This window comes from Paenibacillus naphthalenovorans (genome assembly GCF_900099895.1).
In the GTDB taxonomy this organism is placed as follows: domain Bacteria; phylum Bacillota; class Bacilli; order Paenibacillales; family NBRC-103111; genus Paenibacillus_G; species Paenibacillus_G naphthalenovorans.
Genome location: NZ_FNDY01000005.1, coordinates 1 through 57671, shown reverse-complemented (window position 1 = coordinate 57671; position 57671 = coordinate 1). Strand labels below are relative to the sequence as shown.

51 protein-coding genes and 1 rRNA gene (1 of these 52 running past the window's edge) are annotated in these 57671 nt (G+C 52.5%); 32 read left to right on the top strand and 20 right to left on the bottom strand.

What is annotated here, in order from left to right:
- Positions 1 to 182, top strand: the final stretch of a protein-coding gene (locus BLT35_RS06910) for a hypothetical protein (protein ID WP_054817388.1). Its footprint begins 229 nt before the window's first position; only the last 182 of its 411 coding nucleotides appear in the window; the start codon falls outside the window, past its left edge; it ends in the stop codon at positions 180 to 182.
- Positions 183 to 310: 128 nt separating this feature from the next.
- Here BLT35_RS06910 and BLT35_RS06905 read toward each other — a convergent pair whose 3' ends face one another.
- Positions 311 to 1039, bottom strand: a complete 729-nt coding sequence (locus BLT35_RS06905; protein ID WP_062410656.1) for a YwmB family TATA-box binding protein — start codon at positions 1037 to 1039, stop codon at positions 311 to 313.
- A 271-nt stretch (positions 1040 to 1310) separates the two neighbouring features.
- Positions 1311 to 1991, bottom strand: a complete 681-nt coding sequence (locus BLT35_RS06900; protein WP_074727370.1) for an SMI1/KNR4 family protein — start codon at positions 1989 to 1991, stop codon at positions 1311 to 1313.
- 144 nt (positions 1992 to 2135) lie between these two features.
- Between BLT35_RS06900 and BLT35_RS06895 the strand changes: the two genes are divergently transcribed.
- From BLT35_RS06895 to BLT35_RS06860, 8 genes are read left to right on the top strand one after another with little or no spacing between them, the layout of a single operon-like run.
- Positions 2136 to 4538 carry a DUF8725 domain-containing protein gene (locus tag BLT35_RS06895; protein WP_074727369.1) on the top strand — a complete coding sequence of 801 codons (2403 nt, stop codon included), beginning with the start codon at positions 2136 to 2138 and terminating at the stop codon, positions 4536 to 4538.
- A gap of 8 nt (positions 4539 to 4546) precedes the next feature.
- Positions 4547 to 5476, top strand: a complete 930-nt coding sequence (locus BLT35_RS06890; RefSeq protein ID WP_074727462.1) for an ABC transporter ATP-binding protein — start codon at positions 4547 to 4549, stop codon at positions 5474 to 5476.
- Entirely contained in the window at positions 5473 to 6372 is a 900-nt protein-coding gene (locus BLT35_RS06885) for an ABC transporter permease (RefSeq protein ID WP_418007066.1), read from the top strand. The genes BLT35_RS06890 and BLT35_RS06885 overlap by 4 nt, the downstream gene beginning before the upstream one ends.
- A gap of 12 nt (positions 6373 to 6384) precedes the next feature.
- Positions 6385 to 8067 (top strand): DUF8809 domain-containing protein, encoded by a 1683-nt coding sequence (locus tag BLT35_RS26185; RefSeq protein WP_083351218.1) that lies wholly within the window; start codon positions 6385 to 6387, stop codon positions 8065 to 8067.
- 33 nt (positions 8068 to 8100) lie between these two features.
- Positions 8101 to 9090, top strand: a complete 990-nt coding sequence (locus BLT35_RS06875; RefSeq protein WP_074727368.1) for an AAA family ATPase — start codon at positions 8101 to 8103, stop codon at positions 9088 to 9090.
- Positions 9087 to 9986, top strand: coding sequence for a DUF58 domain-containing protein (locus BLT35_RS06870; RefSeq protein ID WP_074727367.1), 900 nt, complete (start codon positions 9087 to 9089; stop codon positions 9984 to 9986). Before BLT35_RS06875 ends, BLT35_RS06870 begins: the two co-directional genes overlap by 4 nt.
- Positions 9987 to 10036: 50 nt before the next feature.
- Positions 10037 to 12016 (top strand): vWA domain-containing protein, encoded by a 1980-nt coding sequence (locus BLT35_RS06865; protein ID WP_074727366.1) that lies wholly within the window; start codon positions 10037 to 10039, stop codon positions 12014 to 12016.
- A complete protein-coding gene (locus BLT35_RS06860) occupies positions 11997 to 14897 on the top strand; it encodes a VWA domain-containing protein (protein ID WP_074727365.1) in 2901 nt (966 codons plus the stop codon). Before BLT35_RS06865 ends, BLT35_RS06860 begins: the two co-directional genes overlap by 20 nt.
- Before the next feature lie 27 nt (positions 14898 to 14924).
- On the opposite strand, the gene BLT35_RS06855 is transcribed toward BLT35_RS06860, so the two are convergent.
- Positions 14925 to 15260, bottom strand: a complete 336-nt coding sequence (locus tag BLT35_RS06855; RefSeq protein ID WP_074727364.1) for a L,D-transpeptidase — start codon at positions 15258 to 15260, stop codon at positions 14925 to 14927.
- Between the two features lie 192 nt (positions 15261 to 15452).
- On the opposite strand from BLT35_RS06855, the gene bacA reads away from it, so the two are divergent.
- On the top strand, positions 15453 to 16250 hold the full coding sequence (bacA, locus tag BLT35_RS06850; protein ID WP_054820149.1) for an undecaprenyl-diphosphate phosphatase: 798 nt from the start codon (positions 15453 to 15455) through the stop codon (positions 16248 to 16250).
- 74 nt (positions 16251 to 16324) lie between these two features.
- Here the strand turns inward: bacA and BLT35_RS06845 are convergent, their stop codons facing one another.
- Positions 16325 to 17104, bottom strand: a complete 780-nt coding sequence (locus BLT35_RS06845; protein WP_062410664.1) for a DUF1836 domain-containing protein — start codon at positions 17102 to 17104, stop codon at positions 16325 to 16327.
- Between the two features lie 255 nt (positions 17105 to 17359).
- Here BLT35_RS06845 and BLT35_RS06840 point away from each other — a divergent pair, with 255 nt between their 5' ends.
- Positions 17360 to 18700 carry a hemolysin family protein gene (locus tag BLT35_RS06840; RefSeq protein WP_062410665.1) on the top strand — a complete coding sequence of 447 codons (1341 nt, stop codon included), beginning with the start codon at positions 17360 to 17362 and terminating at the stop codon, positions 18698 to 18700.
- A 520-nt stretch (positions 18701 to 19220) separates the two neighbouring features.
- Here the strand turns inward: BLT35_RS06840 and BLT35_RS06835 are convergent.
- Positions 19221 to 20087, bottom strand: a complete 867-nt coding sequence (locus BLT35_RS06835) for a transposase (RefSeq protein ID WP_074727363.1) — start codon at positions 20085 to 20087, stop codon at positions 19221 to 19223.
- A gap of 324 nt (positions 20088 to 20411) precedes the next feature.
- On the opposite strand from BLT35_RS06835, the gene BLT35_RS06830 reads away from it, so the two are divergent.
- From BLT35_RS06830 to BLT35_RS26180, 5 genes are all read left to right on the top strand, one after another.
- Positions 20412 to 20735 carry a DUF2325 domain-containing protein gene (locus BLT35_RS06830; RefSeq protein ID WP_054820151.1) on the top strand — a complete coding sequence of 108 codons (324 nt, stop codon included), beginning with the start codon at positions 20412 to 20414 and terminating at the stop codon, positions 20733 to 20735.
- Positions 20736 to 20913: 178 nt separating this feature from the next.
- A complete protein-coding gene (locus BLT35_RS06825; protein ID WP_054820152.1) occupies positions 20914 to 21546 on the top strand; it encodes a stalk domain-containing protein in 633 nt (210 codons plus the stop codon).
- Between the two features lie 219 nt (positions 21547 to 21765).
- A complete protein-coding gene (locus BLT35_RS06820; protein WP_175471941.1) occupies positions 21766 to 22368 on the top strand; it encodes a hypothetical protein in 603 nt (200 codons plus the stop codon).
- Between the two features lie 86 nt (positions 22369 to 22454).
- Positions 22455 to 23324, top strand: coding sequence for an alpha/beta fold hydrolase (locus tag BLT35_RS06815; RefSeq protein WP_062410669.1), 870 nt, complete (start codon positions 22455 to 22457; stop codon positions 23322 to 23324).
- A gap of 196 nt (positions 23325 to 23520) precedes the next feature.
- On the top strand, positions 23521 to 25002 hold the full coding sequence (locus BLT35_RS26180) for a DUF3658 domain-containing protein (RefSeq protein WP_082660946.1): 1482 nt from the start codon (positions 23521 to 23523) through the stop codon (positions 25000 to 25002).
- Between the two features lie 99 nt (positions 25003 to 25101).
- Here the strand turns inward: BLT35_RS26180 and BLT35_RS06795 are convergent, their stop codons facing one another.
- On the bottom strand, positions 25102 to 25575 hold the full coding sequence (locus BLT35_RS06795; RefSeq protein WP_054820158.1) for a hypothetical protein: 474 nt from the start codon (positions 25573 to 25575) through the stop codon (positions 25102 to 25104).
- Between the two features lie 256 nt (positions 25576 to 25831).
- On the opposite strand from BLT35_RS06795, the gene BLT35_RS06790 reads away from it, so the two are divergent.
- Genes BLT35_RS06790 through BLT35_RS06780 form a run of 3 tightly spaced genes read left to right on the top strand, consistent with a single transcriptional unit; the run spans position 25832 to position 30211 of the window.
- Positions 25832 to 28132, top strand: a complete 2301-nt coding sequence (locus BLT35_RS06790) for a putative bifunctional diguanylate cyclase/phosphodiesterase (protein WP_082660947.1) — start codon at positions 25832 to 25834, stop codon at positions 28130 to 28132.
- A gap of 17 nt (positions 28133 to 28149) precedes the next feature.
- A complete protein-coding gene (locus BLT35_RS06785) occupies positions 28150 to 29790 on the top strand; it encodes a thiamine pyrophosphate-binding protein (protein WP_054819609.1) in 1641 nt (546 codons plus the stop codon).
- A 40-nt stretch (positions 29791 to 29830) separates the two neighbouring features.
- On the top strand, positions 29831 to 30211 hold the full coding sequence (locus BLT35_RS06780; RefSeq protein WP_235594216.1) for a carboxymuconolactone decarboxylase family protein: 381 nt from the start codon (positions 29831 to 29833) through the stop codon (positions 30209 to 30211).
- Between the two features lie 71 nt (positions 30212 to 30282).
- On the opposite strand, the gene BLT35_RS06775 is transcribed toward BLT35_RS06780, so the two are convergent.
- Positions 30283 to 31887, bottom strand: a complete 1605-nt coding sequence (locus BLT35_RS06775) for an ATP-binding protein (RefSeq protein WP_062410670.1) — start codon at positions 31885 to 31887, stop codon at positions 30283 to 30285.
- 334 nt (positions 31888 to 32221) lie between these two features.
- Between BLT35_RS06775 and BLT35_RS06770 the strand changes: the two genes are divergently transcribed.
- Complete coding sequence (locus BLT35_RS06770; RefSeq protein WP_074727361.1) at positions 32222 to 33454, top strand: aminopeptidase; 1233 nt, start codon at positions 32222 to 32224, stop codon at positions 33452 to 33454.
- Positions 33455 to 33546: 92 nt separating this feature from the next.
- Here BLT35_RS06770 and BLT35_RS06765 read toward each other — a convergent pair whose 3' ends face one another.
- The 3 genes from BLT35_RS06765 to BLT35_RS06755 form a co-directional block, all read right to left on the bottom strand.
- The gene (locus BLT35_RS06765; protein ID WP_062410671.1) at positions 33547 to 34125 is read right to left on the bottom strand and encodes a thymidine kinase; all 579 of its coding nucleotides are present in this window, start codon (positions 34123 to 34125) and stop codon (positions 33547 to 33549) included.
- A 246-nt stretch (positions 34126 to 34371) separates the two neighbouring features.
- Entirely contained in the window at positions 34372 to 34881 is a 510-nt protein-coding gene (locus BLT35_RS06760) for a hypothetical protein (protein WP_062410672.1), read from the bottom strand.
- Positions 34882 to 34940: 59 nt separating this feature from the next.
- A complete protein-coding gene (locus BLT35_RS06755; protein WP_074727360.1) occupies positions 34941 to 36734 on the bottom strand; it encodes an ABC transporter substrate-binding protein in 1794 nt (597 codons plus the stop codon).
- Positions 36735 to 36873: 139 nt separating this feature from the next.
- Between BLT35_RS06755 and BLT35_RS06750 the strand changes: the two genes are divergently transcribed.
- Together BLT35_RS06750 and BLT35_RS06745 are read left to right on the top strand one after the other, a co-directional pair.
- Entirely contained in the window at positions 36874 to 37290 is a 417-nt protein-coding gene (locus tag BLT35_RS06750; protein ID WP_074727359.1) for a hypothetical protein, read from the top strand.
- 22 nt (positions 37291 to 37312) lie between these two features.
- On the top strand, positions 37313 to 38839 hold the full coding sequence (locus BLT35_RS06745; RefSeq protein WP_062410675.1) for a DUF4153 domain-containing protein: 1527 nt from the start codon (positions 37313 to 37315) through the stop codon (positions 38837 to 38839).
- Between the two features lie 17 nt (positions 38840 to 38856).
- On the opposite strand, the gene shc is transcribed toward BLT35_RS06745, so the two are convergent.
- The 8 genes from shc to BLT35_RS06705 all read right to left on the bottom strand — a co-directional run bounded on the left by shc (position 38857) and on the right by BLT35_RS06705 (position 47589).
- A complete protein-coding gene (gene shc / locus BLT35_RS06740) occupies positions 38857 to 40764 on the bottom strand; it encodes a squalene--hopene cyclase (RefSeq protein ID WP_074727358.1) in 1908 nt (635 codons plus the stop codon).
- 59 nt (positions 40765 to 40823) lie between these two features.
- On the bottom strand, positions 40824 to 41576 hold the full coding sequence (locus BLT35_RS06735) for an HAD family hydrolase (protein WP_062410677.1): 753 nt from the start codon (positions 41574 to 41576) through the stop codon (positions 40824 to 40826).
- A 36-nt stretch (positions 41577 to 41612) separates the two neighbouring features.
- Positions 41613 to 42017 (bottom strand): bactofilin family protein, encoded by a 405-nt coding sequence (locus BLT35_RS06730; protein WP_074727357.1) that lies wholly within the window; start codon positions 42015 to 42017, stop codon positions 41613 to 41615.
- 18 nt (positions 42018 to 42035) lie between these two features.
- Complete coding sequence (locus BLT35_RS06725; RefSeq protein ID WP_074727356.1) at positions 42036 to 43028, bottom strand: M23 family metallopeptidase; 993 nt, start codon at positions 43026 to 43028, stop codon at positions 42036 to 42038.
- A gap of 105 nt (positions 43029 to 43133) precedes the next feature.
- Positions 43134 to 44549 carry a GerAB/ArcD/ProY family transporter gene (locus BLT35_RS06720; protein WP_074727355.1) on the bottom strand — a complete coding sequence of 472 codons (1416 nt, stop codon included), beginning with the start codon at positions 44547 to 44549 and terminating at the stop codon, positions 43134 to 43136.
- 24 nt (positions 44550 to 44573) lie between these two features.
- Positions 44574 to 44807 (bottom strand): hypothetical protein, encoded by a 234-nt coding sequence (locus BLT35_RS06715; RefSeq protein ID WP_054819618.1) that lies wholly within the window; start codon positions 44805 to 44807, stop codon positions 44574 to 44576.
- Positions 44804 to 45976, bottom strand: a complete 1173-nt coding sequence (locus tag BLT35_RS06710) for a Ger(x)C family spore germination protein (protein WP_074727354.1) — start codon at positions 45974 to 45976, stop codon at positions 44804 to 44806. Before BLT35_RS06710 ends, BLT35_RS06715 begins: the two co-directional genes overlap by 4 nt.
- Positions 45973 to 47589, bottom strand: coding sequence for a spore germination protein (locus BLT35_RS06705; protein ID WP_062410682.1), 1617 nt, complete (start codon positions 47587 to 47589; stop codon positions 45973 to 45975). The genes BLT35_RS06710 and BLT35_RS06705 overlap by 4 nt, the downstream gene beginning before the upstream one ends.
- 180 nt (positions 47590 to 47769) lie before the next feature.
- On the opposite strand from BLT35_RS06705, the gene cls reads away from it, so the two are divergent.
- Positions 47770 to 49200, top strand: a complete 1431-nt coding sequence (gene cls / locus BLT35_RS06700; protein ID WP_074727353.1) for a cardiolipin synthase — start codon at positions 47770 to 47772, stop codon at positions 49198 to 49200.
- Positions 49201 to 49320: 120 nt separating this feature from the next.
- Here the strand turns inward: cls and ligD are convergent, their stop codons facing one another.
- Positions 49321 to 50229 carry a non-homologous end-joining DNA ligase gene (ligD, locus tag BLT35_RS06695; protein ID WP_074727352.1) on the bottom strand — a complete coding sequence of 303 codons (909 nt, stop codon included), beginning with the start codon at positions 50227 to 50229 and terminating at the stop codon, positions 49321 to 49323.
- A gap of 101 nt (positions 50230 to 50330) precedes the next feature.
- On the opposite strand from ligD, the gene BLT35_RS06690 reads away from it, so the two are divergent.
- Complete coding sequence (locus BLT35_RS06690) at positions 50331 to 51281, top strand: ATP-dependent DNA ligase (RefSeq protein ID WP_062411139.1); 951 nt, start codon at positions 50331 to 50333, stop codon at positions 51279 to 51281.
- A 112-nt stretch (positions 51282 to 51393) separates the two neighbouring features.
- Here the strand turns inward: BLT35_RS06690 and ku are convergent, their stop codons facing one another.
- Positions 51394 to 52260, bottom strand: a complete 867-nt coding sequence (gene ku, locus BLT35_RS06685) for a non-homologous end joining protein Ku (protein ID WP_074727351.1) — start codon at positions 52258 to 52260, stop codon at positions 51394 to 51396.
- 70 nt (positions 52261 to 52330) lie between these two features.
- On the opposite strand from ku, the gene BLT35_RS28030 reads away from it, so the two are divergent.
- The 8 genes from BLT35_RS28030 to BLT35_RS06645 form a co-directional block, all read left to right on the top strand.
- A complete protein-coding gene (locus BLT35_RS28030) occupies positions 52331 to 52654 on the top strand; it encodes a hypothetical protein (RefSeq protein WP_171005959.1) in 324 nt (107 codons plus the stop codon).
- A complete protein-coding gene (locus BLT35_RS06675) occupies positions 52651 to 52833 on the top strand; it encodes an H-type small acid-soluble spore protein (protein WP_062410685.1) in 183 nt (60 codons plus the stop codon). The genes BLT35_RS28030 and BLT35_RS06675 overlap by 4 nt, the downstream gene beginning before the upstream one ends.
- Before the next feature lie 133 nt (positions 52834 to 52966).
- Positions 52967 to 54004 carry a thiamine-phosphate kinase gene (thiL, locus tag BLT35_RS06670; protein ID WP_054819622.1) on the top strand — a complete coding sequence of 346 codons (1038 nt, stop codon included), beginning with the start codon at positions 52967 to 52969 and terminating at the stop codon, positions 54002 to 54004.
- 20 nt (positions 54005 to 54024) lie between these two features.
- Positions 54025 to 54498, top strand: coding sequence for a tRNA (adenosine(37)-N6)-threonylcarbamoyltransferase complex ATPase subunit type 1 TsaE (tsaE, locus tag BLT35_RS06665; protein ID WP_054819623.1), 474 nt, complete (start codon positions 54025 to 54027; stop codon positions 54496 to 54498).
- Entirely contained in the window at positions 54495 to 55358 is an 864-nt protein-coding gene (tsaB, locus tag BLT35_RS06660) for a tRNA (adenosine(37)-N6)-threonylcarbamoyltransferase complex dimerization subunit type 1 TsaB (protein WP_062410687.1), read from the top strand. The genes tsaE and tsaB overlap by 4 nt, the downstream gene beginning before the upstream one ends.
- Positions 55359 to 55374: 16 nt before the next feature.
- On the top strand, positions 55375 to 55869 hold the full coding sequence (gene rimI, locus BLT35_RS06655; protein WP_074727350.1) for a ribosomal protein S18-alanine N-acetyltransferase: 495 nt from the start codon (positions 55375 to 55377) through the stop codon (positions 55867 to 55869).
- Positions 55870 to 56061: 192 nt separating this feature from the next.
- The gene (gene tsaD / locus BLT35_RS06650; RefSeq protein ID WP_083351216.1) at positions 56062 to 57123 is read left to right on the top strand and encodes a tRNA (adenosine(37)-N6)-threonylcarbamoyltransferase complex transferase subunit TsaD; all 1062 of its coding nucleotides are present in this window, start codon (positions 56062 to 56064) and stop codon (positions 57121 to 57123) included.
- Positions 57124 to 57481: 358 nt separating this feature from the next.
- A 16S ribosomal RNA gene (locus BLT35_RS06645) occupies positions 57482 to 57671 on the top strand; the annotation flags it as partial.

The window sequence follows — 57671 nt, the reverse complement described above, 5'->3', positions numbered from 1 at the left end:
TCAAAGATTTAACGAGCCAATTGGAGAACAAGATGAACAATTATATTGCCCAGCAATCCTCCACTAAGCCGATGAGCGACGAAGATGCCGTCAATCTCATCTTAACGATGATGAACGGGATGATCGACTGGTCGATGGACCTCCTTTCGAGGTCGTCCAATTCATCGAATTCACAGCAATAGAACCGCTCACGGCTGACCGTCCCCGTCAAGGGGACGTTTTTTTTATGCGGCTCCGCTGCCTGACGACTGCGCTGCCAAGCCGATTTTCAATCCAGCATCCGCCGAGTGCATGGATTCAGCCGCTTCACTCAATATTCCATGGTGATGACCGGAACGCCCAAGGTGACTCTCTGTTTGCCCGTGTCGGAATGTTCATGGACGGCTGCCTGAAGGTTCATTTGCCGTTCTCCCGTAAGCAGTCGGGCCTTAAGATCGCGAGAAAAATAAGAGACGCTGACCGTCCCGTTGTCCGTATAGCGTTCTACTTCTGCCGCATTCAACAGCTGCGGCAGCCGCTGCAGAAATTCGCCTGCAGCCGCATGTTTTCCCCGCAGCTCCCCTTGAACCATCACATTCCACTGGACCGGCATGTTCAAGGAAGCCATTTTTTGCTCAAGCTCTTGCTGCAGCTCCAAAATGTGCGCCAACCCTGTTTCGCTATCCGTTTCCAGGCTGAGGACAAGGTACGCTGACCGGTCCTGCAGGGTGCCCGTATAAAGCAAGGAAAGCACTACGTCATGCAGTGTCTTCGTCGTTTTGTATGCCAGATGATCGGCCTCATGCGCAAGCTGATGATTGACAGGCAGACCGAATACCGTGCTTAATTCCGCGGCTGTCTCGGCAAAATCCTCTTTATTTATGAACGTGGAATAAGGGCTGAATTGTTTGATAAGCACCTTTTTATTACCTTCCATGACCCGGTCGGATAACGATAGCAGCCGCTGAGCGTCAGATTTCGCATTGGCGCTGACATCGAATCCCTTCCAAATCAATAGTGCAGCTATGATCATCCCTATAAAAAACCATCTGGATTTCATGATACCGGACCTCCCGTGAATACTTGACATACTCTAAGGATGACCCAATCTGGCAATCTTTAAACATCGATTGATAGATTACGAGAATCGTCCTTCCTCTTGCCGTTTAACGTGACGTACCCATGATGTTCCTTACCTCTTCCATAGTCGGCATACCGTCTAGTATTTTCGGTTGTTTCACGGCTATTCCTCCTTATTTGAGATCCACAGTCTGCTCCACAGATCAGGGACATCCGCCATCCCCTTTTTTGTCATGATTGCGGCAAATAATCTAGGACCCGAAGTGCTGTATCCCGAGCCACTGCTTCACGAGCAGAGCATGATCGCTGGTGTGATCGATATACGGTGCGTTAGCGGAAGAGAACAGCATGAAATCTTGCCCCCAATGACCGGCACAGCCGACATGAATCCAATGATGCATAAAAGACGCGAAATCATAACCTAGCCGCCAGCCGTGCATGATCCCGTCCATGGACAAATAAATGACCTCTCCGCTCGTTTGATCAATGCCAAAATAGCTTCCGTTTCCGTGGCTGCAAAACAGCAGGGAGTCGGCCCAATGGGTTCTGCAGCCGTTCTCGTCAAGGTAGTCCAGATCCTCCCTGAGCTGCTCCAAAGCCGTCAGTTGATCCAGATCCCACAGCCCGCAGTCCAAATAACCGCCGCTGTAGATGGACCTTTCCTTGAATTCAGGCACGTTTTCGTTGTCGCTTTGATAAGTCCGGGCATTTTTTCGCAGGACAAGACGCTCCGACTCGTCTAAAAACCAATGAAACCTCACCTGTTTCGAGAAACCGCTAAGCACGCTGCGCATCGATTCCGGAAGCCTCCTGCCGAGCTTGGACTCGACGTCAGCGCGAAACTGCTCTTCCGGCATGCGATAGTCTTTAGCGGTTGAAGGGTTTCCGTCCCGTATACTCATCAGTATATGAAACAGGTATCTCATACTCATGGCTTCACTCCTCCAAATTAATAGTATTGAAAAAAAGGAGGGATTTCCAGTTTCATTCCAAACTTTTCTTTATAGCAGCAACTTTTAAATGAGCTTTCTCGTCATAGGATTTATGCGGATAATACGATGCTTAGGAGGATCGCAATGGAAGGGTTACGATCAGAGAGAATAAAGGGGGTCCGTCGGCTGCTGCTCCTGCTGCTTGCGCTTTGCATGACCTTTCAAATCATGGCAGGAACGGTTGGCGCAGCGCCGGCTGCTTCCGGAGTCGAACTGCAAATTCAGACGGGCATCGACGGAAAAATGAAGGAAGGCCGATGGTTTCCTGTCAAATTCACGCTGACCAGTCCACATGAGGATATAAGCGGTGATTTGGTCGTACAAGTGGCAAGTCAGACGGGAGGCAAGGATATCACCTACGTGAAGCACGTCGAGCTGCCCAGGCAGAGCACGAAAACCGTATGGATGGCGCTGCCGGGCATGACCCTGAACAGCCGCAATAATGTCGTGAAGCTCTATCAGGGTCCGGTAGAAGGCGGGACATTAGTGCCGATCTCAAAAGGCAGCAATTATATTGAAACGGTAAGCGTGCGTTCTACCCAGGTAGGGGTGCTGGCACGCGATCCCGATACGCTGAATTTTTTGTCTCTATTGAATACGCAGGGCTATGACGTGAGTGTATCCCGCTTGAATGTGGCGGACTTTCCCGCGGAAACCATGATGCTCGACGGTCTGGATGCGATTGCGATTAATGATATAGCTACCGACCAGCTCAGTCCGGAGCAGGTACAGGCGATTAACGGCTGGGTGGCCAGAGGGGGAAGCTTGATTCTGGCCGGCGGCGCGGGATATGCCAAGACGGCCAAAGCATTCGAAAGCCTGTCTCCAGTCACTTACCAAGGCACGATCTCTTTAAGCAAGCTGGGCTCTCTGGAGAACTTGGCGGCCAAAGAGCTGACCCTGACGGAGCCGTTTACGGTGTCCTCCGCTGCGGTGAAGTCCGGGAATGTGCTTGCGCAGGAAGGACAGGTTCCGCTGCTTGTGAGCAAAGAGGTGGAAAAAGGCCGGGTCTGGTACGCAGGATACGATTTATCCTTGCAGCCGCTGGCATCATGGACGGGCAATCCGAAGCTGTGGGAGCAGGTGCTTCAACCCCACCTGGTTACCTCCGCGGCTAAGAACGGATTCCAGACCAATATCATGAACCGGTACTGGGACCTGCAGTATATTCTCGATTTTTTCCCGTCGATGAGGATGCCATCCTTCTTTTTATTGCTGACGCTGTTTCTGGTGTACGTCCTGATAGCGGCGCCATTGTTATATTTATTGCTGAAACGATTGGATAAACGCGAATGGGCCTGGGTCATCATTCCCGTCCTTTCCATCATCTCCAGTATCGGTATATTTAGCGTAGGCGCCTCGGACAAAAGCTCCGTAATGACTCACACGCTGAATACGCTGGAGCTCAGCGGGAATGGCCAAGGCACGCGAAGTGCGGCAACGGCGGTATTCGTTCCAAGCGGCGGAACCTATGAGCTTCAGCTGCCGAAATCGGCTAAAGTGGTATCGTTCAGTGAAAACCGCGGATCGATGAATCAGAATGGCGAACTGGCCGGGGCAACCGATCAATATTTGTACATGGATGAAGCTGCACGTCTTGTGTGGACGGATGTGCCTTACTGGTCCGTCCGCAAAGCTCAGGTGGAGCATGCGGAAAGCGAGCCTCTTGGCCAATTTGATGTGGCGGCGAGCATTGACCAAAACGGAATCAAAGGCGAAGTGACGAACCAAACCAAGTCGGACTTAACGAACGTCAGCTTGATCTATAACCGCCAGCTGTTTGCCGTCGGCGATTTGAAGGCGGGAGAGAAAAAAACGATCGGCGGCAGCATCAATACGATACCGCAAGGCTATATCGATTTCGGCCAGTTGATGTTTCCATATAACCATACCGGAGGGCCGGATGTATTCAACCGGGAGCGGCAAATGGTCAATGCCTACATGAACAGGCTGTGGAACACCGGTGCAGGCGGTGAAACTATGATCATCGGTTGGAGCAAGGATAACGAATCGTTGTATCAGGTCAACGGCCGGAAGGCGCAATCCGACCAACTGAACATGTGGGTGCAGGAAGTGAAGCTTCAAGTGGTGCAGGGAGACAAGATCTCCATCCCTTACGGATATTTGAGTCCGTCCATTGTACAGAACAATCTGCAGCAGATGCATCGCGAGCCGGACGGCAACATGTTTGCCGGCAGCGGCGATTTCACGTTCGAATATAACCTCCCGGTCATTCCGGGGGCACAGTACGATACGCTTCGCATTCAGAGCGCCGGAGGCTTGCCGCCTTATTTATCGCTGCAAATATGGAACGAGGCCAGGAAGGATTGGGATCCGCTTGATTTGCGTTCGGTGTTCGTGCTGCAGGACGGCCGGCAGAACGATATGCTGATCGGAGGCCGGACGATTAGGCTGAAGGCTACGGTGACGCAGGATCTGAGCTTCCGTTATCCGCAAGTGTCTTTGGAAGGAACGGTGAAACGATGACCACGCCTATGATCGAAATTGAGAACTTAACCAAAACCTACGGCAGCTTCACAGCGCTGAAATCGATGAGCATGTCGATTGCCAAAGGAACGGTTTTTGGGTTTGTCGGACCAAACGGCGCGGGCAAATCGACGACGATGTCGATCCTCGCGACGCTGCTTGCACCGACCTCCGGGACGGCGAAGGTTGGGGGTTACGAGGTTACGCGGCACCCGCAGGAAGTACGCAAGCTGATTGGTTATATGCCGGATTTCTTCGGCGTGTACGATCATTTCAAGACGACCGAGTATTTGCATTTTTACGGTGCGAGCTACGGGATTCCCCGGGCGGAGCGGGAAAAAATGATTCCGCAGCTGCTCGAGCTTGTCAATCTGACGGACAAAGCCGACTTTTACGTCGACTCGTTATCCAGAGGAATGAAACAGAGGCTGTGTCTGGCGCGGTGTCTTGTCCATGATCCCGAGCTGCTGATCCTCGACGAACCGGCATCGGGGCTGGATCCCCGGGCCCGTATTGAGATGCGGGAAATTTTAAAAGAGCTGAAATCGATGGGCAAAACGATCATGATCTCCTCGCACATTTTGCCGGAGCTTGCGGAGATGGTTGACGAGATTGGCGTCATCGAGCATGGCGAACTGATCGCCAAGGGCAAGGTACAGGACATCCAGAACCGGATGCGAACCAATCGGACGCTGCATATCCGGCTCATGGAGGGAGAAAAGGACGCCGCGGAATTTTTGCGCGACCAGCCGCATGTCTCGATGGTGCTGGAGGATGAACAAGGCGTGCACGCGCATTTCGGCGGTCAGGATGAAGAACAGGCGGAACTCCTCGGCGCTTTGATAGCCAAAGGGTTTCGGATCGTATCCTTTAGCGAGGCGCAGACGAATCTGGAGGATGTATTCCTGGAAATCACCAAAGGAGGGGACTCGGCATGATGGATCGCATGTCTTGGCGCAGCAAGCTGATCAACCCCGTGCTGGATAAGGAGTTTCGCTTGCGGATGAGAACGTTCCGTTCGCCGCTGGCGCTCATGTTCTACCTGCTTACGATCGGGCTTATAGCGCTGGGCTTCATTTATTTGAACATAGGCGGGTTTCGTGGTGGTCCGGTCGGCTTCAACCCGAATCAGAGCCGTGAAATGTTCTATGTATTGAGCGTGGCGCAGCTCGTCCTCATCGCTTTCATGACACCGGGCTTGACGGCGGGCGTGGTCAGCGGAGAAAGGGAAAAGCAAACGCTGAGCATTCTGCTCACCACGCAGCAAAGCTCGGCTACGATCATTTTAAGCAAGCTGGTCTCCTCGTTAAGTTTTATGCTGCTTGTCATTCTGGCGACGCTGCCGGTGTACAGCATCGTCTTCTTGTTTGGAGGCATCTCGCCGAAGCAGCTTGTACTTGTCTTTTTGTTTTACGTGTTTACCATGTTCGTACTCGGGGCGTTCGGTGTGATGTTCTCGACACTGGTCAAACGGACGATGGTATCGGTTATCGTGACGTATGGCTTCACGATGTTCATTTTCGGGGCAACGGGGCTGCTATTCCTGTTTCTTCAAGGCTTGATGAGGCAGATTTATCAAAGCAGCACTGCCACTTACTCCTGGATCGGCTACGTGCTTGGGTTAAATCCGGTGGCGGCGCTGTTGAGCCTGTTTGAGCCGGATATTTCAAGAGAGGCGTTTCGTACGTGGAATAACAACAGCTCCGTGATGAATCAAGCCCCTCCGATTGAGCTGTGGCAGGAGTTTGTGGCGGTTTATGCCGTGCTGGCGGTAGCAGCGGTCTTGATCAGCATCCGGTACATTCGTCCGGTGCTCAAGAAACGAAGAAAATAAGGAGGCGGCAGGATGGACGGAAGGCGTTTGTTGGAGCTGCTGAAGCCTGTACGGCTTCGTTTGCAGTGGCTGCGTACGATCGAGACGGGCTTGCTCGGGGCGGTGGTCGGCGCCGCGGCGGGCCTGCTGCTGACGGCAGCCGCCTGGATGCTGCCTGTAGCCTATTACCGGGTGACCGCGGCCGCTCTTGTACCGGCAGGGATGATGGCAGGCGCCCTTTACGTGCTCCTGCTGCGCAGAGTGACGCCGGAGACCGCCGCCGGGACGGTGGATGCCTCGGGCGGGGACGATACGGTCCGAACCGCGCTGGAATATTTGCGTGAAGATACGCCCATCGCACGGATGCAGCGCGAAGGCGCGATTCGTTACGCAGAGGCGTATGCGGCGCAAATGCCCAAATGGGAACTCAGTCCACTGCTTCGGAAAAGGCTGTGGATCGCGGCGGCCAGCGTGGCTGTGATGGTTATTGCGGTTGCCCTGCCCAGTCCGATGGACCATGTTGTAGCTCAAAGACAGGAGGAAGCCCAATGGATAGACGAACAGCAGCAAAAGGTTGAAGAGCTGAAGGCGGATATCCCGGAGGAGCTGACTCCGGAAGGCAAAAAAACGCTGGAGGACAGCCTGAACCGGCTGGAGGAAGGCTTGGAGCAAAGCAAGACCGCGACGGAAGCGCTGGATGAGATGGAGAAGGCGATGAAGGAATTGGACGGAGAAGCGAAGGAGCTCGAAAAGAAGCAGGTGAAGGCTGAACAATGGGCAGAGCGTTTGAAGCAGGAGCCCATGCTGAAGGATGTTGGCGAGAGCCTGCGGCAGATGGATGAGAATGCTCTTCAAAAAGGTATGGAGCAGCTGCGGAGCCAGATGCTGAAGCTCACGCCCGAACAGAAGCAAGCGCTCGCGGAGCTGCTCGAGAAGCTGGCGGCTTCGGCGTCCAATCCGGATGCGGAGAAGGAAAAGCAGCTGCGGGAGACGATGGAGCGTGCGGCTGCCGAGCTGAAGGCTAATGCGAAAGCGTCCGCTGAAGGCGCTGCTGTGGACCCGAAGCAGCTGGAAGAGCAGCTGAAGCAGCTTGAGCAGCAGCTCTCCGAGGCGCTGAAGCAGCTGCAGCAAAATGCCGCGCAGCATGCGGCTTCGGCGCAGCAGGCAGCCGGCATCGCGCAGCTCGGCCTGCCGATGGCCGGGCAGCTTGCGGGCCAAGGCGCAGCATTGCCATCGGCATGGCTGCCGGGCGGCCTCGCGAATGCGCTGGCCGCTGCCAGCGGCGCCGCCAGCCCGGGCGGGACGCAGCCGGGGGCCGGGACGCAGCCGGGAGCTGGCGCGGGCGCGGGAGCAGGTGCGGGAGCAGGTGCGGGCACCGGAGCCGGTACAGGAGCCGGTACAGGAGCAGGTGCAGGAGCCGGAACGGGCGGGCTGAAGGGCGGTTTCGGCAGCGGGCACCGCAATCTGGTGGCAACGCCGCGCGTTTTTGAGGGCTCGGGCAACATACAGTCCGACCAAGGCCCGATAACGGGTGGCGGAGGCGAGCTGCAGAAAGGCGGTACATCCCCGATGATCGACGGAACGTCCAGACCGTACGAGGAAGTGTTTTCCGAATACGAAAGGGAAGCCAAGAGCGCATTGGATCGTCACCCGCTGCCTCAGAACATGCAAAATCTGGTGCGGGATTATTTTACGGAGATTCAGCCGAACCCTTGACGGATGTCAAATCGGCACGAGGAGGAACCGTTCATGATAGAAACAAGAGAGCAAGTCGAAGCGTGGGGGGCGACGATCACTGCGGTCAAGGAACAGATCGGCCGGGTGATCGTCGGGCAGCAGGATGTAGTGGAGCAGCTGTTGTGGTGTATTTTTGCAGGGGGACACGCATTGCTTGAAGGGATACCGGGACTCGGCAAAACGATGCTGGTGCGAACGATTGCCGATACGCTCGATATGAGCTTCTCGCGCATCCAGTTTACCCCCGACCTGATGCCGGCCGACATCACAGGAACAAACGTAATCCAGTTCGGTTTGAAAGGTGAAACGTCTTACCAATTTCAGCCGGGTCCGATTTTCGGCAATCTCGTCCTGGCCGATGAGATCAACAGGGCGACGCCGAAGACGCAAAGCGCGCTGCTGGAAGCGATGCAGGAGAAGACGGTGACAGTCGGGGCGGAGACGCATCGGCTGCCAAATCCGTTTTTCGTGCTTGCAACGCAGAACCCGCTGGAGAACGAGGGGACGTATCCTCTGCCGGAGGCGCAGCTCGACCGGTTTTTGTTAAAAATCAACGTATCATACCCCAGCCGGGACGAGCTGAAGGAGATTGTCCGGCGGACAACGGCTTCGCATGAAGCGACGGCGGAGAAAACGGCGGATGCCGCGGCCTTGTCGGCCATACAGCAGGGGGTCAAAGAAATCCTGCTGGCTGAAGAGGTGCTGGATTACGCTGTACAACTGACGATGATGACGCATCCCGGAGAGCAGGGGGTGCCGGACTCGGTGAAAAAATATGTACGGTTCGGCTCGGGCCCGCGCGGTCTGCAGTCGATCATTTCCGCAGCCAAGGTGAGGGCGCTGACGGCCGGAAGGCTGCACGTATCGGTGAACGACATCCAGAAGGTGGCTCTGCCGGCGCTCCGCCATCGGATCTTCCTGAACTTTGAAGGTCAGGCGATGGGTGTGGGAACCGATGCGGTGATTGAGGATAGCTTAGCCGCAGTGGAGAAGCGGAAATGAGCGCGTCGGATTTAGGGCTGGATCCGAAGCTGTTGCTGCGGCTGGAGCAGATGTCGCTTGTGGCCAAGCGGCGCACCCGCGGTACGATGCAGGGCAAACGGCGGTCGAAGCAGCTGGGCGCTTCGCTGGAGTTCGCCGACTATCGCATGTACGCGCCGGGCGATGACATCCGCCGTTTCGATTGGGGTGCATACGCCCGTACGGGAAAGCCGTTCATCAAGCAGTTCATGGATGAACAGGAGCTTCAGGTGAACTTGTATATCGATGTCACTCGTTCGATGGGCTTCCCGCTGGAAGAAGCTGCGGGAAACAAGCTGATGTACGCCCGGCAGCTTGCTGCTTGTATCGGTTATATGGCGTTGTCCGGCTATGACCGGGTTAGCGCCCGCCTGTTTAGCGACCGGATTGTGCGAGAGCTCCCGATGCTGAGAGGCAAGGGCTCCGTACATCGGCTGTTCCGTTTTTTGTCGGAGGCGGAAGCGGAATCGGGAGGGGATATAGCCGATGCCGTGATGAAGCCCGGAGCCATACCCAGGCAGCCGGGGATGACATGGATTTTTTCCGATTTTTTATATGAATCCGGTATTGAAGAGGCGTTAAACTATTTGCTGGCCGCCCGGCAAGAGGTCGTCGTGGTGCAGGTGCTGTCGGAAGAAGAAATGCGGCCGGCGCTGACAGGCGATCTTAGGCTGATTGACAGTGAATCCGGAACCGGCAAAGAGGTGGCCGTCACCGCCAGGGTCATCGAAGCTTATCAGGCTGCAATCCGGCAGTATACGCATGGCTTGAAGCAGTTTTGTCATGAGAGAGGCATGACGTACGTGCTTGCGACGACAGATGTTCCGGTAGCGGATGCCGTTTTGCGTTCGCTGCGGGAACACGGCCTGCTGCTGTAAAGGTTCGGAGCATCGGGAAAGAGCAAATCGCGAACGGAGGTGATCGCCAGATGCAATTTCAATCGCTTGTCAGCTTATGGTTTGGCTTGACGCTGCCGGCTATCGTTCTGATGTATTTGCTTAAGCGCAAATATGTCGATACCGAGGTGCCGAGCCATTTGCTGTGGAACAGGGTGCTGCGCAGCCTCGAAGCGAACCGCCCTTGGCAGCGGCTGCGCAATCAGCTGCTGCTGATTTTGCAGCTTCTCACGGCGGCGTTGCTGGTGCTCGCGCTGATGCAGCCATGGATATGGGCCGAAAGCGGTGCGAAAGGGCATCTCGTGCTCGTGCTGGACCGTTCGGCCAGCATGGATGCGCTCACTCCGGATCCGGAGCACTCGAAGGAGAAGCTGACAAGACTGGAGCTCGCCAAGCGCAAGGCGGCTGATGTAGTCAAGGGTGGAGCGAACGGCAGCGCCGTTACGGTCATCTCCATGGGCAATCAGCCGGAGGTGCTGGTCTCAAGAGAAACAACGGCGGATACGGTTCTGGCTGCTATAGCGGGTATAGAGCCTTTTTACGGGAGAACGGCTTACAAGGAAACGATGTCTTTGGCGGCCGCTTTGACTCAGGACGATACGGACGCGGAAATTCGGGTATTGACCGATGCAGTGTGGAGTGAAGGCACGGAAGGGTTAACGTTCCGTGTACCCGTTCGGGTTGAGCCTGTCGGAGCCAATCCGGCGAACAACGTCGCCATCGTACAGTTCGGCGTGAGGAACGGCGCAGACGCGGCGGGAGGCTCCGCCGTCAGCGGCGTCGCCGCTTTGAAAAACACGGGGAGCGGGAAGCTGGATACGGACGTCACCCTGTATGCCGGCACTTCTGCCGCGGAAACGGTACGGATTCAGCTTGAACCTGGCGAACAAAGGACGCTCCATTTTGACAATATACGAAGCTCGGAATATTACAAGCTGTCGGTGGATGCCGAAGATGATTATGCGGCGGATAACCAAGCCTATGCTTTTTTGTCCGGTGAGCGCAACCGCAGGGTGCTGCTGCTGACCGAAGGGAATTTGTTTCTGGAAAAAGCGCTGCAACTCGCAAGGGCCGAGGTCATTAAGGTGCAGGCCGCAGGGATGGCTGCACCTCCCCAAGGCGATTTCGATCTGGTCGTTGCGGATCGGCTTGCGAGCGGCGCCGCTGCCGGAGAGGCTTGGCAGCGGCTGTTCCGCGAGAAACCGCTCTGGTCCATTCGCAGCGGCTACCAAGGGGAGGAGGTCCGTCCGCCTCAGGCCGATTACCGGATCGGCGAGCATCCCGTGACCAAATATATCCGCTTTCAGGATACGCATATCGCCAAGCTCCTGCCCATCGATCCGAAGGATCTAGCGGCCTGGGGTCAGCCGGTCGTATCGGCCGGCTCACAGCCGTTGATCGTCGCAGGTATGGAGAACGGCCGTCCGAGGCTGCTGTTTACCTTTGATTTGCAGCAGTCCGATCTGCCGCTGCGTCCGGAATTTCCGATCCTGGTGCAGAATGCGGTCGATTGGCTGGGAAGTGCCCAAAGCGCCAGTTTGGGGCGTGTCATTGCGGGTGAGAAAACGGACATCCCGATTGTTGCCCAAACCGTCTCAGCCCACTGGGTGCCGATGGAGCTCGCAGGATCGGCTGCAGGTGAATTACAAGCTGCAGGGCAGTCTTATCTCCCCGCCGAACAGGCGGATGGAGCCGTGCTAAGCCGTCAGAGTGTCCCGAATCGTCCGGGGCTTTATCAATTTGTAGAAAAGGGAGAAGACGGAAGCGAGCGGAAAACGCTTTTGGAAGTATCGGCCGATCCGGGAGAGTCAGCCATCGGAGAACGTAGGGAACTATCGTTCACCAGCGCTTCATCGAGCCCCCCTGCGACCGAACAGGGCGGAGCTCAGGCGCTGACGGAAGAACGTGAAGGAGAGTCGCCATATCCTCTGCTCCCATGGATTATCGGCTTGGTTATGTTGATCGTTTTGGCGGAATGGGGGGTGTACCATCGTGGGAATTCAATTTCGTGAGCCCTGGTTTTTGCTGCTGCTCATTCCGTTGGCGGGCTTTGCCGTTTGGGCCTGGCGATCCAAGCTGCGCATGGAAGACAACCGAAAACGGCTGGCGGTCGGGCTGCGTACACTCATCCTTTTGCTGCTGCTTACAGCGCTGGCAGGCATGCAGTGGTTTGTTACATTGGAGCGGCAAGCCGTATTTTACATCGTTGACCGTTCAGACAGCATGCCTGCGGGAAGCCAGTCCTATGAGCAGTGGTTGAAGACGTCCGCAGAGGCCAGAAAAGATCAGGATCTTATTGGCGTCATCTCTGCCGGCGGCAATGCCGTGGTCGAACGCAGCCTTTCTTTGCAGGCTTTGTGGCAGTTTTCCTTCTCCGGCGAAGTGAACCGGCAGTTTTCAAACATGGCGCAGGGGATGCAGTTGGCGGCAGGCTTGATGCCGGAAGATGCTGCTCCGCGGATCGTGTTGATTACGGACGGACAGGAGAATGTCGGCGATCTGCTGCGCCAAGGGCAGCTGTTGAAGAATAAAGGCGTGGCCGTCGATGTGCTGCCCATTCCGGCACCTGCACGCAAGGATGTCGCGATCGAAAACGTGAAGCTGCCGGAGAACCTGTACCAGGCGGAAAAATATGCTTTGGAAATACAGCTCTCCAGTACCTTTGCTGCAACGGGAGAGCTCCGGGTATACGAAGACAACCGGGAGCTGACACGGCAGACGGTGTCCGTTGAACGCGGCGACAACCGATTTGCTCTGCAGGGCTTGGCCAAAGAACCGGGCTTTCACCGGTATCGGGCCGAGATTTATTTCGAGGGTGACGAGCAGGCGGTGAACAATGCCGGCTACGCGTTCAGCCGGGTGAGCGGACCTCCCAAGGTGCTGATCGTAGAAGGAACGCCTGGTTCCTCCGGCAACCTGGAATCGGTTATGGCTTCCGGCCTGATCGGTTATGAAACGATTGCGCCCGAGATGCTTCCGCTGGAGATAGCCGATTATACCGGGTATGACAGCATGATTTTGAATAATGTGTCCGCTACTCGGATGTCCGGCATGCAGATGGAAATGATCGAGAAGGCGGTCAAAGATCACGGGATTGGTCTGGTGATGATCGGCGGCGAGGACAGCTACGGTATGGGCGGCTACTTCAAAACGCCGATTGAGCGAGCCCTTCCCGTATCGATGGAGCTGGAGGGAAAACGGGAAATTCCTTCGCTGGGACTCATTCTTGTCATTGACCGGTCGGGCAGTATGGATGGCGATAAACTGGAGCTTGCCAAGGAAGCGGCCATGCGAACGGTCGAGCTGATGCGCGAGAAGGACAGCGTGGGTGTGGTCGCCTTTGATTCCACACCTTGGTGGGTAGTAGAGCCCCAGAAGCTGACGGATAAGAAGAAAGTGCTGAGTCAGATTCAATCGATTCAGCCGGCAGGCGGCACAGAAATTTATACGGCCGTGCAGGATGCCTATCAGCAGCTGCTTAAGGTTGACGCCCAGCGCAAGCATATCATTTTGCTGACGGACGGTCAGTCGTCTACGAATCAAAGCTACGACCAGCTTACGGCAAACATGGTCCAAAACAACATGACGCTATCCTCTGTAGCCGTAGGAGACGGGGCGGATGTGGCGCTGCTTGAGGCGCTTGCCAAGCAGGCCAAGGGACGGTTTTATTTCACGAACGATCAGAGCACGATACCCGCGATTTTCAGCCGGGAGGCGGTGATCATGGCGCGGACGTACATCGTGGATCAGCCTTTTGTGCCGGCGGTAGGCCAGCCGGGGGATTGGGGGACTTTATTCGGGCGGGGCGTGCCGCAAATTAACGCCTACGTAGCCACAACGGCTAAGCAGACGGCAGAAGTGGCGCTGACCAGTCCGGAGCCCGATCCGCTGCTTGCCCGCTGGCAGTATGGCTCAGGCCGTACGGTCGCCTGGACAAGCGATGTCACCGGCAAATGGTCACGCGACTGGGTGGCGTGGGATGCGTTTGCACAGACGTTCACTCAAATCGTAAAATGGACCTTTCCCCAATTTCAGGATATGCCGCTGGAGCTGACGACAAGGCTGAACGGTAATGAAATGAAGCTTGGCATCAAAAGCCAGGATGCCGAATTCAAAGGCGGGCTTCGCGCCTCGGTAACCGATGAAGCGCTGCAAACGAAAACGCTGCAGGTAACGCCGACCGCCCCGGGAGAATATGAGGCCGGCATGGATATCTCCAAGCCGGGCGTCTTTCTGACGAGGATTGACTTATTGGACGAGAGCGATCCGGACCGCACCTTAGGCAGCTTTACTACAGGCTTCGTGCTGCCTTACTCACCGGAATACCGTATCGGCTCCGGTGATCCGACGGCCAAACTGAAACAGCTGGCCGACATGACCGGCGGCAGAATGCTCAGCATGGAACGCCCCGAGGAAGTGTTCCAGGGGGATGTCGCGGCGAAGAAGCAGCTGCACGATCTGACGCGTTGGCTGCTGACTTTGGCCGTGCTCCTGTGGGTGCTCGACATCGCCGTACGCCGTCTGTCGCTGCCTTGGGGGCGTCTGGCCGCACTGCCGGGTGCGCTGCTGCGCCGCGGACGCGGAACCGCAGCGCCGAAGGCGCCTGATGCGGAAGCCGCGATGGAGCGGCTGCGGGAACGCAAGCGCAATGTCGGCGCATTCTATCGTGGGGCAGACGCGATTCAGGATGCTGCCGACAGGTCCAGGGACAGTTCCTCGCTGCTGGAGCGGGGAACTGAGGCTGCGCCTGCTGAAGTGCCGCAGCAGACCTCGACCGAACAACGGTCCAAACCAGGGACGACCGTTTCTAAACCCGCCGTTTCAGAGACGACGGACAAAAGCGCGGAAACCATGAACCGGCTGCTCGCGGCCAAGAACCGCCGCCGAAGGTAAAAACCCTAAGGGAGCGGCAGAGACCGGTTATTCTCTTATGGTGACGCGCGTCCCGATTGGAACGAGCCTGGATAAAGCGAGAACGTCGGCATTATGCATGCGAATGCATCCTTTTGAGACGGATTGGCCGATGGACGCAGGATTGTCGGTGCCGTGAATGCCGTAATGGGGCCTTGATAAGCCCATCCAGAACACGCCAAACGGACCGCCCGGGTTCGGGGCTTTGTTTACGATCGTATATTCTCCGACAGGAGTTTGCGTCAGCATTTTCCCGATTGCGATAGGATAGGAATGGATGACGGTATTGTCTTCCAACAGGTGCAGCCGACGGTCGGACAGGTCGACGATGATCCGGTAGGCCATAATCAAATTTCTCCTTTAACAAGCGGATGGGAACTGTTTTACCTTATGCGTATCGGCCTTCCGATGCATTGGTCAAACACCTGAAAGCATACTGCCTTTTTACATGTAAATTCCTTATTTTGCTTTTAACTTTCCATAAACATCAACTATAATGTGTATGGAGGTAACTAGAGACAGGAGAGAGGGAGAGCATTGAGTGACATACTGATCGCCATCATTATGGGAATTGTGGAGGGCCTGACGGAATTTTTGCCTGTATCGTCTACCGGACATATGATTCTTACGGCACATTTGCTAGGATTTGAGGGTGAGAAGGCCAAAACGTTTGAAATCGTCATACAGCTTGGAGCGGTATTGGCCGTGTTTGTATTATACTGGCGCCGTTTTTTGGGTATGCTGCACTTCAAGCCGGGCTACATGCAGGAACGCCGTGCCAATATTGTTCATGTTGCCCTTGCGATGGCTCCGGCGGTTGTGATTGGTCTTGCTTTGCATAGCTTGATCAAGACATACTTGTTCGGACCGGAAACGGTATTGGTAGGTTTGGTGGCCGGAGGCATTCTGATGATTGTGGCTGAAAAATCCAGGAGAAAGGTAACGGCCGAAACCATGGACGACATTTCGTATAAACAAGCGTTCGGTATCGGAGTATTTCAATGCCTTGCCTTGTGGCCCGGATTCTCAAGGTCAGGCTCGACCATATCCGGAGGGATGCTGCTGGGTACGAGCCAGAAAGCCGCGGCGGAATTTACCTTTATCGTTTCTGTGCCGATCATGTTCGCGGCGACGATTCTTGACTTATACAAGAGCCGTGAGTACTTATCTGTGGAAGACATGGGATTGTTTATTACAGGTTTGGTATCCGCATTCGTCGTCGCTATGATTGCGGTAGTAACCTTTCTGAATCTGATCAAACGCCTTAAGCTGTCGTGGTTTGCTTATTATCGTTTTGTGTTAGCCGCTATTTTCATTTATGTCTTGTTTATGTAGAAAAAACAAACAAGCCGTAAGCTTTTGGGGCCGTGGATGAGCGGGGCCGGAAAGCTTGCGGCTTTTCTTTTAACTTACGATTGCAGATTCTGCAGGAATAAGGTAGCGTTCAAGAAGCGCCTGGCCAGCGATTGAAAATAGGTGGTTTGTACGGAAACCATGGCAATAAAGATCGTATTGCTCACGGCTTCCTTTTGTTCTTCGCTTAGCCCATCAAGCGAGTCCGTGAAATCGTCCGCCCTTTGCTTAATAAGCTGTTCCAGCATATGATCGTGGTTGCGTCTGCCGATGTCATGTCCGGAGAGATCCAATACCTGATCGTTGTTCTGATCCATTTCCTCAAAGATTGAGGAATACAAAGCATATAATTGGAGCGGGCTGATCAAATCGTCGGAGTCTTCATCCGGGCTTTGAAACAGCAGCGTCAACAGCTTGCGGATGGATTCGAAATCCAGAGTCGCTTTCAAATCATCAATAATGAACAGAACGGCGGTTTGCTTGATCGAATACTTTTTTCCTACCTGCGGAGAACCGATTAAATCTTTAAAATCCCGTTTCACCCAATTTTGTACCGTGGTGATAGAAAAATGAGTATATTCGATCTGATTGCCCAGCGAAACGATTTCCGTCAGAGAAAATCCGTCATTTTGAACTTTTGTTTTGATGATTTTTTCAAAAATCGGGGGGAGTGACGTGGAAATAAAGGCGCCGAACGATTTGCCGCCTTGAATTTCGGCCCTATGCGATTTGGCCCATGCTTCCTGCAGGACGGCCAGAGGCGTCTTGCAGCTTATTCCTTGCAATGACATTAAGAGAGCGGCCATTTGTTTTCTCGTCAAATAGAACAATTCCATCGGGTTTCTTCCTTCTCGATTTTGAAGTTCATATGAACTCATCATATGATTATTTCGTAAAAAAGTCAAAGCCCCCAAGAAGAAAAGAATACCACATGCACAGGTGTCAATTAAGCATAAATTGCTTTAATTTAAGCAAAAATGATCAAATACGGACTTTGCAGTTTTCTTACGAAAAGGTCTATGATAAGTTCATAAGAACTTTATATGTTGGTGTTCATAAATCACAAAATCCTAATAAATAAGGAGAATCAGATGTACGCCTTAAATTTGTTTATGGTCGCAGTGCTCATTGTGGCTACGGCATTTTTTGTAGCTACGGAATTCGCCATCGTTAAACTCCGGCCCAGCCGGGTAGATCAGATGGTGATGGAGGGCCGCAAAAATGCGCTTGCTGTGAAACAGGTCACCAGCAATCTGGACGGCTATTTGTCCGCCTGTCAGCTGGGGATTACCATTACAGCTTTAGGACTGGGCTGGTTAGGAGAGCCGACAGTGGAGGAAATACTCCATCCGGTGTTTGAGCGGTTCCAGCTGCCGGGTGAGCTTGTCACTATTCTTTCTTTCGGAATTGCCTTCATATCCATCACTTATCTTCATGTGGTGCTCGGTGAGCTAGCCCCGAAATCGGTAGCCATTCAGAAGGCCGAATGGATTAGCATCATCACGGCAAAACCGATTATTTTCTTTTATAAAGTAATGTATCCGTTTATCTGGGTTTTAAATGGCTCGGCGAACGCATTGGTAAGACTTTTTGGTATGCGGCCCGCTAAAGAGCATGAGGAAGCACATACGGAAGAAGAACTGCGCATCATTTTGGCCGAAAGCTATACGAGCGGCAATATCAATATGACCGAGTACGGTTATGTGAACCGGATCTTCGCTTTTGATGAGCTGCTAGCCAAAGAAATTATGGTTCCCCGGACGGATATGGTATGTCTGTATCTAAACAACACGCCGGAAGAGAACCTCCGCATCATTAAAGAAGAAAAATACACCCGTTTTCCGGTAGTCAAAGAAAGCAAGGACCACGTGGTCGGGATGATCAACACAAAAGAATATTTTCTGCGTCGAGATGACGAACCTGGAATCGAGCTATCCGAACTGATTCATCCGGTGATGACGGTCTCGGAAGTGATGCCGGTCAAAACACTTTTGAAAAAGATGCAGCAGGAGCGCGCGCATATCGCCATCCTGGTAGACGAATTCGGCGGCACATCCGGCATGGTCACCATCGAAGACGTATTGGAGGAAATCGTCGGGGAGATCCGGGACGAGTTCGATGCAGAAGAGCAGTTGGAAGTGGAGAAGCTTGGCGAAGGCCACCTGATCGTAGACGGCAAGGTGACATTGACTCACCTGAACGATCTACTGAATACGGATATTACCAGCGAAGAACTGGATACGATCGGCGGTTGGTTATACCGGCAAAATCCGGATTTGGAAAAAGGCCGGGAGTGGAAATACGAGAATCTGACCTTTATCATTCGTGAAAAAGAAGAGCACCGGATTCGTAAATTGGAGGTTGTGAAGCACGGGCCGCAGGATGCGGAGGCAGATTCCAACGAAGGCCGTGAAGAACCGGTAAACATGTAAAGAAAGCTTTGGGCGAGAGGAGAAATCCAACCTTGTCCAAAGCTTTTTTATTCCATAGGTGCGTTGCTTTGCTTTGTCGGACGGTTCTCTTGTTCCGTATGTTTAATAACTCCTTATGGCCACTATCCCCTCGGCTCAGATGATATTTCCGCCAGCCCAATTGCCGAATCGAAATGGATGGATTATCGACTAATAGACGTACGGGGTGTGAATAGGAGGGAACTGCAGACGTGCTGCTCTCGAATCAAGAGTTTTCAACACCAAAGATACGACGTATCAACCCTGAGTTGGAAGGATGATCAGCATATAAGATGTGCAAGATGCGGCAGCAGCATAGCTTCAGCCAAATATAATGTGCAAGGTGCCGGCAGCAGCATAGCTTCAGCCAAATTTGATTTCATGTCTGTCATTACACGAAGAATCCGGATTCACCGAATGAGAAATAATATAGCTATGGGGTTAATGGGTTGGTTCCAGTACGAGCCTTTGTGAAAAGTGCGGCCGACGTAAAGGATAAAGTTCATCTGGTTACGGTACCCTTTAACATCGAATAGGTAACTTTCTCTGATTTGGCGCATAGGTGCGTCAGGTGGTGGAATATCGGCGTTCTTTGAAGGGAGAGATTCAGACGATAACAAAATTCGTCCAGATAAGCTTGAAGATGTTTGGAGCCAATTCCATGAAAGGTGGAGTTGATCCATTTGCTAGCCGCGGCGGAGACGCGCAGCAGCCGTTGGAAGCGTTTGTGACTCCAGCGGCTTGTGACGGTTTGGACATCTTTTGTCCGAGGTTCTATATGCTGTTCAATAAAATTCTGTTCAGCGGAACGAAGGATCAGCCGCTCCCTTCTGTATTCCTCGGAGACAAGCTTCATTTTGATGCAGATAGGCTCTCCCTGCTCGTCCATCGATGCGCCGATCAGCAGCGGATGTTCTTGTGGATGGTGATACCAGCTGGGATTGTGAGGTCGTCCGTAAACGGATCCGTTAACCCGAACGATGCCTGATAGAAGGGAGCGGCCATCGGCCTCACTGATGACATGACGGATCTTTCTCAGGATTAACCAGGCTGTTTTGTAAGTAACACCGATCACACGGCTTAGCTCGACGGCATTCGTGCCGCACTCGGTCCGTGAGATGAGAAAGAAGGCCATAAACCATTTGCGCAGATGAGTGCGGCTTCCTTCCATAATCGTTCCCGAGGTAAGAGATGATTGGTAGTGACAATGGCGGCACTCATAGAGCGGCAGCCTGCGGGTGACGATTGTAGAGGCAAGGTGATGTCCACAGCGGGCGCAGGAGAACCCGTTGGGCCACTTGAATTGATACAAGGCATCGGCGCAAGCCTCCTCCGTATTGAAATATTGACAAAATTCTTCCCAAGTCATGGCCCTATACTCCAAACGAAACCCACCCTTAACAGAAACGTATGTTCGTAATATAATATTACCAAACATATGTTCTGATTTCAAGTGTGAATTTTGCCGTTTCGATCCGAAATGTCATTTGAATACCATACTGAGCTTTGGGGATAGTGGCTATAAGCGTTCAAAAGGGACCACATATTTCCCAAAAAAGTTGACAATAAGACTGAGAACAATTATCATTAATAACATAGATGATATTGAGAATCATTATCATAAAACAACTTTGGTATACATAGAACAGCTAAGTTCATCCCCTAAAACTATTTGGTAAAGGAGAACGTTAACATGGCATCGATTTTGGTCGTAGGAGCCGATCATTTGGGCAATATGCCCGAGCATTTGGCCGGTCTTGGGTTTGATGAAGTCATGCATATGTCGGGTCGCAAGTGTCAAATGGTACGAAAGGGCATACCGGACAAGGTTGATGCAGTGCTGGTGCTCACCGATTACGTCAATCATAATTTGACAAAAGCGATTAAACAGCAGGCTAAAGAGCAGGAAGTGCCGATCTATTATGCCAAGCGGTCGTGGTGTTCGGTCAAAAAAGCATTGTGTGCATGTGCGGATACCTGCGAATGGTTGAATGACAGGAAGGACGTGCTTTCGTAAACATCCGGAATATACTCCGCTGGTGAAAGCGGCGGAGGATAGGAAGAGAAACGGAGACTTTCCCGTCTGGGGAGTCTTTTTTTGCCTTTGGTGATAAAACTTTCTATGATTCTCGGGCTCTAAACCTAGTATGATAGAGGAAGAGGATGAGGAGGATAGCACCCGAGGAGGTTTTTTTATGAAGAAATTTATCATGGGACTGGTTTGCGGGGCCGCTCTGGCTACTTCTGCTACCATTAACGCATCCAGTGAAATTCAGGCGCTGCTGTTTCCTGTCAAATTTCAATTTAACGGCGCGAGCAAGGAATTAGGCTCCCGTTTCTCTGCATTGAACTATGAAGGACATACGTATGTGCCGCTTAGGTTCGTAGCTGAAAATCTCGGCGCAGGGGCTGTCTATGATGCGAAAGCAGGTATGGTTTCTGTTGTTTCGGAGCCGAAGGACGCGGATGAAGCACAGCATAAAATCTGGGCGGTCAAGTATCGCCTGGAACGCGGAATGGATCAAAAAGAAGTAAAAGCGGTGCTTGGCGATCCGTCTTTTATGACTTTGATCGAAAGCTCGAAGCAGCAAGTGTGGCGTTATGATTTTGGAGCTCAAGCGGACTACCTGTACGGAGGATTGAACGCCGATGTAGAGGGAATACGCCGGGGGGACCTCGAAGCACAGCTGTTTATCAATTGGAATTCCAGCGGTCAAGTCGACCGGTATGAACTGTGGAGCACTGCTGTATCCGGCAACGGAACCGGCAGCGTGTCAAGCTATATCGTTTATCCTGACGGCTCTATTGGAGGCTCAGCGGCAGACTAAATAAACAGCCGGTATCCCTTCAAGGAGCCGGCCATTGTTTTATGAATTCCGGATATCGAAAATTTGGATATTCTGTGTATATTAAGTTCAAACCGCAACTTGTAAGCGCTTTTTTCGTATAAAAAGGTATTATTTTCTTTTTTTAGAAATGTAGGTGATGAGTTGAACTCCATATTTTTTCCCAAACCTCTTTTTATTGCCGTCGTTGTAACGCTAACTTTGTTTCTTATAGTTATTGGAGTAGGGTTCAGGAAGGACAGTACCCGAATCATGCATGCGGTCAGCTGGGATCGGGTCAAGGCTTATCAATATGAAAAAACGCCCGGGCTTAAAAGGGCAGAGGAGCTGGGTTTGACCAGAAGCTATCAGATTGAGATGCCTGTACCTGAAACGGACCTGATTTTATCCATTTACGAGGTTTGGTACAACAAAGAACACGTTTATTTTTTCTACAGCTTTGAGCGGACTAAAGGAAGCTTCGCCAAACATTTGAAGGACCGTGAAGCGCCTGTTTTGTCGTTTCGGGCGTTTTTATCCGACAGCACGGAGGATACCGATACCGCCGGCAATGCTTCTTACCCTTTGAACTGGCCATCATGGGAAGGAGCGCAGCATCAAGGGAAGTTCCATCAAAGGCTGGCGGTGGCCCCCTTTATTGAAGAGGATCAGGTTCTCGTATCCAGAATTGAGGAGATTGTGCTGAAGCAAGTCTTGGTTCAGTGGGGAGACCATACGTACCCGCTTGAAGATATACGGCTGCCGTTGCATATTGACCTTACCACCGGGCAGAACGAGACGGTACCGCTCTGGCATAGTGAATGAATTTGCCGAATGTGTATAACTTCCCCAAGCCCTGGAAAGGATAAATGCGATTTATCTCAGGACAATACCAAAAGGGGTTGGCCCACATGCCTTATGCCGACATCAACGGAACCAGGCTGTACTACCAGGTCAAAGGACAGGGTGTGCCTATTCTGTTCTTGCACCCGCCCTTGATGACGGGACTCACGTTTGCTTATCAACAACATCAGCTTGCGGATCAATTTCAGGTGATCACTTTCGACATCCGCGGCCACGGCAAAAGCCCTTATTCCAGGCAGTCCGTTACATACTCGCTTATAGCCGAGGATATACGGCAGCTGATGGATGAATTGGGGATTCCAAAAGCGTACCTTTGCGGATACTCCACCGGCGGTTCGATAGCGCTGGAGGCGATGCTGAACTACCCTGATCGCTTCCTTGGAGCCATTCTTGTCAGTACTATGTCGGAGGTTAGCACCCCTGTTCTCAAAATGCAAATTTGGCTGGCCTCCGCTCTTACGGCGGCAAGAGTTAAACGTTTGCTTGCGGCCGCCATTTCAGCCGGCAATGCCGACAGCCTGCAAACGTATAAACAGCTGTACGGATCCTCCATGCAAGGGGATATCCGGAACATGTATCAATATTATCGCTTCAGTGCGAAATACAATTGCACGAAACGCCTGAAAGAGGTCCGCGCCCCCATCCTGCTCTTATTCGGGCAAAAGGACAAGAGATTCAAGCGTTATGTCCGCATTCTCCATAGGCAATTGCCGGTGAGCTCGCTTTATATGCTAGAAAATGCCAGGCATCAGCTCCCGACGAAAGAAGCGCAGCGCATGAATGACATCATTCGTACATGGGTTGCGCGCCAGCAGGAAGAAGCCAGCCAAAGCCGTGCTCTCTGCCCGGACGGGGGACTGCCGTACTTGGCAGAAGAGATGATGACGGTAACTGAACCGGAGGAAACACATATTTAGCCAAACGAGCGCGCTATGTGACTCTTCCTGTGGAATAAATGGCCATCGGACCGTTCGGAGACTGCCGAATGGTCTTTTTAGCTTTTCGTCCGTTTTTTCCTGAGTCCTCTTACCAAAATCGACTTCATAAGCTACAATACTTTGTACAAGCCCTTGTCAAGGAAGCTGCGAAGGCGAGGAGGTTAACAAGACGGTTATGAACCGACATCGCATAATCGAAGAGGCAAGAAGTTATGTAAAAAAAGAATTGGAGCGCGACAGCAGCGGCCACGACTGGTGGCATATCGTACGGGTAGCTGGAACGGCCAAGCGGCTTGCCGCTTTGGAACAGGCGGATGTCTTTATCTGTGAGCTGTCAGCACTGCTGCATGATATTGCTGATGAGAAGCTGAATCCGGACAAGGAAGCGGGGCTTAGCAAGGTTGAGCAGTGGCTGGAAGAAGCCGGGGTGGATGTCCGTCATCGTCAACATGTGATGGAAATTATCTCCACGATGTCCTTCAGGGGAGGCCGTGGTCAGCCGATGTCCACGCTGGAAGGACGCATTGTTCAGGATGCCGACCGGCTCGATGCCATCGGCGCGATCGGGATTGCGAGGACGTTCGCCTACGCCGGATGGAAAGGTCATGCCTTGCATCACCCGGAGCTTCCTCCGCGGGAGCATATGACCAAAGAGCAGTACAGGAACGAACCAGGAACCGCAATCAACCATTTTCATGAAAAGCTGCTGAAGCTGAAATCGTTGATGAACACAGAGGCCGCACGCGCGTTGGCGGAAGAAAGGCACAGCTTCATGAATCTGTTTTTGGAGCGATTCGATCAGGAATGGTATCTGGGAGACGATGTATCTTCCCGGTTTTCGCCGTCCGTACAAGCTGGAGATTGGAGCGGATATAGGACACATGTGGTTTTCGGACCGTCAGCACGCGGGGCGGTGAAGCTGGCACTCCGCAGCCGTCCGCAGGAGTCGGTCATCAGCCTGGATGATGATTTGATGCATGGACCTCTGGAAGGCGTTGGAGGACCGTCACGTTTGGCATGGTGGAAGCAGTTTCTGAATGAAGAAGATCGAGCTGATATGATCCCGGCACTGCTCAAACATTTCATGTTGTGGCAGGGATGGCCGCGCCAGATCAAAGGCTCCGTCGTTTTGTGGGCGGGAAACTCGGCGACCGAGCAAATAGGGCTTCGCTATGCGCTGGCCGCTTTGCCTGAGGATATCCCCGTATCCGTCATCGATGTCACTTCCGAGCTGCATCGGCTCTACCCCGACAGGGATTATCGCAGCGCAGCTCAGGCTTCACCGGGTCAACTGGCCGGGCTGGCGGACAACGCCGTCTCTTTATCCGGCCGGGATAGAGCGGATCAGATCAAGGATTGGAACCGGCTTGTCGCCGACGGAGGGCTGCTTCGCATCGTGGAGAATGGATCGGTACGTACTGTGGACGAGGGTTACTTTGATGCGCTGATCTTGGAAACTGCGCACCGGCTCCTTTCGAACAGAGACAGCGAGCTGAAAGCGGCCCGTCTGGTCGGTGAAATCATCGGCGTCTTGGATCAGCCCGTATCCGACACGTACATCGAATACCGCCTGCGGAAGCTGTTGGACCAGGGGCAGCTGGAGTATACCGGCTCTTTGCAAGCGATGAGGTATTACAGCGTAAAGCTGGCCACGTAACGGCATGCTGCAAGCCTTCCGGCTGGATGTACCGGAAGGCTTATTCCAAACGGAAGACGGATACCCGTATGTGAATCAGCCGGCTATCGCGCGGCCCGATTATTTCGGCGGTTGATCTCCGGAGGTCTTCTCATTGTTTCCGTTGAACAGGGTTTCCGTCAAAACCTTCAATTTATCCATCAGCTTGCCGTAGCCGAAGCCGACCAAAAAAGCGATGCCGATTTTCGCTTCCATCGAGGTGCCGGTTTGCAGCAGCATGATGCCGCTTTGGAACAGCACGATCGTCATTACCGCCGCTCCCGCGCATTTAATCGGCCTCAGCAAATACCATAAAATCCAACGATCCGATATTTGATCATAAAACGCGTGAAACAGTCTCATGGCGTACAGGGTGCCCCCGATCGCTCCGGCAAGCGCGTAGTATACGTATTCTTCCACCGCCCGCAGCTCGACGCCGAGCCAGTGGACGATTGCGCCGCTTTTTATCATTCCGCCCATCCAGAAGCTCCCCATAAACCAAACCAGCATATACAGAAGCAGGCCAAGCTTGTACCATTGATCTCTGGGAAACATCTTATCGCCCTCCCGCATAGATGTATATCAGCTTATTCCCAAATAAGCGAAAAGGTGCAGGCCGTTGTACATAGGCATTATTTTAAGCGTTATCCCATAGATCTAGAGAACTACAAGAGAATAAAGTCAAGTTTTAACCATTATTTTATGTTTTTTTTTGCAGGAATTGCTCAGGTATTTGTGGAAGAGTAGGTAGCGCTCACTCTCATAAATTGCCTATTTTCGTTCTTATTTTACAAAAGGGATGTTGATTATTATGCTGGACAGTCAAAGTAACGAAGAAGCGGGAGGCTTGGGAAAAAGCGTAAAAAGGGAGAGGGACCAAAAACCGTCCAAGGCGCAATATATCATGGCATCCAAGCAAAGAAGCCGGGAGGCTCGCCTCAACCCTGACACCATTCCCGTTTTTAAAGAAAAGTTGTCGACGTCCGAGCTGAACCGCAAATTGAGCGAGTATGAGAACGTGCTGGCCGTCGTTCGATTCTTTGTGAAGAAACTGCTGCTGTCTTCCAAAGGAAATCCGATTTTAATCGTCATATCCGATGAAACGGGAGTCATTCTGGACATGGATGGGGATGAGACGATTAAACAGACGGTCAATCAGCTCGGGATTCAAATCGGTGTTCGGTTTACCGAGGAATCATGCGGGACGAATGTGATTAATCTGAGCCTCAAAGAACGCCACCCGGTAGAACTGATCGGCCAAGATCATTACCACACTTATTTTTTCACCCACGCTTGCTATGCGGTTCCTTTTCATTATAGAGATCGCAATGACCTGCTCGGAACGATCTCCATCATGACCTCGATTGATCTGGCCAACCCTTTTTATTTGACTCTGCTTGATTTGGCTGTCGATTCGATTGAACGCGAGCTGCTTCTGATTAAGCAGAACCAAAGGCTGAACATGTTGAACCAAATCATGATCAATTCCACCCGCAACGGCATCATCATGACGGACAAAGAAGGCACCATTGTGGAAATGAACGAAATCGCCGAACAATTAACGGGCTTAAGGAAAGGCTTGAACCGACATCAAGTTGTGCGTATGTTCAGTCCTATGGGACAATACATATCGGATGTTATCGAAAAAGGAAGCAAATACGAGAACATTCAGCTCATCCTCGAAAGAAACAGGACCAAATCGAAATTTGTCTGCTTGTTTGATGCGATCCCGATATATGACGAACATTACCAGATTATCGGAGCCATCGGCCAGTTCAGAGATGTGACAAGGCTATACGAGGCCGAAGAAAAATATAATCATTTGGCTTATCACGATGACTTGACGGGATTGCCGAACCGCAGAAATTTTTATAAGCAGCTTGGTGAAATGTTTGAGACGGCCAGACACAACGACAGCCGGTTCGCTGTCCTGTATATTGATCTCGACCGGTTCAAAATGGTCAATGATACGTTTGGCCATCAAAACGGAGATATGCTGTTGTGCGAAGCCGCCGACCGTCTGAAGAACGGACTCCGCACCGGCAGCTTCCTCTCTCGGATGGGCGGAGACGAATTTACGATTATCGTACCGCTAGGTTCCGAACCGGAGGCGGCCGTCCTTACGGCGAAGACCATCTTATGCAACTTTGAACGCAGCTTTATGATCCAGGGGCAGGAATTCCATATTTCTGCGAGCGTCGGCATTGCTTATTACCCGGATGACGGACAAGATGCGGAAACCTTAATGATTCACGCCGATACGGCTCTTTATAAAGCCAAGGAAGCAGGACGAAATACGTATGTGCTGTACGCACCTTCTATGGACCAGTCGTCCCATGAGAGATTGGCGCTGGAGAATGCACTTCGCAAAGCAGTGGAGAGGGAGGAATGGGTTCTTCACTACCAGCCGCAAATCGATATGAATACCGGCCAAATCGTCGGCGTGGAAGCGCTGATTCGTTGGAAGCATCCCGTGTATAAGCTGATTCCCCCAAGCGAATTTATACCTCTTGCCGAAGAAACGGGGTTGATTGTTCCGATCGGCGAGTGGGTCTTAAAGGAAGCTTGTTTGCAAAACAAGCGCTGGCAGGATTCGGGCTTTCCTAAGATACGGATCGCCGTCAACTTATCGACAGCACAATTTATGAAGAAAAATTTGTACAAAACAGTAGAAAAAGTACTTGAGGAAACCGGACTGGAGCCGCAGTATTTGGAACTGGAAATCACCGAAACGATGACCATGGATGTGGAAAAAGCGAGTGCGATATTGGATGAGCTAAGCGGGCTCGGCATCCAAATCAGCATCGACGATTTCGGTACGGGCTACAGCTCCCTGAATTATTTGAAGCAATTTTCGATCCACCGCCTGAAAATTGACAAATCTTTCATCAGGGATATCATAAGCGATGAGAGCAATGCGAGGATCGTAGGGGCCATTATTGCCATGGCCCATCACTTGGGCTTGCATGTGATCGCCGAGGGTGTCGAGACGCGGGAGCAGATGTCTTTTTTGAAAGAGCAGAAGTGTGATGAGATCCAGGGCTATTATTACAGTCCTCCCCTGCCTGCTGAGGAATTGAAGACAAAATACTTTAAAAGCGTCACAGTCTGATATAGGAAGGTGTAACCATGCGATTGTCGCAAGTATTGGCGAACAATGTGAAGGAATGGGGGATCAATCACGTATTTGGCATACCCGGAAAATCCATTTCCCCCTTGATGCTCGATTTTGACAGCGCGGGTGTGGAATTCGTACTGACCCGACACGAAGCAGGAGCGGGCTTTGCAGCGGCTGGCTACGCGTTGGGCAACAAAAAACTGGGAGTGGCCATAGGAACGTCCGGGCCGGGAGGGACTAATCTGCTGACTGCGGCCGGCCAAGCGAAGGCTTATAACCTGCCGCTGCTGATTATTACAGGTCAGCCTTCGGCCGCGGAATCGGGCAAAGCATTAGGACAGGATTCCAGCAGCTTCGGTACCGACTTGGTCAAGATGTTTGAACCGGTTACGCTGTTCAGTGCCAGAATCGAACGGCCGGACCTCGTCCCCCTTTATGTTCAACATGCTCTAGAGAAAGCCAAAACCGGCGTTAAAGGACCGGTGCACCTTTGCATTCCTTTTGATGTTCTGATGGCGCAGGTCGAGCCGTTCACGATTCATCTGCCCGATCATATTCCTCAGATGATCTCGGCTAATGTGGAAGAAGCCATCCCGCTGCTGAATGCCGCCAAAAGGCCTGTGCTGTTCATCGGCAAAGGCGTGATGGCTGCGGAAGCCTACGATGAAATCCGCATATTGGCCGAACACTGGAACATCCCGGTCATTATGACACCCGGCGGCAAAGGGGCCTTTCCTACAAATCATCCGCTCAGCCTTGGAAATTTTGGGCTTGGAGGTACGATACAGGCAAACGACTACATGAAATCAGGCGTCGATCTGTTAATTGCGGTAGGGACGAAGCTGAGCGATATGACCTTGTCCGGGTTTACGCCCCAAATGATGCCGAAGCAGGTTATTCATTTTGATTATGACGTGACCTTTGTATCCAAAGCGCTTCCGGTTCCAACCTGCGTCATTCTCGGGGACGCCAAGACGAATCTGGCGAGGCTGATTGATCTGGCTGCTGCAGAGGTACAGGTCTATGAAGCGGCCGCGACAGCGGAGCTGGATGTGCCGCCCAAGGAATTGGGGGAGACACACGTTCTCTCTGCGGAAACGGCGATTCTGGCCCTTCGCTCTTCTTTGCCGGACGATGCGATTATATTCGGAGATGACGGCAGTCATACCTTCTACGCGATTCGCCATTATGATATTCGCATCCCGGGCACATTTTATTTCGACGATGTCTTCGGCGCCATGGGTCACGCCATCGGCTACGCCGTCGGAGCCAAAGCGGCTTTGCCGGATCGTACGATCGTGTGCCTGACCGGGGACGGGTGCGCCATGATGCACGGAATGGAAATTGCCACTGCCGTTAACCACCGGCTCCCGGTCGTGTTTGTTGTCATGAATAACGGTAGACTGGACATGGTCGACAAAGGTATGTCCTATAATACCGGACGCAGTGTAGGCGCGGTATACGAAACGCCTCTGGATGCCGCCATGTTCGCCCGTTCCTTAGGGGCAACCGGCATATGCTGCCGAACCGCCCAGGAGATCCGGGATGCCGTAAGAACAGCGCTGCATTCGCATGGTCCTACCGTCATTGAGATCATAGTTGACCCCAATGAAATCCCGCCCATTTTAACCAGACTGTTAACCTTGGAATAACCTTGGCAAGAATCTTTTTACGGTTGAAAGGAGTATGATTATGGCAGACGAAAGGTATGAGCAAGGGTTGGAGGTTTTAAAAGAAATGACGGGGGGAAAGGAGTTCCCTCCGTTAGAAGCGATTCATAGCTTCTATCCGGGATTCGCTGAATTTATCGTCAGCAACGGCTTTGCGGATATTTACAGCCGTCCCGGACTGGATATCAAGCAGCGCGAGCTCATTACCCTGTCTTCGTTGATCACGCAAGGGGCCGTGGATCAGCTCGACTTTCATATTCACGCCGCTCTGAATGTGGGACTCAGTCCTAAGGAAATAGTGGAATTGGTCCTGCACTGCTCGGCATACGCGGGCTTTCCCAAAGCGATAGCCGCATTGGGCGTAGTGATGCGTATTTTCAAAGAAAGAGAAGTTCAAATCTAAAACCTCCCCAAGCAGTGCCTGCGGGAGGCTCGAGCCGGAGGACGCTTGAAGAAGCGTCCTCTTTATTGTTGTCAGGACTGCAGCAAGGGTAACGTAATCGTCATGGTGGTTCCCGCATATTTATCCGAGGTAATGTCAATCGTTCCCCCGTGATTCTCAATAATCCGATAGCTGACCGACAGCCCCAGCCCCAGCCCGTTTTCTTTGGTAGTGAAAAAAGGATTCAGAATTTGGCCAAGCTCGTCCTCATCCAGGCCGATGCCGTTATCCTCGATCCGGATTTTCACATAATTCAAATCGGATTCCAACGAAACCAGAATCATTCCTTTCTCATCAACGGCTTCTAACGCATTCTGCAGGATATTAATCAGCACTTGCTTGATTTGGAGAGGATCGGCATGCAGCATAATGGGGTTGTTCTCGTGGAGAAATTGTGCAGAAACATTCTTGATAATAAATTGGCTTTCCATAAAAAGCAGTGTTTCTTGAACCAGCTCCTGGATGTTGAATAGCTTACGGTCGGGAAAGCTTGGCTTGGCCATCAACACAAACTGGGAAACCAGCTTGTCCAACTGCAGCAGCTCATTGTAAACGATTTCAATATATTTTTTTTCCTTGGTGGCCGGGTTTTCACTGGTTTTGAGTATTTTAATAAAGCCGATTATGGAAGTCAACGGATTGCGGATTTCATGTGCCAGACCGGCAGCCAGCTTGCCGATCACGGAGAACTTCTCCGCCGTGATGACCTGCCGCTCCAACAGGAAGCGCTCCGTGATGTCACGAAACTGGGCGTAGGCGCCGATGACCCTGTTTTTATCGTCGTAGATCGCATAGCTGTCAAACTGGCATACGATGCCTCCGTTTTGAATATTACCAAAGGTTAATTCCACGTTCTCGTAAGATTGGCCGTATTCGAGCACTTTGTACATGTATTTTCCGAACGGTTGTATGTCAAATATAGAGCTTCCGATCAGGTCCTGTTTTTTGCAATTGGCAATTTGCTCGGCAAAGGGATTGCATTCGGAAACTCTTCCGTAAGGATCGGTGATAATGATTCCGTGCCGCATATTTTTAATGAGAATCCGGTTCAACAGATCGAGCTTTTGGTTGTTTCTTGAAAGCAGAAGCTCTCGTTCAATGGAGTCCACGATATTGGAAAGCAGGGCGATAAAAACCGGGTTTTGGTGGTCGATTGTCGTCAGCAGGGATATGGTGCCCGACAAATGATGGCTTCTGGTGAAGTGAAACGGGACGCTGTAGCAAGCCAAATGATGCAAAGCCTCGTGATAATGCTCTTGACCGACCAGAGAAACGGGTGATCGTTCCGTCAAGGCCATATGAACCGAATTGGTTCCCATGGATTCTTCCGTGTACTGGATGCCTTTGACGATTCCAAGGTCGGTTACGGTCTTCTTGATTAATTGATCGCCGTACATCTCCAATATATAACCACTTTCATCCGTAAGGACCAACAAAAGAGGCGTGTTGTTCAGCAGATGCATGATTCGACCGGCAAACAAGCTCATGACGGATAGGAGTTCGTCAAACCTGATCCTTCTGTTTTGCAGCTCGGCCGGCGTCAATTTTCCGGAAGGCTTTGGAATCATGACGGGGTTCAATCCGAAGGTTTGGCATCTTTTTTTGGATGCCGATATACGTTCCGAAAGGTTAATCATAAGTTACCTTGGCTCCTAAATTTTGGAATTCTTTACAGATTGGAATCAACTCTTACATGATATATCAGGGAGTCTAAAAATGTTGTCTATTATTGTCGGCTGTATAACTTTTTTTGCTCCGCACCAAGGTCCATTTTTATGCTGCTAACAGCCTATAAAAGGGAATATCGGCATGCGAAAATGTTACTTGCTTCGGTAATATTTGAACGCTTGCTCCGCCTAGAGGCATGGTACCGTCCTATAAGGCGGTTTTCTTTATGTGGAAAAAATTTGGTGCCGCGGTGAGAAAAGGTTATACTGTAGAGAAAACAACTTTAATGATGGAGGATGCTCTATGGTTCCTACAAAAGAACAGTTGGAGAAGTACGCGGCGCTGGCTGTGCATGTGGGTGTGAACGTGCAGAAAGGGCAGACGCTGGTTGTGAACGCACCGCTTCAAGCGGTCGAACTGGTAAGGCTCATTGCCGTCAAAGCTTATGAAGCCGGAGCCAAACATGTGCATGTAGAGTGGAACGACGAGCAGCTCGCGCATATCAAATATAAGCTGGCTCCTGTGGAGGCTTTTCAGGAATATCCGATGTGGAAGGCTCAGGGATTGACGGAGATGGCGGAGAACGGAGCGGCGTTCCTTTCGATTTATTCACCCAGCCCGGATCTGATGAAGGATGTGGATCCCGACCGGATCTCAGCCGCCACGAAAACGAATGCTTCGGCCTTGAAAACGTACAAAAGTTATATCATGGCGCATAAGGTTGCGTGGTCGCTCATCTCGATCGCTACCGATCAATGGGCGCAAAAGGTATTTCCGGATCTGCCTACGGATGCCGCTGTGGAAGCGTTGTGGAACCGCATATTTGAGGCGACCCGTGTGAATTTGGAGGATCCGATCGAGGCGTGGAAAAAGCACAATGCGCACCTGGCACAAACCGTCGAGCTGTTAAATAACAAACGGTATAAGCAGTTGATCTATGAAGCGCCGGGTACGAGTCTGACCGTCGATCTGCCGGAGAAACATGTATGGCTGGGGGGAGCCAAAGAGAATGCCAAGGGCGTTTGGTTCAACCCCAATATGCCGACGGAGGAAGTGTTTACCATGCCTCATAAGGATGGCGTAAACGGGGTGGTGCGCAGCACTAAGCCGCTGAATTACGCCGGACAAATCATCGACGGATTTTCCCTTACTTTTAAAGACGGCAAGGTCGTGGATTTTTCGGCCAAAACGGGTTACGATGCGCTAAAACGGCTTCTGGACACGGACGACGGAGCAGGCCGTTTGGGTGAAATTGCGCTGGTGCCGCATCAATCGCCCATCTCGAATGCCAATCTGATTTTCTATAATACGTTGTTTGATGAGAATGCCTCCAGCCATTTGGCTTTAGGGCAAGCCTACCAGGTGAATCTTCAAGGAGGCACCGGGATGTCCGAAAAGGAGCTCTCAGACAACGGCGCCAACACCAGCTTAGTCCATGTGGATTTTATGATCGGTTCCGGGGATATGAATGTAGACGGATTGACCCCGGACGGCCGCCGGGAACCCCTGATCCGAAACGGGAATTGGGCGGTGTAGGTTTAGCCCGCCGTTGATCAACCGCAAATGAAAAGGACGAAGCAAAGCCGCATGCGCTTCGCTTTCGTCCTTTGGTTAAGGGATATCCCTTATTACAGGATATGAGCTTGTTTCTTTTTTGATGAATAGCATTTGCGGCAGACCGGCAGATAGCTTTCGTTGCCGCCGATTTGAATTTGTTCGCCTTCGAATACCGGACGCCCGTCCTCAAGGCGCATATTCATGGTTGCCTTCCTGTCGCAGTACCAGCAGACCGTCTTGATCTCCTCAATTTTATCCGCCCACGCGAGCAAATGATAGCTGCCCTCGAACAGCTGGGCCATGAAATCCGCCCGAAGCCCGTAAGCAATTACGGGAATGCCCAGCGTATCGGTAATTTCCGTTAACTGGAGCACCTGCTGCTTGTTCAGAAACTGCGCTTCGTCAATCAGGATGCATTTGGGTCTTTCTTTGGCTGCCAGTGCCACCATGTCGAGTTGATCGTCAATCACAATCCCTTCTTTGCGCATGCCGATGCGGGAAGCTACGGTGCCCACGCCATCGCGGTAATCCACCGCTGGAGTAAAAAGCAGCACTTTCTTTCCCTGTTCCTCGTAATTATGCGCTACACGCAGCACTTCAATCGATTTTCCGCTGTTCATGGTCCCGTATCGAAAATATAGCTTGGCCACGTTGAACGCTCGTCCTCTCCACAAAAAATAACGAAGACTTATCATAGCACAAGATGACAGAGAGGTACAGGGCGACTCATAGAATTGTACGCGGGCATGGACGGGCACTTCGAAACCAATGCGGGGAAGGAAGGTTGGGAGCGGCCCGTGAGGCGGACCGCGATCTGATGGGTTCCACTTGCGATTTTTTTTCAGTACGGAGGCGCCGGCCTGCGCCCGCATGGGCGTTTGACCGGTGGTAAGGGGTTATTTCCGCTTGATGCGTTTGTGAATGCGACAGGAGCATACTTTGCTCAGGAGATAAGGGGTCGATGTCATCGTAACCGCATGGCCAAAGAAGCGCAGCGACTGTACAATCCGCGGTACATCCTGGTTGACCATTCTTTTGAGCAGCTCAATGGCGGCCCGGTATTTTTTGTAATCATAGTCTCCGGTTTTATTGTCGTAAAAAGCATGCGGCAGTTCTTCCGGCGTCAAATAGGCGAACACTCGGCCGTCCACTTCCGCAATAAACGAAAGCGGCGACTCCGCGTATCCCTGCTTTATCCATTCCTCCCGCGTCATTCGATACACCAGAATCGTAAAGATATCTTCGTATAATTTCCCCTTATACTTAAAGCGAAAATGCAGCTCATACTCGGAATCGCGATCCTGTCTTCTTGCACCGACAACGCAGTAATTTCTCCACCATGTGGGAAAACGCAGGGTAAATCCGTATCGGTCGTTACGGTATACGAATTGGTTCGGCTTCCTCACGTCTTACCGATCTCCTTTCGCTCTCTCCTTCCTTATACTTTATTCACAAGAAAGGCTGCTTATGGCTTGAACCAAATGTTTTTGAACTGCACCCAATCCAGAGAATCGAGCGCAATGCCCTGGACGGAGGAGTGGTAGAGCGTTTTGAGCCTTTTAAAATAAAGAAAGCAAAGCATTTGCCTGGCGGTCAAATGAGATTCGATGGCCTGCAGCCATTCAGCGCGCCGCCAAGCGGCCGGCTCCCGGAGAATCTTATCGGTCAATTTGGCGACATGCGCTTTGACGGAGGGCTCGAGATGTCGCTGCATGCTTTTGTATAAATCGATGATCCTCAGTTCCGCATCGTTGTCGAGCATGATGGAAAAAAGCAGCAGATCGGCGTGCAGCCGCTGCTCGCTCTTGAACTCCTGAGCCGTCAGGAGGTTGATTTCCACAGCAAATCCTGCCTCCCGCAGCAGTGCCTGGACATGCAGAGCGTCCCGTTCGTAATTGGTGATTGTGCACAGAGTAAGCGGCTGCCCTGCGTAGCCCGAGCGCTTGACCAGCATCCTCAGCTTTTCAGGAGAGTAAGGAACCGGTTCCGCATCGTGCGGAAGACCGTTCCGGTGCCGGATAAAGCTGTCCCCCGCGAAAATGGCGTCGCCGCCGAGCCTCTCGAGCAGCCTTCCGCGATGAAGGGCGGAACACACGAGGCCGCGCAATTCCGGATCGTTCATCGGTCCTTGTTTCAATAGATTGAAGGTGAGAAAGCGGCACGTTGTACCCTGCTGCTGCACCTGTTCCCACCGATGTTCCGCCTCGTCCGCCAGCCTGTAGTTATGAATGATCTGGAAGCTCTCCAGTGTCCGATCGCGATCCTGCTTCTCCATATCCGGGATATGCCATAGCTCGACCCGGTCCAGATGCGCCCTCCCTTGGAAATAGTTGTGAAAGGCGTCCAGGACGCAAACGGAACCGTCGTAATGTGTAAGCTTAAACGGTCCGGTGCCGACGGGAGCGAGCGCAAAATCCGCTTGCCGCTCCTCGCAAATCTCCGCCGGCAGGATGGAAGCCCGGTTTGTGCCGGCGAACTGAAGGAACAGCTCGTTAGGTTCGGTGAGACGGATGCTGACGGTAACCGGATCCAGCACTTCCGTACCATCGATCTGCTGCTGTATCCAGCTGTAAAGGGAGCCTGCCGCAAGCCGTTTGAGCCGTTCGAATGTATACCGGACATCCTCTGCCGTCAGCTCCCGCCCATGGTGAAACTGCACACCCTTGCGCAGATGAAAGGTCCATACCGTTCTGGACTCGTCCGCTTCCCAAGCGTGCGCCAGGTGTGCCTCTATCGCTCCGGTAAGGCGGTTGTAGCGGACCAATGGGTCGAACAATTGGTGGACCAGATGCGCCTCGGCCGTATAGTGAATCGTGGCCGGATCCAGCGATTGCAGCGGCTGCGCAAGCGGAAAGCGAAGCGTATCCAGCCGCCGGCTGCCCTTGACCTCGCTGCGGTGACCGAAGTAGCTGTTCAGCCAATGATGAAAGCTGTCTTTGAACGTATCGGGTAAGGTCGATACGTTGATTTGCGCCAGTGCGCCCCGCAGATCCTTGCGCTCCACAAGCTCTTTGGCGGCGGAAAGAATCATATCGTCCGCATTCTGAATAAACAAGAGCCGGGAGCGGCGGCCGCGTCCCCGTTCGGCGGTCCAGGTCAGCCACCCCTCATCCTGCATTTTTCTCAGCAGCAGCTGGACGTTGCGATGTGTGCAATCGAGCTGAACCGCCAGCTCGTCCAAGGTAACAAAAAACTCCTGATGTTCGGTGATATGCGGATATTGACGGCGAAGACGGATGTAGTGGCCCGATAATTTCATAACCGGCTTTCCTCCCGTAAAATACAAATCCAATATGATAAAATACGAAATTTTCAATTTAAAAGTTGCGCTTTTTGTTCGTATTTTTCAAGCTACACTATAAAGTAACGACGAAGAACATTTGAAGGAGGAATGATTGATGCAGTCCAATGTGCTGCCGGAAATGGAGTGCTGCCGCAGCGGCGGAGCGGCAATGCCGCTTACCGTAGGGTGGGAGGAACAGATCCTGCGGGAGGTTGAAAGGTCTGTGCAGCAGGCCCAGACGGAGGAACGGCTGCTGCAAGTCTTTGGGAGTATAGCCAAGCTTGCCTATGGCCGCCTGCATGGAATGGGCTGGGTGGAGACGCTTGTACTCGAGGAGGCCGAACTGTTCGTCTATTGGGCGGATAAGCTGCCGGATCACCGAAGCACTTTAGTGATGCTGAAGGACAGGCTTCCTTTTGGAGAAAGGATCAAAAGCCCGTCCGGTGAAGGGACAACAAAGGAAATGCGCAAGCTGATCCTGGACATGCTCCGATATATGCGCCGTCCGCGGGAAGAGGCTGCGATTCATTAAAGATCTAAGGAGGGGCCTTCATATGATCAAGTCTTCGGAGAGACTGCGAAGCGATGTTATGCTGCTGGCTGCCGCTTTCGGCTGCGGAGTGCTGCATCATTATTTATTTTACGCTAAAGCTTGGGGAGTATCGTATCCTTTATTCGTACTGGTGTTCTATCTGTATTTTTATCTCTACGTCCCGAGAACCGAATCGTTCCGATCCAGGCTTTCCGCTGTCTTGCTCGTGCCAGTGCTGTTTCTGTCGTTCACTTATGTATGGTATACGAACGTTCTGTTGCACGTTCTCAACTCCCTCGCCGTACCGCTGCTGATCATCGTACATACCGTGTGGGGCATAAGAGGAGAGCAGCGCAGCACTTCCGTCGTGCTCCTGCTGGAGCAAGTGATCCTTGGGACGTTAAAACGGCTGCCGCAGCCTGTAGTGATCCTGATCCAATCATTGACCGGGCAGATGAAAGCGGATAAGGCTAAAGGGATGCTCAAGGTGATGTTGGGGATCGCTCTGTCCGTTCCGCTGCTGATCGCTGTCATCGGGCTTCTGGCATCGGCCGATTCCGTGTTTGAACGAACCTTAGCCCAGCTACCTGACTTGATGGGGGACCTTTCTGTGGGCTTGCTTCGCTTCGCTTGGATTGCGGCTGTTACCTTCGTTCTCTTTGCCTATGTTCAGGCGGGTAGGGAAGTGAAGCGTTCGGGTCCGATTCCCGTTGAAGCCCAGGATCAAACGGCCTTATGGGAGCCATCCGACTCAGGGTCTGAATCGAACCGCCTGCTTTCCGTCTTACCACAGCTGGATGCGACAGTAGCCGCTACCATTCTGATGCTGCTGAATGCCGTTTATGTATGGTTTGCCGTGTTTCAGTTTTCCTATTTGTTCGGAGGAGGCGCCGCCGCCCTTCCGGAGGGTATCACTTATGCCTCCTATGCGAGAAAAGGCTTTGCCGAGCTGGTTCTGGTCACCCTGATCAATTTCTCCGTGCTGCTAACCGCTCTATACGGCGTAAAGCGTCCCGGCCGGAAGGCATGGCGCTTTCTTCGCATCCTTCTAGCGGTGCTCATCGGCTGTACCGGCGTGGTGCTCAGCTCCGCGTTTTTGCGCCTGACCATGTATGAGGAAGCATACGGTTATACGGTGACCAGGCTGCTGGTACACGCATTTATGATTTTGCTGCTGGTGCTGTTCATTATTGCTCTGCTTAAGCTGTGGAAAGAGAATTTGCCTCTGTTTCAATGGTATACGGCTGCTGTAATCACAGCTTATGTCGTCTTGAATTATATGAACATCGATGCGATGATCGCCTGCAATAACATTCAAAGGTATGAAGTTACAGGGGAGATCGATGCGGCTTATCTCGGCAGTCTAAGCTATGAGGCCGTACCCTATCTGCTAGAGCTGAAACGCCTGCATCCCGAAGTGCAAGGGGTAGATGACGCGTTGGAGCGCTTTCGGGTAAGACTTGAACACCGTCAACCGGAATCGTGGACGGAGTTCAACCTATCCGTCCGGAGGGCTGGCAAGGCGCTGAATGTAACACAGGCGGATTAATCTGGGCCCGTTTTCTCTCACCCGCCATACTTCTTTTTGTAATTTGCGAGGGTCAGTAAGGGCCAAATGAAATTGTAGCTGTGGTAGCGGGTATAAAAATTACCGGGCAGTCCTGCGCCCGTCGGGTATTCGGCAGTCCATCCGGCATTGTCATGCAATACCATTTCAGACAAAGTCAGGATTCCTTTTTGGATGGAATCGGCAGGTACCTGATGGACGGCCACGAGCGCATCAAGCGCCCAAGCCGTTTGCGAAGGGGTGCTGGCATGCAGCGGGACATAGGCTTTCACCTGGTCGCTGCGGCACGATTCGCCCCAGCCGCCATCGGGATTTTGGATCGAGTCCAGCCATTGCACCGCTTTCAGGACAGTGACATGCTGCTTCGGCGCTCTGACGGCCATAAGTCCGGTTATAGCGGCCCATGTCCCGTATATATAGCAGATCCCCCAGCGGCCGTACCAGGAGCCATCCGGCTTCTGATGCCGGATCAGCCAGTCAGCGCCGCGGCGAACGAATGGATGAGCGATATCGAATCCCGCTTCACTGCCCAGATATTCCAGCGTGCGTCCTGTAAGGTCGGCGCTGGACGGATCGATGGCCGCTGCTTCGGCGCCGTCGACGGGCAGAAGCCGGGTAAGAAGGGCAGAGTCCTTGCCCTTCTCGAAAGCGGGCCAGCCGCCGTCCCTGTTTTGCATGGACAGCACCCAGTGCAGGCCGCGATCCCGCGCCTCCCGAAACTGCGGGCCAAAGCGGGCGGGGGTTGCGCGCAAAGCCCTCAGCGCTGCGGTCGTATCATCCACATCCGGTATGATCGTGTTCACATCGGAAAAACCCCAGCCGCCCGGCAGCGGATGATCCAATCCCAGGCTCCAGTCACCGAGCTTTGTGTGCTGGCGGGAGAGCAGGTATGCGTCCGCCCGCGCTATAGCCGGGTGCTCTGCGGAGTAACCGGCTGCCTGCAGAGCGTGGCTGATCAACGCGGTATCCCAAACCGTTGAAGAGGAATTCTGGATATGCTGCTGTCCGTCCGTCTCACCGGCCAACGATTTCAAGCCCTGGAGGGCATTGCGGATGACGGGATGATTAGCATCGTATCGAAGCGCGAGCAAGGCATAGATCATCAAAAAAGTGCTGGAGGCATAGCTGTACAGGGTCCCGTTCGGCTCAATCCGATCCAGCATGTAGGATTCCGCTCGCCGCAAGGCCTGCTGATGAAGCTCTTCGGGGAGCAGTGCGAGCTTCTGGATGCCCGCTTTGATTTGTTCGGCGAAGGGAAACCACCGCGACTCCTGCTCATGCTCTCGCAGCGCCGGATCCGGGTCAGCCGTCAACAGCTCGGACAGGTCGGGCGTTGCCTCGGTTCGTATTACAAATTTGAGGTCGGCGAGGATCAGAACGGGGGCAAGGTGTACCCTAGCATAGCTGGATAAATCATGGAAGCTGATCGGAAGGGAAGAAGGGAGCAGCATCATTTCAATCGGGATTTGGCGGAAACGGGGCCAGGGAACCTGTCCGGTGACAGCCAATATCACTTTGGTAAGCAATCCGCTGACGTTGTGAAGCCCGCCTTTGGCTATAATAAAACGTTTGGCTTTCTGTAGAGCCTCATCCGTTTGATCGACTGTACCTGAGTACAGAAGCGCGTAATAGGCCTCCACCGTAGCCGACAAATGCCCCTCATCGTCGTCATGGTACCATGTCCACGATCCCCCGGGCCTTTGTTTGTCCAGTATCCGGGAAGCCAAACGCCGTATAAGACGCTCGTCGCCGAGCTTTAATAACCTTAAGATAATGATCATATAGGCATCGGTCAATATTCCGCTCTCAAAGCAAAAACGCCATGATCCGTCCGGGGATTGCCGCTCCAGCAATCCCTCTGCCAAACGATTCATGGCGGCTTCAACCGTTCCGGTATTCCGATTCATTCGCCCATCTCCTCTCCCCTATTATTGTATGGGAGAGAACGGGGAATCATTCAAAGTACTTAAGAGCCCGATGCATACTTCGAGAGCGTGTACCCGTGGATCGTTTTCGGAATTTGGTTTAATGATGTCAAGGTAAAATAAGCTCCGGACGGCTTGACGTCTACCTCCACCTGATTATACGCCCACTCCCGCTCCGCAGGCATGAATATGGCGTGAATCCCATTCTTCAGTGCAGGCAGAATATCGGTGCGCAAGGAATTGCCGATCATCCAAGTGTTCCTGCGGTCCAATCCGTATCCCCGGATCAATCCGTTCAGAAATTCGGCATTCTTGTGTCGGGTAATATGAATCCGGTCGCCAAAATAACGGTCAAGACCGGCCTCCGTCACTTTGCGCATCTGAATCGCCGGATCGCCCCCCGTGTACAGGTGGAGAGTGTGCCCGTTTTCCTGGAGCTCATTCAGCGTTTCTTCCATATGGGCGTAGGGCTCAATGCTGTGACTGTAAACGGAAGAGCCAAGTGCAAGTAAACGCCCGATTTCCTCCTGGCTCTTGGGGCGTCCCGTCAACTCCGAGTAATATTCGTAAGTATCCACGAACGACTGGGGAAAATGGTCCGGCGAAAATCCGTTTAACATTACCCGCTCCAGATCGATTTGAGCCTGTTTCCTCTTCAATTCCTCCACGGATAACGGATATCCTTGAAACCAGGTCTTCATCTGATCAGCAAACCGGTCGATCACCGAATCGAAAAATTTATTGCAATAAATGAGCGTATCGTCCATATCAAACAGTATCGTCTGTTTACTCATAAGCTACTCCTACTCTCTCTATTAGCTTTCTAATCATTATAGCATGGCGATAGCGATCGTCACATCCTCCTGCATGGACTCGCACATTTCGCTGTGGCCTTGGAAAACAGCGCCCTGTTCGATAATCAGCGAGGCCGCCTGCACCGTGCCGAGGAGGCGGCCGGTAGAGGTGATGCGAACAATGCCGGCCGCCTGCACCTGACCCTCCAAATGCCCGGCGACAACTACATCGCGGGCCCGAAGCGCGGTGGAGCGGACTTTGCCCTTCTCTCCGACGGCGACTTCTCCTGTCGTTTGAAGCACTCCTTTGAATTCCCCTTCAATACGAATATCCGCCTCTGAGCGCCAAGCGCCTTCGAATACGCTTTCCGCTCCGATTAACGAAACTTCACCGCCCGATTTGCGGGAAGAGCCGCCTTTACTGAATAAACGAATCCGCATAAACGCTTCTCCTTTCTATCATGAAGAGGGCAGGTAAGGCAGCGGGTCGGCGCTCTTATCCCCCATCAGCACCTCATAGTGCAAATGGGGGCCTGTACTGCGTCCTGTCGTCCCCAGCTTGCCAATGGTTTGGCCTTTATCGACAGCTACCCCCTTGCGCACATCGGCGCTGTTTAAATGCATATACCAGGTACGAAGCCCTTGGGTATGCTCTACGATAATATTGTGGCCGTGCAGCTTGTCGTAACCCACGGAATCCACGATACCTTCGGCCGCGGCATATACGGGATCGCCCAGTTGGCCAGCGATATCGATTCCGCGGTGAAAGCTGAGCTTCTTCGTGAACGGGTCTTTCCTGTACCCGTATGGCGAGGTCACAATTCTCGAAAGCGTAGGCCATATGTCGGGCGTGCGCCTCTGGTATTCCAGCTTTGCCTGCAGCAGCTGCTTCGAATGGGAAAAACGGGTATGCAGCTTATCCATCTCCGTTTGCAGCGCTGAATAGGCAGCTCCGGTGGCGCTTGCAAGCTTCCTGATTTCAGCGGTAGATACGGGCCATTCCGGCCCCCCTAGTCCATGGTAGGCGGCAGAGGAATCCGCCCCCGGCTCTGCTGAGGTAACGGCCGCTCCGCCGCTTCCGGCCGCATCGGCCGCGAGCTTTTGCAAATCCTGCTCAAGGCGCTTCATTTCTTCCATTTTGTGATGGATTTCCGCGGCCTGCTTGGAGAGGGCGAAAATGTCATTGTGCAGCTGCTCGATGGCTGCGTTTTTATTCTGCAAATCCTGCTCAAGTGCTATTGTTTTGCCGTGCAGCGCAGCTTTTTGCATATACATGGAAGCGGCGGTATGCAAATGGTGCAGGTAGATCCAACTGGCCGTGACAACCAGGAGCACTACAGCTGCGGTAGTACCCCATAGAGTACCGCGGGACAGCTTGACCCGAATTACGCTTTCATTCGCTTCGGGTATCATAACGAACGTCAGCTTGTTTTGAAACCACTTGAAATTCATAAAGACTCCTTTCAGTTTTTGCTCTTGTCATTGTTTCATACCGTCCGGAGGAATGTAACGGAACGGGCGGCCTTGCATCGGCATGGGGATGGTATCTGGATGACTTTAAGAATCGGGTGCCTCCTTTGCCGAGTATTTAGAAACATAGTTCATCTCCATATGCGAGGTCAGGACCATCCCGATTAAACAGATCCAATAGCCGGTCGCGCAGATCATGCCTGCGAAAGAGTAATCCCGGCTGACGGAAAGACCTAAGATAACAAATCCGAAACAAAGAAAAATCAACAGGTTCCCTATCCGTACCCAGGATTGAAGGGGGATATGAGCCAACCGGTTCTGCATATGCTTGCCCGGGGGGCGATCCCGCTTGTCCTGAGGCTGTCCGGACTTTTGCTGCGCGCTGTCCTTATCCGGGCCGTGACGGTTCTTTTCTGTGCTGCGTATGGGAAAACGTCTCATCCGCAACCAGAGGGCGATCAACAGCACAGGCTGGTAGGCCAGCACAAGGACGGGTGAGCAGTAATTGCCAAAGCTGAACACCTCGGTCGTATTTTTGAAGGCGAGAAGTGTCGTCATGAGCAGAACGAGACTTAGCGGCGAGTTCAGAAGCGTATAATCTCTCTTCTTCAGCAGGCTGGTCACCCCGGTTAAAAAGGCCAGATAAATCAGGATCACCTTGCAGGCCGTCACCGGAAACCAGATGCTTAAGATAAACAAGTCGACCCTGTCGAGAAAGTCCGTAATATGAATTTGCTGCACCAGGCTGTAGCTCGGATAAATCATGTTGCCGGGAAGGTTCGGTCCAAAAACGATCACTTGCAGAAATTGGAAGATCGTCAGCAGCAGAACGGCCATCAGGGTCCCATGTCGAATACTGGACCGGAATTGCTTGATGCTCCACATCGTGTGCATAAAAGCGCCGATGACAAAGACATCGCCGAACCAACCGATGCCCAGAATATTGGAGTACCAAAAACGGATCGCTGGAACCGTCAAAATGGGTTGCAGCAATTCCAGGTCCAGCTCGTTGGACAGCATGAACGGCAGCAGAAGCACCAACAGGAAAAAAATCGGGAAAAACAAATCGTTCACTCTTGCGATCACTTCCACGCTGGTGCGTCCGTAGAACATCAGCAAAATCATAAACAGCAAGACGATAATTTCTTCCGGGGTTTGGGGAAGCAAGATCGTCCCTATAAATTTGCCGGATGACAGCAAATCCCGCATGAGGATCACCCAGAGGTGCACGACAAGCAGCAGGTTAACGACGGTGCCGATGATCCTGCCGAACAGCGCGAAAATGATCTCGAACAAATGCATATTGGGAAACCTCATGCTAAGCTGCACCAATACGTACCCAAACACCAGAACATACAGTGCAGGGAACAAATACGTAAACCAGGCGTCCATATGCGAGGTCCGGATCAGCTCATGCTGAAGGCTGAGCAGACCGCCTCCGGTTAATAATGATCCGAGCAACCAAGCTGCTTGACGTCCATTAATGATTTGTATAGATTTCATTGTCCGGTTCCTTCCTTTGGTTCATCACTGCGGATGAATAATGGAGAAGATCCAAGGCGATACCTTCTCAACCAAATAATGTGTCGGCATCGGCGGTTTGTAGCCCAGCGTTATGGAAACGAAGAGACCCAACGCAACGGCGTAGAGTAAAATATACAACCGCTTCACATCATTGGGCTGCTGCGCCCAGTGTTTGATGTCAAGGAAGATATGGAGAAGCATCAGCAGCGCAAACCCGATCAAAAATTGCGTATTCAATATCCGTTCCCCGCCTTCGTCACATTCTCATAAATCAAACCGGTCTCCGAAAGCGTGTTTTCTATGTGAACATTGAAATCGGCGTCTTTGAACCCTTGCGGCCAGGCTTTCTCGTAGGTTTCTTTCCATAACCGGGGATAAGCGATCCACAAGCGTGTCCCCAAGCTGATGGAGTCCGTTTCTTTATTCGCCATTTTTTTTAACGTTTCTTCAACAGAGCTTTTCATATAGGAGCCAATCCTTTGCTCCAGCTTCTTGATTTTGTTTATTTGACTAAGATCGTAGTAATCGCTGCTTTCAATAACCTTGGATTTCGAGTCAATGTATATGTCATAAGCGAGCTTGCCGCCTGCCAGCTTGGGCTGGATTTTGCTGCGGGGCTCATAGATGCTTGCGGTAATGAGCTTGTTCTTTTCTATAGGAACCGTGATTTTCAATGTAACCGGTTCGTTCTTCAGGAGCGCCAGTCCCAGAGCGGTGCGGCCTTCAAAGATCCCGACCATCTTGTCTTTCCGGAATTGGGCGTAGCCGAGAACCTCGATTTCCTTCGATGGCTTGGGGCCTTTCTCGGATTCTTTTACTCCGACATATACAACCACCGGATCGCTGCCGATGGTACTGAGAGATAAAGCAATATCCTTGATGTTTATATTCATCACCGTTCTTGCTTTCACAAGCTCCCGGATTGCCTCGGATGGAAATCTTTCAAACTGCGGGTTCGCTTGCAGAAGGTCATATGCCTTCCCTTTAGAGACGATTAAAAAAGTGGACATCCGGCTTTCCGCCGTACGTGCCGTAGCGTCAAAAATCTCCCGGATCCCTTTCTTGGCATATTCTTCTCCCACCACCAGCGTTCTGCGGTGAGCAAGGAACATCCGTCTGGACATTCTTTTCTGCAGCTTCGCTTGTGCGCTTCTGATTGTATCTCCGACCGCCGAATCGATGTAGTACGTTGTATTGCCGGCCGTACCTCCTCCTCCCCCGGTAGGACCGCCCATAGACCCGGGGAGCGGCAGAAGCACGCTGTAACGAATCGAGCCGTCTTCTTCCAGATCCACCGCCGTGGTGAGGATAAAAGCCAGGTCGTTGATTTCCGTCCGATCCCAGCAGCCCGTAAGGGAGACCAGGATGAGCATAAGGAGCGGCAGGCGGGTTAGCGCAGGTCTCATTCCTTTTTCACCTCTGAAGACTCATGTTTAATTTTTTTTCCTTTCTGACCGGATTGTTCCATGATTTCCTGTGACAGCGATTCTCCCATTCTTTTTTCATCCTGCAGAGGGATATAAGTCGGCCGTGTCCTCATCAGCCACCAAGGGGATCGGATGATCACGTCCTTCAGGTCGCTCGATGACAACGGGCCAAAGGGCGACAAGTAAGGAATTCCGAAGGATCGCAAGCTTGCCATGTGCCCGATGATGAGCAGGATCGATATCAAGATGCCGTACATTCCGAGCAGCGCGGCGGCAACAATGATCGGAAACCGCAGCATCCGGATGGCGATCGCTCCGTTAAACCGCGGGATCGTGAAAGAGGCGATGCCCGTAAGGGAAACGACGATAACCATTGGAGCGGAAACGATTCCCGCTTCCACTGCGGCTTGACCGACAACCAACGCGCCCAAAATGCTGACGGCAGAGCCGACCGCCTTCGGCAAACGGATGCCCGCTTCCCGCAAAGCCTCGAAGGTGACCTCCATGATGAAGGCTTCAACTACAGCCGGGAAAGGAATCGATTCGCGGGCAGCGGCTACCGAAAGCAGCAGCGTCGTCGGCAGCAAGTCTTGATGGAAAGTGGTGATGGCGACGTATAGGCCAGGGGTGAGCAGGGAGAGCACCATGAAAAAATAGCGCAGCCATCTGATTAGCGTGGCGATCTGAAACCTTTCGTAGTAGTCCTCGCTGGCCTGCATAATTTCCGTGAACACAAAGGGAACGATAAGAACAAACGGTGTGCCGTCCACCATGATGCCTATCCGGCCTTGGAGCAGAGCCGCCGCTACCATGTCCGGTCTTTCCGTGTACTGCACCTGCGGAAACGGAGAATAGGCCGAGTCCTGAATAAACTCCTCGAGATAACCCGTCTCCAGGACGGCGTCAATATTGATTTTCTCCAATCGTCCGATGACCTCTTCTACGATTTTGGGATCTGCAAGGTCTTCTAAATAAGTGATGATTACGCTGGTGTTGCTTTCGCGGCCGATGGTCAAGGGCTTCATTTTGAGGTGCGGCGTTTTCAGCTTGCGGCGAATCATAGAGGTGTTGGTTCGTATATTTTCAACGAAGCCTTCCCTTGGTCCCCGGATAACGGTCTCCGTATCCGGTTCATTGATCGAACGCTTTTCCATGCCCCGAATCCCAAGCATTAAAGCTTTGTTGTTTCGATCGACGATCAGCCCCGTATCCCCGCCCAGCACCGAGAGCAGGAGATCCGCATAATTGTTCGCTTTCTGGATTTGCGAAACGGGGAGCACCGATTCCGATATGTTATCGATAAGCTGCTCTCCGCCCTCCAGAATCATAAGCGTCTTCATCGCTTCATTGACGAGCTCCGTATTGGTTAAACCATCGACAAAGAACAGGATGGCATCCTGGCTTTGCTCCAGCCTAAATTCGCGAATGACAAAATCGGAGCTGTCCTTGAACAGCTCTTTCAAATAATTTTTATTCTCCTCCAGACTAAGGAAAACCGGTACCGAACGGAGCTCGTCGATAAAGCGGTAATTCCGTTTTTGCAGCAGGCTTTCTTCATCTTCCTTTTGTTTCTTGCGGTTGATTCCCGTCATGATCCTGACGACCTCCTTCGCCCACTAGGTCAAATCCAAGCTTTGCCGGAGCATGTTCGGTATATTTTTCTCCAATTGCGAAAAATTATGACAATCTTGATTCATCTTGTTACAATCAGGGGGAATAGGTCCTTGCGCATATGTAAATGATAGACACCAGTTAAAGGGGGAAGGCTAGCGGTGCTGTGGCTCGTTATAGCGTTGTTATTATTCATTCTGCAGATATTGACCATTCTCATCGGAGAGTTCCGGCATCCGCCCAAAGCCATGGCCTGGCTTTTTATTCTGTTTATTATTCCGGTCGTCGGTTGTGTTATGTACTATTTTCTGGCCAAAGAATACAACCGCAGAAGAAAGGTGCGGCGCAGAGGGCTGTCTGCAAGAAGCGATATTCGTCTTGTGGGGTCAAAACTAAAGGCATCGGATCCCGAGTGGGATGACAATCAATTTAAAAACTGGCGGCACGAACAAAGGCTATTCGCCCTGCTCAACAATATTCCCGGTTCACAAGTTACCTACCGCAATGAGATCGAAGTGCTGACGAATGCCAGTGAGGCATACCCTGCCATGCTCGAGGCGATGGAGCAGGCGAAGGATCACATCCATTTTGAATTTTATACGATCCGCGATGACGGAGTGGGGAAGCAATTTCAAGATGTATTGATCCGTAAGGCGCGGGAAGGCGTGAAGGTTCGTTGTATTTTTGACGGGATCGGCAGCTATCAATTGAGCAGCAAGTTTACAGATGAGCTGAAGCAGGCCGGTTGTGAAGTCTATTTTTTTCTGCCCATCATGATCGCTTTTTTCAATCAGCGGATCAATTACCGGAATCATCGTAAAATCGTGGTGGTGGACGGGCTAAAGGGGTTTGTCGGCGGCATCAACATCGGAGATGAATATTTGGGCGGGAATCCGAAGCTCGGTTTTTGGCGGGATACGCATTTGAAGCTGGAGGGCGACGTGGTGTATTCCCTGCAGCATACGTTTTTGGTCGATTGGCTGTTTGTCAGCGGTAACCGCCTTACGGACACCAGCCTGTTTCCCGAACATGAGTGCCGCGGCCGGAAGCCGGCGCAGATCATAGACAGCGGACCTGATGCGCACTGGGATGCAATCCTGGAAATTTACTTCGGAGCCATTACGGCGGCAAAGAAACGACTCTATATAACAACGCCTTATTTTATCCCGGACGCCAGCATCTGCATGGGACTCAAAACGGCGGCAATCAGCGGTGTCGATGTGCGTATTATTTTCCCGCAGAAGTCGGATTCAAGCATTGTAAATTATGCATCCATGTCTTACTTTGAGGAATTGCTGCAGGCGGGAGTCCGGTTTTATGCCTACCAAAAAGGGTTTATTCACGCCAAGGTGATGCTGATCGACAATCTGCTGGGGACCGTTGGAACGGCGAATGTGGACATGCGCAGCTTTTACAGCAATTTTGAACTGAACGCCGTAGTGTACGATAGGGAGACGCTGCATCGGTTGGAAAGTGATTTCCTGCATGATTTGAAGGATTGCCGCGAGATCAAGCTGGAAGCGTTCGAAAAACGGTCCCGATGGCAGAAAATCAAGGAGGTTATGGGGCGCATTTTATCTCCGCTGTATTAAAGCTTCCTGCAGGATATGGATGGTATCCGCGGCCCCTTACGAACACGAATCCCCTCGCTCCGCTGCAGGTCATTCAGGAGTTAACGCGCAAGGTCCGAGGCGGAACCTGTATCCTGAATGTTATTTCCTGATGAACGACAGTACATGATCGAGATTTTGCGGAGGGAGCTGAGCAATCAGGTCTCCTTTTTGCTGCAGGCGTTCGATGATGTTGAGCAGGTGAAAGTCGCGCGGATCGCAGCGCAAAGACACTTCCTCCCAGGTCAGCGGCGTCGATACCGTGGCATCCTTGCGGGCACGGGGCGTATAGGGAGCGGAGAGCGTTTTGCCGTACCAATGCTGCAAATAGTCGATATAAATTAAAGTGCCGCGGTCTTTCTTCAGCCGCTCCACCGTAAACAGCTTCGGGTGCTTTTGTACCGCATAGGAGGCGACGAACTGCCCGATACCACGCAGCTCTTCGAAGGTATACCCGCGGTCAGCCGGAATCGGAACATAAATTTGTACGCCGGTTGCACCGGATGTCTTGGGCACGGACTTGATCTTCATGCCCTCAAGGATCTCTCCGATGATTTCCGCAGCCTCCATGATGCGCGGCTCCGGGTCGACACTCGGGTCGATGTCGATCAACCATTCGACCGGAAGCGTCTCCCCGATCCGATGGAAGGAGGGATGAAACTCCAGACAGGCCAAATTTCCCAACCACAACAGCGTAGGCAGAGAGTCGAGGTGAACGTAATTAATCGACTCAAGCACAGCTGTTTTCACAAAATCGGGCGTGGGCTCCGGCGCATTTTTCTGGTAAAACGATTTATCGTTCCAGCCATGAGGAAACCGGATCGTCGTCAAATAACGGTTTTTGCAGTAAGTCAGCAAGTAGGGTGAAAGCTGGGCCAGCTTCTCCAAATACATCGCTTTGGTGATCCCCTTCTCAGGCCATAACGGCTTATCGGGATTTGTGATCGTCAGTTCATGACCATCAACCCTCAAGGCGCCCTTCGTTTTCTTATGTTTAGTGGTCACAGCCATTGGACAGCTTCACTTCCTTTTCTAAGTGCTATTCATAGCTTTTCGCCGAATGGGGAATCGTATCCCTTGAAGAAAGGCAGGCGGTGACCGGAATGTGTCCGATGAAGCCCGTCATTCCCTTCGAACCGGTGTCCGAAAGCTTAGTGCCTTCAGAGGACCGTTGGATTCACCAGGTCAAATGGGATGGCGTCCGTATGTTGACTTATTACGACGGCCGGCAGTGCCGTTTATTTAACCGCAAATTGAATGAAAGAACGTTCCAATACCCTGAGCTTACGGAAGTACAAAAGTATTGCCGGGCCGATTCCGTTATTCTTGACGGCGAAATTATAGCGCTGGGCAAGGACGGGAAGCCCTCGTTTCATGAGGTCATGAAGCGGGACGGCATCCGCAAGCTGGACAGGGTTCCACAGGCGATGAGGCAGGTGCCCGTTGCTTACATGCTCTTCGATCTGCTGTATTATGACGGCCAATGGGTATTGAACAAGCCGCTCAGCGCCCGGTTGGAGCTGCTGAACCAAACGATTATTCCGGGCCCTGTCATTCAGATTGTTCCTTCGTATGATGACGGAGCAGCTTTATTTCAAATGACGCGGCAGCAGGGCCTGGAGGGAATCGTCAGCAAGGAGCTTCACAGTACGTACAGCATTAACGGGAAAGACAGGCGATGGGTTAAAGTCAAAAATTACGGGGATATCGCAGCGGTCGTCGGGGGCTATACGCTAAACGGAGGCATTGTGAATGCGGTACTTGTCGGAGTCTATACCGCGGAAGGGAAGTTATGGTATATCGGCCATGTCGGAACCGGCAAGCTGAAAAAATCAGAATGGGTCGAGTTAACGGCCAAGCTGAAACCGGCGACCATCCGAGACAAGCCCTTCGACAATGAGCATCCGGAAATGAAAGGGGCTTATTGGGTCGAGCCCAAGCTTGTGGTCAAGCTTCAGTATACGGAATGGCGATGGCAGGAGGGGCGCACCTTGCGGCAGCCTTCCATTCAGGCTTTTATCGATGTGCCTCCTCGGGAATGTGTGTTTGACGGAGTGTTATGACGGCATAGTATTGCCGCTTCGCCCGTTCATGAAGGGGATCAAGCCAATTTGTGCATCAAAAAGGTTACCCGCCGCGTTTGGATTCCGACAGGTAACCTGTATGAATGACCGATCAGGAGCCGACCGTTTCCTTCGCCTTCGTCTTTGCTTTTCCTTTTTTGCCTGCTGCTTTGGGCTTATCCGCCGCTGCAGCCGCAGGATCGGGCGTTACCGGCTTCACTGCTTCCAAGCTGGCCTGAAGCGCCGCCATCAGGTCGATAACGTTGGTTTTACGCTGTTCCGGCGCCACACGGATCTGTTGTCCGGAAATTTTTTGTTCGATGGCCTGCATTACGGCAGCACGATAATCATCCTTATACTTTTCAGGCTCGAATTCCGTCGAGAGCTGGTTTATCAGCATCTTGGCCATTTCGAGCTCTTTGTCGTTCACGTTGATTTGCTCCGGCAGCCCCGGCACCTGATCGACAGAGCGGATTTCATCGGGGTAAAAAATCGTCTCCATCGCAATACAGCGGTCGATGATGCGGATGGCGGCGAGGCTGCTCTTGGAACGAATCGACACCTTGGCGATGCCGATTTTACCCGTTTGTTTCATGGCTTCCAGCAGCAGATTATAGGCCCCGGCGCCGGTTTCATTAGGTGAAAGATAATACGTCTTCTGAAAATAAATAGGGTCAATGTCGGAGAGATCGACAAAATCGAGAATTTTAATTTCCTTCGTCGCTTCGCCCCCTAAACTTTCGAGCTCATCCTTGTCAAAAAGCACGAAGGAACCAGGTTCATATTCATAGCCTCTGACAATCTCAGACCACTCGACCTCACGTTCGCAATGCTGGCATTTGCGCACGAAGTTGAGCGGGGTGCTGCATTCCTTATGAATCATCCGCATAGAGATATCCTTGTCCTCGGTGGCGGAAAACATTTTTACCGGTACGTGGACCAAGCCGAAGCTGATGGCTCCTTTCCAGACTGTATGCATGACGGGTTACCTCCCAGGGCTTACAAAAGCCCTCCTTTTTCCGTTAGTATGCACATCGGAAGCGGGATTCATGAAGTTTTATTCCTCGTTGTATGGAGTTCCGTGCGGTTGGGACATCCTAACAGGAGACGGCGGCGTTCAGGGAAAATGGAGCCGGTCTCATCTTCAGATCAAGGAGGGAACAACGTTGACGGAAGCCAATACGTCAGGCGGGAACAATACTGCGGATACGTCGAATGAAGGCCGGGATACCAGCTTTATGGATATCGACCGCATGATAAACGAAGGCTTGGGAGGCGGTACGGTCAGTATACATAACGGACTGATCGAGGAGAGTACGACCGATACGATGGATTATCCGGAGTCGGTGCTAAACGGCGGTGATGAACAATGAATCTGGCCCGCGCGCAGCAGATTTTGAATGCAGATGAGAAAATCGACGTGGAGCTGAACGGCGTATCCGTATGGATCGATAGCATCGATGCGGAGGAGAAAACCGCCAAGGTTCACGCGGAGCACCAACCGGCCGATACCCGTGTGGTTCCGGTTGAGGAACTTGAGGAAGTAAAGTAAAGCAAAGCAAGAGCTTTCCCTGAGCGTCTGCCGCCATTTCGGGGGCAGGAAGGCAAAGGGGAAGCTTTTTTGTTGCTACAAAAAGGCGGTAGGGCTATAATAGTGGTCAAAACATTAGCGGAGGCGGATAGCATTGAGCTCGATCGAGGAATTTGCCTTGATTCGGCTGCTGACCGGCGGCAAGCAATCGACTGCTTTTCAAAAGTCAAAGGGCGTGGAAACGGGAATCGGAGACGATGCGGCCGTTGTGCATGTCCCGCATGGAAGCCGTTTGATACTGACTTGCGATACGATGACGGAAGAAATCCATTTTAAGCGTGTGACCATGCGGGATACGGACGTCGGATACAAGGCTATGGCATCGTCCGTAAGCGATATTGCCGCCATGGGCGGGACGCCGCGGTTTGCGCTGGTCGCACTCAGCCTTCCGAGGGATGCGCCGGTAGAGCGGGTTCGCGCGATGTACGAGGGATTGTATGACTGCGCCTCCCGCTATGGCGTTGCGATCGTAGGCGGCGATACGACGGCAAGCGCCGGAGGCATTACCTTGACGGTTACGGTTATCGGTGAAACCGAAGCGGACAAAGCGCTGCTGCGTTCTGCGGCGCGGTCGGGCGACGTTGTCTTTGCCACCGGGCTATTGGGCCGCTCCGCGGCGGGATTGGAGTACCTGCTCGGGCTTGCGCAGCCATCGGATGTTTGGGATACTGTACCCGAGATGGAAATGTACCGGCCGCTGATACAAGCGCACTGCCGGCCAGAGCCCCAGGTGCAAGCCGGAGAGCTGCTTCGTCAGTCGGGGTTTCGTCATGCGCTGAATGACGTGAGCGACGGGCTTGCCAGCGAAGCCTGGGAGATTGCCGAAGCTTCCGGGGTCGGTATCGATCTGAATGAGGATCAAATCCCAGTGGCGGAGGAGCTGCTTTCGTATGCCGCGCGGGTAAACAGGGATCCGTTAGATTATATCCTGTACGGCGGAGAAGACTATCAATTGGTTGGAACGGTGCCTGCCGAGCATGCCATGGAGCTGCAGGCCGCTTTTAAGACGGCGGGGCTCCCGCTTTATCTGATTGGCTGTGTGAATGCCGAGCATCAAGGCGTTCGGCTTGTGCGAAGCAGCGGCGGTGCGCTGCCCCTCGGCAAGCGGGGTTACAATCATTTTGGCAGTTAAAAAGACGGAGGAATGGAAGAATGCCCTTATATGAATACAGGTCACGCAGTGTGGGGGACACGTCTCGGCTGGCAGAACGCTTAGCCTCGTTGTTTATTCCCGGCACCGTGCTGACGCTGGACGGGGAACTGGGCGCCGGTAAAACCACGTTCTCCCAGTCGGTTGCGAAGGCGATCGGGGTGAAGGAGATCGTAAACAGCCCTACCTTTACGATCATCAAAGAATATGAAGGAGAACGGTTTCCTTTTTACCATATGGATGTGTACCGCTTATCTGCCGAAGAGGCGGACGAACTTGGATTGGACGAATATTTTTACGGTCAGGGCGTGACTTTGATTGAATGGGCGTCCATTATCGAGGACCTGCTGCCGCCCGAGCGGCTGGCTGTGCGGATCGAGCATGATGGTGAGCAAGGACGGCGCTTCCAATTGATTCCCTATGGCGAACCTTACGAAGAATGGTGCCTGAAACTGAAGGAGAACGGATACTTATGATAACTGGAACGGGAACGGATCAAACCGGCCGGCACGGCGGCCTGATGCTTTCCGTGGATACGTCAACGGCATCCATGACGATTGCGCTCACCCGGGAAGACAAGCTGCTGGGAGAGATGACGTCGAAAGCGGAAAGAAACCATTCGCTGCACCTGATTCCCGCGATGAAGCGTCTTATGACGGAGGTGGACGTCAAGCCGGCGGAGCTTAACGGGTTTGCCATAGGCGTCGGCCCCGGATCGTATACGGGAGTACGTATAGGAGTAACGGCAGCAAAGACGTTTGCATGGACGCATAAACTGTCGCTGTTTGGCGTATCCACATTGGAAGCCATGGCGCTCGGAGGGGCGGAAACGGCTGTGACCGGAGCATCGTTTGGTATGACCGGGGAAATGTCGGAAGTCCGTGACGGTGAATTAGGCGCACTGGACCGCGTTCTGAAAGAGACGGAGAGAGCTCGCGAAACAGTATGGCTCATTCCTCTCATTGATGCGCGCAGGGGTCAGGCATTCACGGCTTTATACGAGGCAGGTGCCTCCGGCTGGAAGTGTGCCGTCCCGGACGGCATCCGGCTTATGGCCGCCTGGACGGAGGAATTGGCATTGCATGCCGCTAAACACCAACCGGACCGGATCGTCTTTACCGGTGAGCTTGAGCAGCATTCGGAGCCGATTCGATCCTTTGCATCCCGCTGTGCCGGGCGTGTGGAGGAAATGGTTCACGGCGTGAGGGCCCGCCATGTCGCAGAGCTCGGCCGTATTCGATGGAAGCGGGGGGAAACCGAGGATGTTCACGGGTTGGTTCCGAATTATACGCAGCTGGCGGAGGCCGAAGCCAAGCTTCTCGCTCAACGATCATAGAGGAGGACGGTCCGCTATGGAACGTAAACAGGAAACGGAAGCGATTCCTGACAGTGATGTGCAATTCAGAGCGATGCGACGAGAGGACATACCTGTCATCTGTGAGATCGAGCGGGAGTCGTTTACTACGCCCTGGACCGCCGGGGCTTTTGAGAATGAGCTGTCAAACAATCAGTTCGCCCAATATATTGTGATTGAGCATGACGGCGAGATCGCCGGTTACGGCGGAATGTGGCTTATTATGGAAGAAGCGCATGTCACCAATATAGCGATCCGGGCAAAATACCGGGGTCGCAAGCTGGGAGAACGATTGCTGACGGAAATGCAGCGCACCGCCAGCTTTTATGGGGCGGTACGGATGACGCTTGAGGTGCGCCCATCCAACAAGATTGCCCAGCGGCTGTACGAGAAAAAGGGATTTCGGTCTGTAGGCGTTCGCCGGGGATATTATACGGATAATAAAGAAGATGCCATCATCATGTGGGCAGATCTTCCAAAACGAACCGTATAAGCAAATAACGGCAGAGCAATTTCGCTTCTGCGAAGCCAATGAAGTAAAGAAGTATGAGAATTGCGATCCTGAGATTTTAACATTCAGGAACACTGAGCAATTTCGTTTCTGCAAAACCAATGAAGTTAAGGAAGTATGAGAATTGCGATCCTGAGATTTTAACATTCAGGAACAGGAAGCAGGTTTGCATATATGAATAGAGATCATATGATAAGCCATGGGAATGAAGGCGATTCGGCGCCCGTTTATATTCTTGCGGTGGAGACGAGCTGCGACGAAACGTCTGCAGCGGTAGTCCGTGACGGACGGGAAATTCTTTCTAACGTGGTTTCAAGTCAGGTGGAGACTCATAAAAGATTCGGCGGTGTTGTTCCGGAGGTAGCTTCACGGAAGCATGTGGAATCGATCACGTGGATTCTGGAAGAGGCGCTGACGCAGGCCGGGGTGCAGCCGCAGCAGTTGGCGGCCGTTGCCGTTACCCAGGGCCCGGGCTTGGTCGGTTCGCTGCTGGTTGGCGTGGTGGCCGCAAAAGCATTCGCTTGTGCCCTCGACCTGCCTCTTATTGGCGTACACCACATTGCCGGCCATATTTATGCCAACGAGCTGGTGCACAAGTTGGAATATCCTTTTATGGCTCTTGTGGTGTCGGGAGGACATACAGAGCTGGTGCATGTGGAATCCGAGGGGAGCTTCCGCATCATCGGTCAAACCAGAGACGATGCCGTTGGTGAAGCCTATGACAAAGTCGGACGGGCACTCAAGCTGCCGTATCCCGGCGGTCCTCATATTGATCGTCTGGCGCATGAGGCGACGGAAGCGGTGACGCTTCCCCGCGCATGGCTTGAGCCGGATTCTTACGACTTCAGCTTCAGCGGGCTGAAGTCGGCTGTGTTGGCTGTGTTGAATCAGGCCAACATGAAAGGGCAGCCTTTGGCCCCGGAGGCCGTGGCGCGAGGATTCCAGGACTCAGTCATCGACGTCCTGGTGGAAAAGGCCATTCGCGCCGTAAGGAAGTTTGGCGCAAAGCAGCTGCTGCTTGCGGGCGGGGTAGCCGCCAACAAGGGTCTGAGAACGGCGCTCGAAACGCGCTGTAGGCATGAAGGCGTACCTTTGCTCGCGCCGCCGCTTAGCTTGTGCACCGACAATGCGGCGATGATCGGCGCCGCCGCGTTCTTGAAATACCGCCGCGGCCAGTTTGCGGCGCTTGATATGAAAGCTGAACCGCAGTTAAAACTCGAGGCCTGGTCGGTATAGACCGGAATAATCATGGAGCAGGTTGAATCGGACTGCTCCATGGAAAATTTTCAACAAATAAAACAGTTGCTTTCTATTTTCATTTTTGATATATTACTCTTTGTCGCTTCTGAGGCAGGCATTGAAACAGATTCAACTTGAAACTTGAATATGAAGGTTGGAAAAAATGCTTGCATGCTGAGGAGAAATGTGATAATATATAAGAGTTGTTTCCGGAGGTCAATTGAGATTGATCGGCTTTATCGGAAACTTTTAAGAGAATGAAATTGCCCTTTGAAAACTGAACAACGAGTGAGTGTAAAGATAGAGAATCGAAAGATTCTCACCAGTAGTAGATAATGAGCTAATCAGCTTTTCTTTATTGGAGAGTTTGATCCTGGCTCAGGACGAACGCTGGCGGCGTGCCTAATACATGCAAGTCGAGCGCTGGGGGTGCACCCTTAGGGGAGACCTCCTGGAGCGGCGGACGGGTGAGTAACACGTAGGCAACCTGCCTGTAAGACCGGGATAACTACCGGAAACGGTAGCTAAGACCGGATAGGTGGTTT

Excerpts from the sequence above, each read along its gene's own strand:
- shc (WP_074727358.1), bottom strand. The coding sequence starts at position 40,764 with ATGAATCGGAATACCGGAACGGTTGAAGCCGCCATGAATCGTTTGGCA.
- BLT35_RS06770 (WP_074727361.1), top strand. The coding sequence starts at position 32,222 with ATGGTTCCTACAAAAGAACAGTTGGAGAAGTACGCGGCGCTGGCTGTG.
- tsaB (WP_062410687.1), top strand. The coding sequence starts at position 54,495 with ATGATAACTGGAACGGGAACGGATCAAACCGGCCGGCACGGCGGCCTG.
- tsaD (WP_083351216.1), top strand. The coding sequence starts at position 56,062 with ATGAATAGAGATCATATGATAAGCCATGGGAATGAAGGCGATTCGGCG.
- BLT35_RS26185 (WP_083351218.1), top strand. The coding sequence starts at position 6,385 with ATGGACGGAAGGCGTTTGTTGGAGCTGCTGAAGCCTGTACGGCTTCGT.
- BLT35_RS06780 (WP_235594216.1), top strand. The coding sequence starts at position 29,831 with ATGGCAGACGAAAGGTATGAGCAAGGGTTGGAGGTTTTAAAAGAAATG.
- BLT35_RS06775 (WP_062410670.1), bottom strand. The coding sequence starts at position 31,887 with ATGATTAACCTTTCGGAACGTATATCGGCATCCAAAAAAAGATGCCAA.
- BLT35_RS06705 (WP_062410682.1), bottom strand. The coding sequence starts at position 47,589 with ATGACGGGAATCAACCGCAAGAAACAAAAGGAAGATGAAGAAAGCCTG.
- BLT35_RS06815 (WP_062410669.1), top strand. The coding sequence starts at position 22,455 with ATGCCTTATGCCGACATCAACGGAACCAGGCTGTACTACCAGGTCAAA.
- BLT35_RS06835 (WP_074727363.1), bottom strand. The coding sequence starts at position 20,087 with ATGACTTGGGAAGAATTTTGTCAATATTTCAATACGGAGGAGGCTTGC.
- BLT35_RS06855 (WP_074727364.1), bottom strand. The coding sequence starts at position 15,260 with ATGGCCTACCGGATCATCGTCGACCTGTCCGACCGTCGGCTGCACCTG.
- BLT35_RS06690 (WP_062411139.1), top strand. The coding sequence starts at position 50,331 with ATGAAGCCCGTCATTCCCTTCGAACCGGTGTCCGAAAGCTTAGTGCCT.
- BLT35_RS06840 (WP_062410665.1), top strand. The coding sequence starts at position 17,360 with ATGTACGCCTTAAATTTGTTTATGGTCGCAGTGCTCATTGTGGCTACG.
- BLT35_RS06825 (WP_054820152.1), top strand. The coding sequence starts at position 20,914 with ATGAAGAAATTTATCATGGGACTGGTTTGCGGGGCCGCTCTGGCTACT.
- BLT35_RS06720 (WP_074727355.1), bottom strand. The coding sequence starts at position 44,549 with ATGAAATCTATACAAATCATTAATGGACGTCAAGCAGCTTGGTTGCTC.
- BLT35_RS06730 (WP_074727357.1), bottom strand. The coding sequence starts at position 42,017 with ATGCGGATTCGTTTATTCAGTAAAGGCGGCTCTTCCCGCAAATCGGGC.
- BLT35_RS06755 (WP_074727360.1), bottom strand. The coding sequence starts at position 36,734 with ATGAAATTATCGGGCCACTACATCCGTCTTCGCCGTCAATATCCGCAT.
- BLT35_RS06895 (WP_074727369.1), top strand. The coding sequence starts at position 2,136 with ATGGAAGGGTTACGATCAGAGAGAATAAAGGGGGTCCGTCGGCTGCTG.
- BLT35_RS06745 (WP_062410675.1), top strand. The coding sequence starts at position 37,313 with ATGATCAAGTCTTCGGAGAGACTGCGAAGCGATGTTATGCTGCTGGCT.
- BLT35_RS06785 (WP_054819609.1), top strand. The coding sequence starts at position 28,150 with ATGCGATTGTCGCAAGTATTGGCGAACAATGTGAAGGAATGGGGGATC.
- BLT35_RS06830 (WP_054820151.1), top strand. The coding sequence starts at position 20,412 with ATGGCATCGATTTTGGTCGTAGGAGCCGATCATTTGGGCAATATGCCC.
- BLT35_RS06725 (WP_074727356.1), bottom strand. The coding sequence starts at position 43,028 with ATGAATTTCAAGTGGTTTCAAAACAAGCTGACGTTCGTTATGATACCC.
- BLT35_RS06885 (WP_418007066.1), top strand. The coding sequence starts at position 5,473 with ATGATGGATCGCATGTCTTGGCGCAGCAAGCTGATCAACCCCGTGCTG.
- BLT35_RS06735 (WP_062410677.1), bottom strand. The coding sequence starts at position 41,576 with ATGAGTAAACAGACGATACTGTTTGATATGGACGATACGCTCATTTAT.
- BLT35_RS06710 (WP_074727354.1), bottom strand. The coding sequence starts at position 45,976 with ATGAGACCTGCGCTAACCCGCCTGCCGCTCCTTATGCTCATCCTGGTC.
- BLT35_RS06795 (WP_054820158.1), bottom strand. The coding sequence starts at position 25,575 with ATGTTTCCCAGAGATCAATGGTACAAGCTTGGCCTGCTTCTGTATATG.
- ku (WP_074727351.1), bottom strand. The coding sequence starts at position 52,260 with ATGCATACAGTCTGGAAAGGAGCCATCAGCTTCGGCTTGGTCCACGTA.
- BLT35_RS06750 (WP_074727359.1), top strand. The coding sequence starts at position 36,874 with ATGCAGTCCAATGTGCTGCCGGAAATGGAGTGCTGCCGCAGCGGCGGA.
- BLT35_RS06875 (WP_074727368.1), top strand. The coding sequence starts at position 8,101 with ATGATAGAAACAAGAGAGCAAGTCGAAGCGTGGGGGGCGACGATCACT.
- BLT35_RS06870 (WP_074727367.1), top strand. The coding sequence starts at position 9,087 with ATGAGCGCGTCGGATTTAGGGCTGGATCCGAAGCTGTTGCTGCGGCTG.
- BLT35_RS28030 (WP_171005959.1), top strand. The coding sequence starts at position 52,331 with ATGAAGTTTTATTCCTCGTTGTATGGAGTTCCGTGCGGTTGGGACATC.
- ligD (WP_074727352.1), bottom strand. The coding sequence starts at position 50,229 with ATGGCTGTGACCACTAAACATAAGAAAACGAAGGGCGCCTTGAGGGTT.
- tsaE (WP_054819623.1), top strand. The coding sequence starts at position 54,025 with ATGCCCTTATATGAATACAGGTCACGCAGTGTGGGGGACACGTCTCGG.
- BLT35_RS06845 (WP_062410664.1), bottom strand. The coding sequence starts at position 17,104 with ATGGAATTGTTCTATTTGACGAGAAAACAAATGGCCGCTCTCTTAATG.
- BLT35_RS06865 (WP_074727366.1), top strand. The coding sequence starts at position 10,037 with ATGCAATTTCAATCGCTTGTCAGCTTATGGTTTGGCTTGACGCTGCCG.
- BLT35_RS06905 (WP_062410656.1), bottom strand. The coding sequence starts at position 1,039 with ATGAAATCCAGATGGTTTTTTATAGGGATGATCATAGCTGCACTATTG.
- BLT35_RS06790 (WP_082660947.1), top strand. The coding sequence starts at position 25,832 with ATGCTGGACAGTCAAAGTAACGAAGAAGCGGGAGGCTTGGGAAAAAGC.
- rimI (WP_074727350.1), top strand. The coding sequence starts at position 55,375 with ATGGAACGTAAACAGGAAACGGAAGCGATTCCTGACAGTGATGTGCAA.
- BLT35_RS06890 (WP_074727462.1), top strand. The coding sequence starts at position 4,547 with ATGATCGAAATTGAGAACTTAACCAAAACCTACGGCAGCTTCACAGCG.
- BLT35_RS26180 (WP_082660946.1), top strand. The coding sequence starts at position 23,521 with ATGAACCGACATCGCATAATCGAAGAGGCAAGAAGTTATGTAAAAAAA.
- BLT35_RS06900 (WP_074727370.1), bottom strand. The coding sequence starts at position 1,991 with ATGAGTATGAGATACCTGTTTCATATACTGATGAGTATACGGGACGGA.
- BLT35_RS06675 (WP_062410685.1), top strand. The coding sequence starts at position 52,651 with ATGAATCTGGCCCGCGCGCAGCAGATTTTGAATGCAGATGAGAAAATC.